At 66.2% G+C, this 55268-nt stretch carries 53 protein-coding genes (1 of these 53 running past the window's edge); 24 read left to right on the top strand and 29 right to left on the bottom strand.

Features of this window, described 5'->3' with window-relative positions; all coding sequences use genetic code 11:
- Nucleotides 1–64 precede the first annotated feature (64 nt).
- Nucleotides 65–916 (bottom strand): M48 family metallopeptidase, encoded by an 852-nt coding sequence (locus tag IHV84_RS13395; protein ID WP_198847212.1) that lies wholly within the window; start codon nt 914–916, stop codon nt 65–67.
- Between the two features lie 32 nt (nt 917–948).
- Here IHV84_RS13395 and IHV84_RS13400 point away from each other — a divergent pair, with 32 nt between their 5' ends.
- From IHV84_RS13400 to IHV84_RS13410, 3 genes are all read left to right on the top strand, one after another.
- Nucleotides 949–2322: an MFS transporter gene (locus tag IHV84_RS13400; protein WP_198847213.1), complete on the top strand. Its 1374-nt coding sequence runs from the start codon at nt 949–951 to the stop codon at nt 2320–2322.
- A 155-nt stretch (nt 2323–2477) separates the two neighbouring features.
- The gene (locus IHV84_RS13405; protein WP_044395320.1) at nt 2478–3197 is read left to right on the top strand and encodes a response regulator transcription factor; all 720 of its coding nucleotides are present in this window, start codon (nt 2478–2480) and stop codon (nt 3195–3197) included.
- Between the two features lie 3 nt (nt 3198–3200).
- The gene (locus tag IHV84_RS13410; RefSeq protein WP_198847214.1) at nt 3201–4487 is read left to right on the top strand and encodes an ATP-binding protein; all 1287 of its coding nucleotides are present in this window, start codon (nt 3201–3203) and stop codon (nt 4485–4487) included.
- 16 nt (nt 4488–4503) lie between these two features.
- On the opposite strand, the gene IHV84_RS13415 is transcribed toward IHV84_RS13410, so the two are convergent.
- Nucleotides 4504–5748, bottom strand: a complete 1245-nt coding sequence (locus IHV84_RS13415) for a YbfB/YjiJ family MFS transporter (protein ID WP_198847215.1) — start codon at nt 5746–5748, stop codon at nt 4504–4506.
- A 102-nt stretch (nt 5749–5850) separates the two neighbouring features.
- Between IHV84_RS13415 and IHV84_RS13420 the strand changes: the two genes are divergently transcribed.
- Genes IHV84_RS13420 through IHV84_RS13445 form a run of 6 tightly spaced genes read left to right on the top strand, consistent with a single transcriptional unit; the run spans nt 5851 to nt 11696 of the window.
- Nucleotides 5851–6741, top strand: a complete 891-nt coding sequence (locus tag IHV84_RS13420; RefSeq protein WP_198847216.1) for a LysR family transcriptional regulator — start codon at nt 5851–5853, stop codon at nt 6739–6741.
- Nucleotides 6742–6772: 31 nt separating this feature from the next.
- Complete coding sequence (locus IHV84_RS13425) at nt 6773–7840, top strand: nitronate monooxygenase (RefSeq protein WP_233100006.1); 1068 nt, start codon at nt 6773–6775, stop codon at nt 7838–7840.
- Between the two features lie 54 nt (nt 7841–7894).
- Nucleotides 7895–8863, top strand: coding sequence for a hypothetical protein (locus IHV84_RS13430; RefSeq protein ID WP_198847218.1), 969 nt, complete (start codon nt 7895–7897; stop codon nt 8861–8863).
- A gap of 52 nt (nt 8864–8915) precedes the next feature.
- Complete coding sequence (locus IHV84_RS13435; protein ID WP_198847219.1) at nt 8916–10178, top strand: O-antigen ligase; 1263 nt, start codon at nt 8916–8918, stop codon at nt 10176–10178.
- A gap of 37 nt (nt 10179–10215) precedes the next feature.
- Nucleotides 10216–10947, top strand: coding sequence for a hypothetical protein (locus tag IHV84_RS13440; RefSeq protein WP_233100007.1), 732 nt, complete (start codon nt 10216–10218; stop codon nt 10945–10947).
- Nucleotides 10948–10955: 8 nt separating this feature from the next.
- Entirely contained in the window at nt 10956–11696 is a 741-nt protein-coding gene (locus IHV84_RS13445) for a glycosyltransferase family 25 protein (RefSeq protein WP_198847221.1), read from the top strand.
- On the opposite strand, the gene IHV84_RS13450 is transcribed toward IHV84_RS13445, so the two are convergent.
- The 5 genes from IHV84_RS13450 to radA all read right to left on the bottom strand — a co-directional run bounded on the left by IHV84_RS13450 (nt 11697) and on the right by radA (nt 15954).
- On the bottom strand, nt 11697–12794 hold the full coding sequence (locus IHV84_RS13450; protein WP_198847222.1) for a glycosyltransferase: 1098 nt from the start codon (nt 12792–12794) through the stop codon (nt 11697–11699).
- Nucleotides 12795–12828: 34 nt separating this feature from the next.
- Nucleotides 12829–13035, bottom strand: a complete 207-nt coding sequence (locus IHV84_RS13455; protein WP_198847223.1) for a zinc-finger domain-containing protein — start codon at nt 13033–13035, stop codon at nt 12829–12831.
- A gap of 2 nt (nt 13036–13037) precedes the next feature.
- Entirely contained in the window at nt 13038–13988 is a 951-nt protein-coding gene (locus IHV84_RS13460) for a branched-chain amino acid transaminase (RefSeq protein WP_066695517.1), read from the bottom strand.
- Between the two features lie 94 nt (nt 13989–14082).
- Entirely contained in the window at nt 14083–14490 is a 408-nt protein-coding gene (locus IHV84_RS13465) for a glycerate kinase (RefSeq protein ID WP_066782467.1), read from the bottom strand.
- Between the two features lie 81 nt (nt 14491–14571).
- Entirely contained in the window at nt 14572–15954 is a 1383-nt protein-coding gene (gene radA / locus IHV84_RS13470) for a DNA repair protein RadA (protein ID WP_066695518.1), read from the bottom strand.
- Between the two features lie 116 nt (nt 15955–16070).
- Here radA and hpaI point away from each other — a divergent pair, with 116 nt between their 5' ends.
- The 3 genes from hpaI to IHV84_RS13485 all read left to right on the top strand — a co-directional run bounded on the left by hpaI (nt 16071) and on the right by IHV84_RS13485 (nt 18620).
- Nucleotides 16071–16901: a 4-hydroxy-2-oxoheptanedioate aldolase gene (hpaI, locus tag IHV84_RS13475; RefSeq protein ID WP_198847256.1), complete on the top strand. Its 831-nt coding sequence runs from the start codon at nt 16071–16073 to the stop codon at nt 16899–16901.
- A gap of 59 nt (nt 16902–16960) precedes the next feature.
- Nucleotides 16961–17938: a 2-dehydropantoate 2-reductase gene (locus tag IHV84_RS13480; protein ID WP_198847257.1), complete on the top strand. Its 978-nt coding sequence runs from the start codon at nt 16961–16963 to the stop codon at nt 17936–17938.
- Nucleotides 17939–18011: 73 nt separating this feature from the next.
- A complete protein-coding gene (locus IHV84_RS13485) occupies nt 18012–18620 on the top strand; it encodes a glutathione S-transferase family protein (RefSeq protein ID WP_198847224.1) in 609 nt (202 codons plus the stop codon).
- Nucleotides 18621–18689: 69 nt separating this feature from the next.
- On the opposite strand, the gene IHV84_RS13490 is transcribed toward IHV84_RS13485, so the two are convergent.
- On the bottom strand, nt 18690–20270 hold the full coding sequence (locus tag IHV84_RS13490; protein ID WP_198847225.1) for an ABC transporter substrate-binding protein: 1581 nt from the start codon (nt 20268–20270) through the stop codon (nt 18690–18692).
- A 74-nt stretch (nt 20271–20344) separates the two neighbouring features.
- Complete coding sequence (locus IHV84_RS13495) at nt 20345–20953, bottom strand: LysE/ArgO family amino acid transporter (protein WP_198847226.1); 609 nt, start codon at nt 20951–20953, stop codon at nt 20345–20347.
- A gap of 76 nt (nt 20954–21029) precedes the next feature.
- On the opposite strand from IHV84_RS13495, the gene IHV84_RS13500 reads away from it, so the two are divergent.
- On the top strand, nt 21030–21920 hold the full coding sequence (locus IHV84_RS13500; protein ID WP_198847227.1) for a LysR family transcriptional regulator ArgP: 891 nt from the start codon (nt 21030–21032) through the stop codon (nt 21918–21920).
- A 22-nt stretch (nt 21921–21942) separates the two neighbouring features.
- Here IHV84_RS13500 and IHV84_RS13505 read toward each other — a convergent pair whose 3' ends face one another.
- The 3 genes from IHV84_RS13505 to alr all read right to left on the bottom strand — a co-directional run bounded on the left by IHV84_RS13505 (nt 21943) and on the right by alr (nt 25927).
- On the bottom strand, nt 21943–23784 hold the full coding sequence (locus IHV84_RS13505) for an ABC transporter ATP-binding protein (RefSeq protein ID WP_198847258.1): 1842 nt from the start codon (nt 23782–23784) through the stop codon (nt 21943–21945).
- Nucleotides 23785–23946: 162 nt separating this feature from the next.
- Nucleotides 23947–24744, bottom strand: coding sequence for a hypothetical protein (locus IHV84_RS13510; RefSeq protein ID WP_233100008.1), 798 nt, complete (start codon nt 24742–24744; stop codon nt 23947–23949).
- Nucleotides 24745–24820: 76 nt separating this feature from the next.
- Nucleotides 24821–25927 carry an alanine racemase gene (gene alr / locus IHV84_RS13515; RefSeq protein WP_066691117.1) on the bottom strand — a complete coding sequence of 369 codons (1107 nt, stop codon included), beginning with the start codon at nt 25925–25927 and terminating at the stop codon, nt 24821–24823.
- A gap of 137 nt (nt 25928–26064) precedes the next feature.
- Here alr and lplT point away from each other — a divergent pair, with 137 nt between their 5' ends.
- The 3 genes from lplT (at nt 26065) to IHV84_RS13530 (ending at nt 28948) form a co-directional block, all read left to right on the top strand.
- Nucleotides 26065–27369, top strand: coding sequence for a lysophospholipid transporter LplT (lplT, locus tag IHV84_RS13520; protein ID WP_198847228.1), 1305 nt, complete (start codon nt 26065–26067; stop codon nt 27367–27369).
- Between the two features lie 132 nt (nt 27370–27501).
- Complete coding sequence (locus tag IHV84_RS13525) at nt 27502–28386, top strand: DMT family transporter (RefSeq protein ID WP_198847229.1); 885 nt, start codon at nt 27502–27504, stop codon at nt 28384–28386.
- Nucleotides 28387–28459: 73 nt separating this feature from the next.
- Nucleotides 28460–28948, top strand: a complete 489-nt coding sequence (locus IHV84_RS13530; RefSeq protein ID WP_198847230.1) for a glutathione peroxidase — start codon at nt 28460–28462, stop codon at nt 28946–28948.
- A gap of 199 nt (nt 28949–29147) precedes the next feature.
- Here the strand turns inward: IHV84_RS13530 and IHV84_RS13535 are convergent, their stop codons facing one another.
- From IHV84_RS13535 to IHV84_RS13555, 5 genes are all read right to left on the bottom strand, one after another.
- Complete coding sequence (locus tag IHV84_RS13535; protein WP_198847231.1) at nt 29148–29396, bottom strand: DUF1272 domain-containing protein; 249 nt, start codon at nt 29394–29396, stop codon at nt 29148–29150.
- 163 nt (nt 29397–29559) lie between these two features.
- The gene (locus IHV84_RS13540; RefSeq protein WP_198847232.1) at nt 29560–30204 is read right to left on the bottom strand and encodes a hypothetical protein; all 645 of its coding nucleotides are present in this window, start codon (nt 30202–30204) and stop codon (nt 29560–29562) included.
- A gap of 236 nt (nt 30205–30440) precedes the next feature.
- Complete coding sequence (locus IHV84_RS13545) at nt 30441–31175, bottom strand: YafY family protein (RefSeq protein ID WP_198847233.1); 735 nt, start codon at nt 31173–31175, stop codon at nt 30441–30443.
- A 57-nt stretch (nt 31176–31232) separates the two neighbouring features.
- On the bottom strand, nt 31233–31724 hold the full coding sequence (locus IHV84_RS13550) for a GyrI-like domain-containing protein (protein ID WP_198847234.1): 492 nt from the start codon (nt 31722–31724) through the stop codon (nt 31233–31235).
- A gap of 91 nt (nt 31725–31815) precedes the next feature.
- Nucleotides 31816–32676 (bottom strand): ProQ/FINO family protein, encoded by an 861-nt coding sequence (locus IHV84_RS13555; protein ID WP_198847260.1) that lies wholly within the window; start codon nt 32674–32676, stop codon nt 31816–31818.
- Nucleotides 32677–32916: 240 nt separating this feature from the next.
- Between IHV84_RS13555 and IHV84_RS13560 the strand changes: the two genes are divergently transcribed.
- The gene (locus IHV84_RS13560; protein ID WP_233100010.1) at nt 32917–33831 is read left to right on the top strand and encodes an ABC transporter substrate-binding protein; all 915 of its coding nucleotides are present in this window, start codon (nt 32917–32919) and stop codon (nt 33829–33831) included.
- On the top strand, nt 33828–36338 hold the full coding sequence (locus IHV84_RS13565; protein WP_198847236.1) for an EAL domain-containing protein: 2511 nt from the start codon (nt 33828–33830) through the stop codon (nt 36336–36338). The genes IHV84_RS13560 and IHV84_RS13565 overlap by 4 nt, the downstream gene beginning before the upstream one ends.
- 268 nt (nt 36339–36606) lie before the next feature.
- Here the strand turns inward: IHV84_RS13565 and IHV84_RS20690 are convergent, their stop codons facing one another.
- From IHV84_RS20690 to IHV84_RS13600, 7 genes are all read right to left on the bottom strand, one after another.
- Nucleotides 36607–38190: a methyl-accepting chemotaxis protein gene (locus IHV84_RS20690; protein WP_304503485.1), complete on the bottom strand. Its 1584-nt coding sequence runs from the start codon at nt 38188–38190 to the stop codon at nt 36607–36609.
- Between the two features lie 209 nt (nt 38191–38399).
- Entirely contained in the window at nt 38400–39653 is a 1254-nt protein-coding gene (glcF, locus tag IHV84_RS13575) for a glycolate oxidase subunit GlcF (RefSeq protein ID WP_198847237.1), read from the bottom strand.
- Between the two features lie 51 nt (nt 39654–39704).
- Nucleotides 39705–40517: a YoaK family protein gene (locus IHV84_RS13580; protein WP_198847238.1), complete on the bottom strand. Its 813-nt coding sequence runs from the start codon at nt 40515–40517 to the stop codon at nt 39705–39707.
- 10 nt (nt 40518–40527) lie between these two features.
- Entirely contained in the window at nt 40528–41649 is a 1122-nt protein-coding gene (glcE, locus tag IHV84_RS13585; protein ID WP_198847239.1) for a glycolate oxidase subunit GlcE, read from the bottom strand.
- A 195-nt stretch (nt 41650–41844) separates the two neighbouring features.
- Nucleotides 41845–43368: an ammonium transporter gene (gene amt / locus IHV84_RS13590; RefSeq protein ID WP_198847240.1), complete on the bottom strand. Its 1524-nt coding sequence runs from the start codon at nt 43366–43368 to the stop codon at nt 41845–41847.
- Between the two features lie 31 nt (nt 43369–43399).
- Nucleotides 43400–43738: a P-II family nitrogen regulator gene (gene glnK / locus IHV84_RS13595; protein ID WP_044397167.1), complete on the bottom strand. Its 339-nt coding sequence runs from the start codon at nt 43736–43738 to the stop codon at nt 43400–43402.
- A 43-nt stretch (nt 43739–43781) separates the two neighbouring features.
- Complete coding sequence (locus IHV84_RS13600) at nt 43782–44513, bottom strand: TorF family putative porin (protein WP_198847241.1); 732 nt, start codon at nt 44511–44513, stop codon at nt 43782–43784.
- A gap of 213 nt (nt 44514–44726) precedes the next feature.
- Between IHV84_RS13600 and IHV84_RS13605 the strand changes: the two genes are divergently transcribed.
- The 3 genes from IHV84_RS13605 (at nt 44727) to IHV84_RS13615 (ending at nt 47339) form a co-directional block, all read left to right on the top strand.
- The gene (locus IHV84_RS13605) at nt 44727–46262 is read left to right on the top strand and encodes a YifB family Mg chelatase-like AAA ATPase (RefSeq protein ID WP_198847242.1); all 1536 of its coding nucleotides are present in this window, start codon (nt 44727–44729) and stop codon (nt 46260–46262) included.
- A 253-nt stretch (nt 46263–46515) separates the two neighbouring features.
- Entirely contained in the window at nt 46516–46893 is a 378-nt protein-coding gene (locus IHV84_RS13610) for a VOC family protein (protein WP_198847243.1), read from the top strand.
- Between the two features lie 17 nt (nt 46894–46910).
- Entirely contained in the window at nt 46911–47339 is a 429-nt protein-coding gene (locus tag IHV84_RS13615) for a VOC family protein (RefSeq protein WP_198847244.1), read from the top strand.
- Between the two features lie 39 nt (nt 47340–47378).
- Here IHV84_RS13615 and IHV84_RS13620 read toward each other — a convergent pair whose 3' ends face one another.
- Genes IHV84_RS13620 through IHV84_RS13635 form a run of 4 tightly spaced genes read right to left on the bottom strand, consistent with a single transcriptional unit; the run spans nt 47379 to nt 51996 of the window.
- Nucleotides 47379–48116 carry an ABC transporter ATP-binding protein gene (locus tag IHV84_RS13620; protein ID WP_198847245.1) on the bottom strand — a complete coding sequence of 246 codons (738 nt, stop codon included), beginning with the start codon at nt 48114–48116 and terminating at the stop codon, nt 47379–47381.
- Nucleotides 48113–48880, bottom strand: coding sequence for an ABC transporter ATP-binding protein (locus tag IHV84_RS13625; RefSeq protein WP_198847246.1), 768 nt, complete (start codon nt 48878–48880; stop codon nt 48113–48115). Before IHV84_RS13625 ends, IHV84_RS13620 begins: the two co-directional genes overlap by 4 nt.
- Nucleotides 48877–50769: an ABC transporter permease gene (locus IHV84_RS13630; protein ID WP_198847247.1), complete on the bottom strand. Its 1893-nt coding sequence runs from the start codon at nt 50767–50769 to the stop codon at nt 48877–48879. The genes IHV84_RS13625 and IHV84_RS13630 overlap by 4 nt, the downstream gene beginning before the upstream one ends.
- Nucleotides 50770–50787: 18 nt before the next feature.
- Nucleotides 50788–51996, bottom strand: a complete 1209-nt coding sequence (locus tag IHV84_RS13635) for an ABC transporter substrate-binding protein (protein ID WP_198847248.1) — start codon at nt 51994–51996, stop codon at nt 50788–50790.
- Nucleotides 51997–52183: 187 nt separating this feature from the next.
- Here IHV84_RS13635 and IHV84_RS13640 point away from each other — a divergent pair, with 187 nt between their 5' ends.
- On the top strand, nt 52184–52957 hold the full coding sequence (locus IHV84_RS13640) for a ferredoxin--NADP reductase (RefSeq protein ID WP_044397142.1): 774 nt from the start codon (nt 52184–52186) through the stop codon (nt 52955–52957).
- Nucleotides 52958–53062: 105 nt separating this feature from the next.
- Here the strand turns inward: IHV84_RS13640 and IHV84_RS13645 are convergent, their stop codons facing one another.
- Entirely contained in the window at nt 53063–53866 is an 804-nt protein-coding gene (locus IHV84_RS13645; RefSeq protein ID WP_233100011.1) for a glycine zipper 2TM domain-containing protein, read from the bottom strand.
- 224 nt (nt 53867–54090) lie between these two features.
- Here IHV84_RS13645 and IHV84_RS13650 point away from each other — a divergent pair, with 224 nt between their 5' ends.
- Nucleotides 54091–54654 carry a shikimate kinase gene (locus IHV84_RS13650; protein ID WP_198847249.1) on the top strand — a complete coding sequence of 188 codons (564 nt, stop codon included), beginning with the start codon at nt 54091–54093 and terminating at the stop codon, nt 54652–54654.
- A gap of 139 nt (nt 54655–54793) precedes the next feature.
- Nucleotides 54794–55268, top strand: the start of a protein-coding gene (locus tag IHV84_RS13655) for a serine hydrolase (RefSeq protein ID WP_198847250.1). Its footprint extends 686 nt past the window's final position; 475 of the gene's 1161 nt are visible here — the first part of the coding sequence; it begins with the start codon at nt 54794–54796; its stop codon lies off the right edge, out of view.

Raw genomic sequence — 55268 nt, forward strand, 5'->3', positions numbered from 1 at the left:
TCCACTGTGGCACTTTCGATGCCGTTTAGGGTGGGGGCGTCCATCCCATTGGTTCTAAACCGCCTCAGCCCGCCTTGCGCGCCGCCTGGTACAGGCCCTGCACCTTGGGCACGTTTTGCTGCAACTCGCGGATGCGGTCGGGCCCCGAGGGGTGGGTGGACAAAAACGCGAGTCCCGCCTGCTGGCTGCCCGAGGCCTTGCCCATCTTCTGCCACAGGCTCACCGAAGCATCGGGCTGGTAGCCTGCACGGGCGGCCAGTTCCAGCCCCACCAGGTCGGCATCGGTTTCATCGGATCGGCTGAACTTGAGCGTGAGCAGCTGCGCGCCCAGGCTGGCCGCCGCGTTGCCCAGGTCGCCCAAACCCAGCAGCTGTGCGCCCAAGCGCACGCCCAGGTTGGTGGCCTGCGTTTTGGCCAGCCGTTCGCGGGCATGCTCGCGCAGGGCGTGGGCCATTTCGTGGCCCATGATCATGGCGGCTTCGTCGTCGGTGAGCTTCAGTTTGTCGAGGATGCCGGTGTAGAAGGCGATCTTGCCGCCGGGCATGCAAAAGGCGTTGATCTGCTGGCTACCAATCAGGTTCACCTCCCAGCGCCACTGGCCAGCGCGCTCGTTCCAGGGGGCGGTGAACGGGATGAGCCGCTTGGCAATGGCGTGCAGGCGCTGTAGCTGCGGGTGCTCGGGTGGCGCCAGGGCGCGCTGGGCGCGGGCCTGGTCCAGCATCTGCTGGTATTGCTGAGCGGCCGAGCGCTCCAGTGTCTCGGCAGGCACCAGCTTGCGCAGGGGCGAGGCCGAACCCACCTCCACCTGGGCCAGCGCGGGCGCTACAGCGGCGCTGCCAGCCGCCAGCAAAAAGCCACGGCGCGCGGACCATGGCGATGAAGGCGCAACAGAAGGAGGGGGGCACAAAAAGCACATGCAGGAATAATAGACAAAAACCCGCATTCACCATGTCAGACGCGTCCCACCCAGCCTCCCCTTCGGCCTCCACCCCGCCTCCTGTCACCCCCCGCCCCAGCTGGCTGCAAACGCTGCGCGTGTACCTGGAGCCCGCCAGCCTGCGCATGCTGGCGCTGGGGTTTTCTGCGGGGCTGCCCTTGCTGCTGGTGCTGGGCACGCTGAGCTTTCGCCTGCGCGAGGCGGGTATTGACCGCAGCACTATTGGCTACCTGAGCTGGGTGGGCCTGGCCTATGGCTTCAAGTGGGTGTGGGCGCCGCTGGTGGACCGGCTGCCGATTCCGCTGCTCACGCGCTGGCTGGGGCGGCGGCGCAGCTGGCTGCTGCTGTCGCAGTGCCTGGTGGTGGCCGGGCTGGTGGGCATGGCCGTGAGTGACCCGCGCGACGCGCTGGGCCCCATCGTGTGGTGCGCGCTGGCGGTGGCCTTTGGCTCGGCCACGCAAGACATTGCGCTCGATGCGTTTCGCATCGAATCAGCCGACGCGAATCACCAGGCCGCACTGGCCGCGTCGTACCAGACAGGCTACCGGCTGGCCATGATCTGGGCGGGTGCCGGGGTGCTGTGGATTGCCGACCGCTCGGAAGTGCTGCCCGCGCTGGGCCAGGCCGCCAGCTACCAGAACGCCGCCTGGATGATGGCCTACTTGGTGATGGCCGTGTCGATGGTGGTGGGCATGGTGACGGTGCTGTTTTCGAACGAGCCCGCCCAGGTGCAACTGCCCCCGGCCAAGAACCTGGCCGTGTGGCTGAAAGGTGCGGTGGTGGAGCCGTTTACCGACTTTCTGCGCCGCTACGGCTGGCACGCCGCGCTCATCCTGGCGCTGATTGCCGTGTACCGCATCAGCGATGTGGTGATGGGCATCATGGCCAACCCGTTTTATGTGGACATGGGCTACACCAAGGCTGAGGTGGCCACCGTCACCAAGATCTACGGCGTGGTGATGACGCTGCTGGGCGCGTTTGTGGGCGGGGTGCTGTCGATGCGCTTTGGCGTGATGCGCATCCTGATGCTGGGCGCGCTGCTGAGCGCGGGCAGCAACCTGCTGTTTGCCTGGCTGGCCGGGCACGGGCACGACGTGACGGCGCTGATCGCCGTGGTGTCGGCCGACAACCTGGCCGGGGGCGTGGCGTCGGCCGCGTTCATTGCCTACCTCTCCAGCCTGACAAACGTGAGCTATTCGGCCACGCAGTACGCGCTGTTCAGCTCCATGATGCTGCTGCTGCCCAAGTTTGTGGCCGGTTTTTCGGGCGACTACGTGAATGCCTTTGGCTACGCGCAGTTCTTTACCTCCACCGCCTTGCTGGGCGTGCCGGTGCTGCTGCTGGTGTGGCTGGCATCCAAGGTCAAAACAGCCTCTAGCGCTTGATATACAAGCGCAAGCAGCTATATTTTGTATAGCAATTATCACAACACCAGAGCCCGGCTTTTACGGCAGCTTTACACAAGCGACAAGCGCACTGCACGCCCCCAGGGCACGATCGGGCGAACTGGCACCCCACCGCACCTACTAGACACCACACCATGAGCTCGCAACTGCTGATGATCGAAGACGACACCCGCCTCGCAGAGATGGTGGGTGAATACCTGGGCCAGTCGGGCCTGCATGTGACCCACCGGGCCGATGGCAAAAGCGGCCTCGCCCAGTTGCAGGGCCCCGAGGCTGGCCCCCTGCCCGACCTGGTCATCCTGGACCTGATGCTGCCCGACATGGACGGCCTGGAGGTGTGCCGCCGCATCCGCTCGCTGCAAGGCCCCGCAGCGCAGGTGCCGGTGCTGATGCTCACCGCCAAGGGCGATCCCATGGATCGCATCATCGGCCTGGAGCTGGGCGCTGACGACTACCTGCCCAAGCCGTTTGAACCGCGCGAGCTGCTGGCGCGCATCCGCGCCATCCTGCGCCGGCGCACGGATGGCGGCACCCCCGCCGCCACGCCCGCGCTGCGCTTTGGCTCGCTGGAGATTGACCGCGACGCCCGCACCGTCACCGTGGGCGGGCAGGTGGCCGACCTCACCTCGTACCAGTTCGACCTGCTGGTCACGCTGGCCGAGCGCGCGGGCCGCGTGCTGACGCGCGACCAGATCATGGAGGCCGTGCGCGGCCGCGAGCTGGATGCGTTTGACCGCTCCATCGACGTGCACATGGGCCGCATTCGCGCCGCCATCGAGGCAGATGCCAAGAACCCGCGCCGCATCCTCACCGTGCGTGGTGTGGGCTATGTGTTTGCCAAACAGCAAGACTGAGCCGTGAAACTCTCCAACCCCTTCGCCCGGCGCCTGTCCCTGCGCATCTGGCTGACCGTGGTGGTCGGCATGGCGGTGCTGACGCTGGCCGTGGGCTGGGCCTGGCGTGTGGCGGTGGAGGAAAACAGCCTGAACCAGCCCACCGCGCCCGGGCGCGAGATGGTGCTGCGCGGCCCCGACGGCCAGGCCGTGGTGCGCGGCTATGCGCTGCGCGAACCGGGGCCGCCGGGCGAAGGCATCAACTTTCGCATCCAGACCGACACGGGCGAAAAGTACACCATGGAGCTGGGGCCCAAGCCCCCGCGCGAAGACCGTCGGGAAGAGCGCCGCGGCGAGCGCCGGGGCCACGGCATGCAGCCGCCCGGAGGCCCTCCCGGTGGCGGGCCCGACCGCACCGTAGCCTTCTGGCTGCGCCCGCCCTTTGGCTTTGTGTGGATGCTGGGCATCATGGGCGTGGCGGTCGCCCTGGGCGTGTACCCTGTCATCCGGCGGCTGACGCTGCGGCTGGAAGCGCTGCAGCGCAGCGTGAAGAAGTTTGGCGAAGGCGACCTGTCGGTGCGCGTGCCCGACACCGGGCAGGACGAAGTGGCCGACCTGGCACGCCAGTTCAACGCGTCGGCCGAGCGGATCGAAACGCTGGTGAAGTCACACAAGTCCCTGCTGGCCAATGCCTCGCACGAGCTGCGCTCGCCCCTCACCCGCATCCGCATGGGGCTGGAGCTGATGGGTGGGCAGACGCCCTCGCCCACCTTCCGCGCTGAAATCCTGCGCAACATTGCCGAGCTGGACCAGCTGGTGGATGAAATCCTGCTGGCCAGCCGCCTGGACGCCCGCGAGGCCGATGTGGGCACCGTGGAAGACGTGGATCTGATCGGCCTGGCCGCCGAAGAATGCGCCCGCGTGGACGCGGACCTGGACGTGAGCGCCGTGCCCGAAGGGCTGGAAGTGCGCGGCATCTCCAAACTGCTGCGCCGCGCCATTCGCAACCTGCTGGAAAACGCGCGCCGCTACAGCACGGGCAAAATCACCGTGCAGGTGCTGCGCAGCGGCGCCCTGGCTGAAGTGCGCGTGTGCGACCGCGGTCCGGGCGTGCCGCTGGACCAGCGCGAGCGCATCTTTGAGCCCTTTTACCGCCTGCCCGGCGCCAGCGAACGCTCGGGCGGCGTGGGCCTGGGGCTGGCGCTGGTGCGGTCCATCGCCGGGCGACACAACGGCAGCGTGCATTGCGAGGACCACGCCGGTGGCGGTGCCTGCTTTGTGCTGCGCCTGCCATTGGCGCTGACGAAATAAAGCCCGCCCCACAAACTCAACGGGGCCGCAAAGGCCAACGCCACACCATCACCGCGTACAGCGCCGCTCCCAGCACCAGGGCCGCCGCAGCCGCCACCAGCCCCTGGGTGAAGCCCTGGCTGGGCGTGGCGGCGCGGTGCAGCGTCCAGGCCACCATGGGGGGGCCGATGATCTGGCCCAGACCGTAAGCGGCGGTGAGCAGCCCGGTGAAGCTGTCCTCCGCCGAAGGCCACACCCGGCGCGCCTCTTGCAAGCCAAAGAACGTGATGGCGGTGAATGGCAGGCCCAGCAACCAGCTGCCCAGCGCAAACCCTGCCACGCCGGGCCACACCAGGCTCAGACCAATCGCAGCGGCCTGCAGCAGATAGGCCACCAGCAGCAGCCAACGCCGGTCCCACGCCACCGGCGCGCGGGTGGACAGGGCGGCCCCCATGGCCACGCCCATGCCAAACAGAGGCCAGAACAAGTCGGGCCACACCGAGCCAGCAGGCAAGGCAGCACGCGCAATCACCGGCAAAAACGTGGCGGTGACGATGTAGCCCAGCCCCGCCAAACCATAGGCCAGCGTGAGCACGCCGCGCGCTGCGGGCCCCAGGCCGGGGGGGTTGGCTACGGGTGCGGAGCTGGCTGCAGCAGCCGCCTGCGGCAACCCCTGCACCACCGGCCACACCAGCGCACACAGCGCCACGCACAGCAGGCCAAACACCGCCCAGCCCGCCGCAGCAGGCCAATGCCAGGCCACCATGGCGCTGGCCGACAAGCCCGTGAGCGCAATGCCCAGGCCCGGCCCGCTGAAAATCAGCCCGCCCAGCGCGGGCTGCCCCAGCGCCACCAGGCGCAACATGCACCAGGCGGCAATATTGAGCAGCACCACCGCACTGGCCACCCCGGCACCGAACCGCAATGCCGCCCAGGCCCATGGCAAGGGCAACGCCATGGCCAGCGTGAGCAGCACCGTGGCCGCCAGCCCCCAGCGGGCCAGGCGTGCCGGGTGCCAGCGCTGGCGTGCTTTGGGCGCTACCCAGGGCAGCGCCATGCAAGCCAAAGCCCCCAGCAGGTAGCCCACATAGTTGGCCGTGGCCAGCCAGCTGCCGTCCACCAGGGTGATCACGCCATCGCTCAGCATCATGGGCAGCAGCGGCGTGAAGGCAAACCGGCCAATGCCCATGGCCGCCGCCAACGCGGCCATGCCCGCCAGGGCGACCACGTAGGGGCGGTCAGACAGGGCGCGTGGGGCCGGAGGCGGGGAGGGGTTCGGCATGAAAAAGAGCTCCACGAAGGCAGAGGGAATGCGGGATGTCTCGCTTATTATTCTCCAAAGAGATATATTTTTAGAAAACCATCTTTCAAAAAGAACGTTTGGATGGATTTCACCGCACTCGAAATCTTCAAAGCCGTGGCGGCCGAAGGCAGCGTGACCCGCGCGGCAGAGCAATTGGGCCGCGTGCAGTCCAACGTGACCACGCGGATTCAGCAGCTGGAAGAGCAGCTGGGCACGCCGCTGTTCTTGCGCCAAGGGCGGCGCATGGTGCTCACACCGGCCGGCGAATCCCTGCGCGGCTACGCCGACCGCCTGCTGGCCCTGGCCGAAGAGGCCCGCCAGGCCGTGCGCCCGCAGCAGCCGGGTGGGCGCCTGCGCCTGGGCGCCATGGAAAGCACGGCCGCTGCGCGCCTGCCCCAGCCCCTGGCGCTACTGCATGCCCGGTGGCCCGACGTGGTGCTGGACTTGTCCACCGGACCCTCCCGACAACTGGTGGAGCAAGTCGCCGCCCACACGCTTGATGCCGCCCTGGTCGCCTGGCCACCACCTGGGCTGGAAACCGATACGCCGGTGGAACGCACCCCGGTGTTTCAAGAATCGCTGCTGCTGGCCCTGCCCGCGCACCACCCACCGGTGCAAAGCCCCGCCGATTTGCAACTGCACACACTGGCCGCCTTCACACGCGGCTGCACCTACCGCCATATCGGCGAAGCATGGATGCAAGGCGCCCGCGGCACAGCGCCCCACGTGCTGGAGCTGGCGTCGTACCACGCCATCATCGCCTGCGTGGCGGCGGGGCGCTGCGCGGGTGTGGTTCCCCAGGCCTTGTGGGACTTGATGCGCGAGCCCCCGGCCCTGCGCCTCGTGCCCCTGCAGAGCTGCGACACGGTGCTGGTGCGCCGCCGCGGCTACCAGTCGCCCGCGCTGGATGCGCTGCTGGCCGCACTGCAAGGCACACAACAGCCCTCTTCCGCCTGGATTTCATCGCCCTGATCCCGCCTCTACCCTTCAAAAGAGCCTGCCCATGACCTCTTCACTTCTCCAGCGCCTTGGCATTGCATTGCCCATCATCCAGGGCCCCATGACGGGCTCGGACACCCCCGCCCTGGCTGCTGCCGTGTCGGCCGCAGGTGGGCTGGGCATGCTGGGCTGCGGCATGCGCTCGCCCGCCGCCATGGCCGAGGCCGCTGCCGCCGTGCGCCAGCAAACCGACCGGCCCTTTGGCATGAACCTGTTTGTGCAAGCCACGCCCAACCCCGACGAGGCCACCGTGCAAGCGGCGATGGAACGCCTGGCGCCGCTGTACGCCGAGCTGGGCCTGCAGCCCCAGCGCCCCACGCAATGGTGCGAAGACTTTGCCGCCCAGTTCGAGGTGCTGGTGGCCCTGCGCCCGGCGGTGGCAAGCTTCACCTTCGGCATCTTGGACACCGCCCAGGTGGCCCGCCTGCATGCGGTCGGCTGCCTGGTCGTGGGCACGGCCACCACTGTGGCCGAAGCGCGCGCCTGGGCCCAAGTGGGGGCCGATGTCGTGTGCGCCAGCGGCACCGAAGCTGGGGGCCACCGGGGCACGTTCCTGGGCGATTTCACGGCAAGCCAGGTAGGCACCCTGGCGCTGGTGCCGCAGTGCGTGGACGCCGTAGACATCCCGGTGATTGCCGCGGGCGGCATCATGGACGGCCGGGGCATTGCAGCTGCACAGGCGCTGGGCGCGCAGGCCGTGCAGATGGGCACGGCCTTTCTGGCGTGCCCGGAATCCGGCATCGGTACCGCGTACCGGCAGGCCCTGGCCCAGGCCCAAGACACCGACACGCGGCTCACCCGCGTTTTCTCGGGCCGCCCGGCGCGCGGCATTGTCAACGCGATGATGGAGGCCCTGGCCGCCGAGGAAGACCGCGTGCCCGCCTACCCCGTGCAAAACGCGCTGACAGGCGCCCTCCGCCGCGCGGCGGCTGCGCAGGGGCGCACCAGCCACCTATCGCTGTGGGCAGGGCAAGGGGTGGGGGCCGTGCGGGCCCTGCCAGCAGGTGAGCTGGTGGCGGTGCTGGCCGATGAGTGGCGTGCAGCCTGCGGGCGCCTGGCTGCGGCGGCGTAACCGTCGGACTAGGAGGGGCGGCTCCCTACAATCGGGCCGCACCGCCAGCCCTCCATGCCCCACATCATTGCCAACCCCTTCACGCTGACAGAGTTCCTGCTCGACAGCCTGCCCCCCGAAGAGCGCGCGGGCGTCCTGGTCCACCCCAAACGCATCAAAGGGGTCGGGTACTCGCTGCTGAAGGCGCTGGACGCCTGGTGCCCGTTTCGCCTGCCGGGGTTTCGACCCTTCCCTGCCGCATACCTGCGGGCACTGGAAGCCATTCCGGCGCAGGCGCCGGTGCTGATCTTCGGCATCGAGAACATCAAGGACCTGCGCATCCTGCGCAAATACTTGCGTACGCGGCGCATTGCGCTGTTCACCTGGAACCCGGTGATTGACTACCAGCAGAACCACCAGGTGCGGCAGCTGCACATACAGCAGCTCAAGGGGCTGGGGTTCCACATTTTTACGTTCGACCCCGGCGACGCACAGCGGTACGGCCTCACGCTCACGCAGCAGGTGTACCGCTCGGTGGAATCTTTTCGCCAGGAGGTCCCGGCCGAATGGGACATTTACTTTCTGGGGCAGGACAAGAACCGCTTCGATACGCTGCGCGCCTTGGCGCTGCAGTGGCAGCCGCTGGGTTTGCGCACCTGCATTCGCATGGTGCCCGAACCCGGCAGAAGCTACCCCGCCACGCCCGGCGTGGAAGTGCTGCCCCGCAGCATTGGCTACACCGACAACATCGACACGATCAACCGCTCACGCTGCCTGCTGGAAATCACCCAGGCCAACCAGAGCGGCCTGACCGTACGGTGCCTGGAAGCCCTGTTCTTCCACAAGAAGCTCATCACCAACAACACCAGCGTGTGTGCCCTGCCGTTCTACAGCCCAGAGCGCTTCTTCGTGCTGGGCAAGGATGACAATGCCCGGCTGCCCGCCTTCCTGAATGCGCCACTGCCCGCGCTGCCGCCGGGGGCGCTGGACCCATACGACTTTGCGAACTGGGTGCGGCAGTTTGACGACTTGTCCGAAGGCTGACGCTCACTGCTCAGTTGCTGCCTGAATCGCGTCCCTGACCTTTTACATACCCATGCCACCTAAATCCCGCGATATCTTGGCTTTGGCCATCACGTCACTGTTTTTCTTTTTCCCGATCAGTTTGGCAATGGCGAGCACTTTGATGGCGGTGATCACGGTGCTATGGCTGGCGACTGGAAGGTTCCGGGAGCGCTGGATTTTCGTGAGGGATAACCCCCTGACCTGGGCAGCGATGGCACTTTATGGACTCGTGATACTCGGGTCACTGTACTCGCCCGCCAACTGGCAAGACATCAGTCCACATCTGACTAAATACATCAAACTGCCATTCGCCATTTTGTTGATGTCTGCCATCACAACCGAGCGACTACAGCAGCGCTGTATGAATGCATTTGTTTTGGCGATGAGTTTTGTGCTGGCGTCCACGTGGCTCAATGTTTGGTGGGACCTTCCTTGGTCCAAAACACAAAATCAAGGATGGAATGTAAGCCACCATGTGTTTGGCGACTACATCACTCAAAACATCATGATGGCCTTTCTAGTGCTGATAGCCCTATATCGGATGCTCAGTACGCCCATGTCTTGGCGCAAAGGTGCTTGGGCCGCAATGGCAGCATTGGCCAGCGTGAGCATCACTCACCTTTCCGAGGGGCGAACGGGATACGTATTACTGTGCGTAGTTTTCGCAGTGTTCGCAGCAACCACGCTGAGAGGAAGCAAGCTGTGGATTGCCGCAACGTTGGGCACGGGGCTTGTGGTGGGGGTGCTGGCCAGTTCAGGTTTGGTGCGCGAGAGATTCATACTTGCCTACGAAGAAGTGCAGGGAATAGATCAGGAAAAGTACACATCTATCGGTAACAGGGTCTACCTATACAAAATCACTCCGCTACTTATCGCTGAAAAACCCATACTAGGCCACGGGACCGGGGCCTATCACTCAGAGATTTGCCGTTTTGTGGATATCCCGGAGGGATGCCATGGCTGGATTCATTGGCATCCTCACAACCAATTTCTGTACTTCGCTGCAGACCATGGTCTACTCGGATTGGCGGTTTATCTTTTCATGCTGGCAAGCATGGTTTGGCTGGCACGTAAAGCTGAAAACGACGAAGCCAGGGTTCTGTTGATAGGGTTGGCAGCGCTGCTTGCAGCAGACAGCATGACCAATTCCCCGCTGTGGAGTGCGAGAGAAAGTCACTTTTTCGTGTACATGATGGCACTACTCGCGGCCAGGGCCACTTTGCGCAGGCAATCAGCACATGAATCATCCACACCAGTTCAAGACCCATCAAAACCAACCCAACACCAGAGCTGATTGCACAGGGTGAATCACAATTCACACAGACAATTCAATGCCAATGACCATCCTGCCAACACCCACCGTTCACACCATGTACTGGGACAACATTCCCAGTGTCATCCTGCAAAAACAGCGCGAGGTTTTTGCCGCCCTGGACGTGCCGCTGCAGCAGGAATCCGCGCACCGAATCCCCCACGGCACCTGGATGAATGGCGTGGTGGAGCGCATGGACTCGGACGATATCGTCATCTTCTGTGACATCGACGCCTTCCCGCTCAAGCGCTCGGCGTACGACATGGCGGTGGCGCACGCCGAGCGCGGCGCCATCTTTGGCCTCTCGCAGTTTTCCAACCACAAGAAGACCACGCACACCTACGCCGGCCCCATGTTCATGGCGTTTCGCAAGCGGGTGTGGGAACAACTGGGCCGGCCAGACCTGAAATCTTCTTCCGCCTATGACGCGGCCGAGGGCATGTCAGCCCTGGCGCGCGAGCAAGGAGTGCCTCTGGTGCTGCACAAGCCCACGTCCACGCTGATTTCCAAATTTGCGCTGGGTAACGAGGGTGTGTTCGGCATTGGCACCTTTTATGGCGACAACGACTTCTTCCACCTGTTCGAGTCGCGCGAGCCCGCGTACGAGCAACTGCTGGTGGCGGTGGCCGATGACGCCATCGCCCAGCGCCCGTTGCAGTTTGCCCAGTACCTGGAAGCAGCCATTGCGCTGCAACAAGGCACGCCGCTGGTCAAGAAGAAGCGCCGCTGGTGGCGCCGCCTGCTGGGTTGAGCGCGCCTATGAGACTGCCCATCGTCTTCATCAACCTCGACCGCGATGCCGAGCGCCGCACCCGGCTGCTGGCCGAGCTGCAGCAGATCGACATGCCCAGCGAGCGCTTTCCTGCCGTGTGGTGGGCCGATGTGCCGCCAGAGCAGGCCAGCCGCTGGTACAGCGACGACCTGAACGCGCGCCAGTACTACAAGCCGCTGCGCAACGGCGAAAAGGGCTGCTACGCCAGCCACATTGGCGCATGGCACCAACTGCTGGCCAGCGATGCGCCCGCGCTGGTGGTGCTGGAAGACGATGTGCGCCTGACACCCCAGTTTGCCGACGTGGTGAAGGCCATCGCCGCACTGCAAGAGCCCTGGGACATGGTGAAACTGCTGGGCCGCGACCGGGAAAAGGTGCGCTCGCAGCGTCCCCTGGTGCCCGGCACCGCACTGGTGGATTACAGCCGCGTGCCCAGCATGACGGCGGGCTATGTGGTCAGCCGCGCCGGGGCCGCCAAGTTGCTGGCGCACCGCCAGCCTTTTGGCAGGCCGATTGATGTGGATCTGCGCTTCTGGTGGGAATGCGATCAGCTGCGCATTCTGGGCGTATCGCCCTCGGCCATTGCGCTGGACGACACCAGCGAGGTCAGCAGCATCTGGGACACCCGCGACACGCTCACCCCCGGCCAGCGCTGGCGCAAGTTCACGATGAAGCTGGCACTGACGCTGGGCAATGCGTGGCACCGCCGCCGCTTGCCCAAACTCTGATCAGGGAGAACCGTGGGTATGCACGCGCTCCAGCAATTGCTGGTAGCGGGTGTGCATCCTGGCCAGGCTGTACTCCTGCACCGCCTGCGCCCGCGCTGCCTGGCCCAGGCTTGCGGCACGGGCAGGGTCTGCCAGCAGGCCCGCCAGCGCTTGCGCCAAGGCTGGCGCATCGCCTTCGGGCACCAGCAGCCCCGTCTTGCCGGGTTGCATCACGCCGCGCACGCCCACCACGTCAGACGCCACGCAGGCGCAGCCTGCGGCCATGCCCTCGACCAGCGCCAGGGGCATGCCTTCGTAGTGGGTGGACAGCACAAAAATCTGGTGGCTCATCAGGCGCTGGGGCAGGTCTGACACCGGCCCCAGAAAATGCACCTGATCGGCCACCCCGCGCTGCTCGGCCAGCGCTTGCATGCGCTTTTGAAGACTCGCCTTGCCGCCGCCTGCCAGATACACCGGCGCAGTCACGCCCTGGGCCTTGAGCAAGGCTGTGGCTTCAATCAGCGTGGCGTGGTCTTTCTGGCGCGCAAAGCGCGCTGCCATGATGATGCCGGGCGCGCGCTGGACAAAAGGCAGCAAGGCGGTTTCGGGGAAACGTTCCAGGTCAATACCGTTGGGAATGGCCACGCAGCGCTCGGCCGGAAACCCACGCGCCACCAGTTGCTCGCGCACGCCTTCCGACACGCCCACGGTGGCCGCCGTGCGGTCGGCCAGCCACAGCGCCTGCTTCAGGCGCCACCGTGTGTAGCGCTCGCGGGAGTTGTGCTCCACATGCACCAGCCGGGGTACCTGGGCCAGCAGCCCGGCGTAGCGGCCCCACAGGTGCTCGCTGTAGCCATGGGCCACCAGAATGTCGGGGCGCCATTCCAGCGCCAGCGCCCGCAATGCCCACACGGTGGCAGCATGGGCCCAGCCGGGCACCACCCGCACGTCCAGGCCCTGGGCGCGAAGGGCTTCCACCTTGGCGGGCAGCGTAGTGCGGCGCTTGCGGCGCAGCACCAGCACCACGTCCATTCCCGCGCTGCGTGCCGCCAGGCACAGGTCTACCGCCACCTGGGTGGCGCCGGAGAACCCGCCGGTGACGAAGTGCATCACCCGCATGGCACCCCCGGCAGCACGCTGGGCAAGCCCAAGCTCAGTGCCCCGCGCGAACCACTTCGCCCGCCTTCAGGCGGTACACGGTGCCGCAGTAAGGGCACTTGCCTTCGCCGGTGTGGGCCACATCCAGGTACACCTTGGGATGGCTGTTCCACAGCTTCATGCCGGCCTTGGGATTGGGGCAGAACACGGCCCCTTGGGCGTTCAGGTCCTTGGCCAGAACTTCTACAACTGCTTGGGACATGATCAAACCTTGGTGAGCCAGTGGGCGTATTGGGGATTGCGGCCGTTGACGATGTCAAAGAACGCGGTCTGGATTTTTTCGGTGATGGGGCCACGGCTGCCCACGTAGTCGCCCTTGCCCAGCTCGATGCGATCCAGCTCGCGGATGGGGGTGACTTCGGCCGCCGTGCCGGTGAAAAAGGCTTCGTCGGCGATGTACACCTCGTCGCGCGTGATGCGCTTTTGCACGATCTCCAGACCCAGGTCCTTGGCGATGTGGAAGATGGTGTTGCGGGTGATGCCGTTGAGAGCGCCAGCCGACAGATCGGGCGTGTAGATCACGCCGTTCTTGACCACAAAGATGTTCTCGCCCGCGCCTTCGGACACGAAGCCGGAGCTGTCCAGCAGCAGCGCTTCGTCGTAGCCCTCGTCGGTGGCTTCCATGTTGGCCAGGATGGAGTTGGTGTAGTTGCTCACCGCCTTGGCCTGCGTCATGGTGATGTTGACGTGGTGGCGCGTGTAGCTGCTGGTCTTGACGCGGATACCGCGCTTCATGCCCTCTTCGCCCAGGTAAGCACCCCAGGCCCAGGCGGCCACCATCAGGTGGATGGTGTTGCCCTTGGGGCTGACGCCCAGCTTCTTGTCGCCTACCCAGGTCAGGGGGCGGATGTAGCCGGATTCGAGCTTGTTCTCGCGGATCACGGCCTTTTGCGCCTCGTTGACCTCTTCCTGGCTGAACGGGATCTTCATGCGCAGGATCTTCGCGCTGTTGAACAGGCGCTCAGTGTGCTCCTGCAAACGGAAGATCGCCGGGCCGTTGACGGTGTTGTAGGCACGCACGCCTTCAAAAGCGCCGCAGCCGTAGTGCAGCGTATGGGTCAGCACATGGATCTTGGCATCGCGCCAATCGACCATCTGGCCGTCCATCCAGATTTTGCCGTCGCGATCGGCCATCGAGGGAACTACGGGGCTCATGATTGTCCTTTGGGGTTGCTGTGGGTTGGCAAGCCCCGGATTTTACGAGGCTGCCGGGCTGGCGCGGGGCCGCCGCGCCAGATGGCGGGGCGGCTTACTCGGCCTCAGCCTCGGCCTGCGGGCGTTCCAGCGTCCACTTCTGCAAGCGGCCGTTCGCAAATTCGCAGGTCACGTGCGATTGGGTTCCGTCCGTCCAGCGGTACACCTCGGGCTGAGCGTTTTCCGCCGACAGGCGCTCGCCCAGCGACTGCGTCATGGCCATCACGTGCATCAGGTTCACGCCGGGTTTGAGCCGGGCATTGAGCATGACGGCGCTGCCCACATACCCCATGGGGCGGTTGGCAGCTTTTTTCATCACGTTCATGAGCCGCGTGAAATGCAGCAGCGCCCACATGACCAGGCCGCCCACCACGGCCGCCACGCCAGGCCAGCCAGCAGAGGCGTAGCCCACCAGCACCAGCCCGATGACCCCGGCGGGGACAAAAATATTGCGCAAATTCATGGGCGCCATTGTCGTATGGGCGGCGGCTGCGCGCACTGCGGAGAGTGCGTACGGCGGCGCACCCCCAGGCGGCGCAGCCTGTCAGCCGATGCCGCGCACCACGTTCATGGCTTCTTCCACCCGCTCCACCGCGTGAATGGTCAGTCCCTCGATGGGCTTTTTGGGCGCGTTGGCCTTGGGCACCACGGCCACGGAAAAGCCCAGCTTGGCAGCCTCCTTCAAGCGCTCCTGGCCGCGCGGCGCGGGGCGCACCTCACCAGCCAGCCCTACCTCGCCAAATGCCAGAAAGCCGCGCGGCAGCGCCTTGCCTCGCAGGCTGCTGGTGATGGACAACATCACCGCCAAATCGGCCGCTGGCTCGCTGATGCGCACACCGCCCACCGCGTTCACAAACACGTCTTGGTCCATGCAGGCCACACCGGCGTGGCGGTGCAGCACGGCCAGCAGCATGGCCAGGCGGTCCTTGTCCAGGCCCACCGACAGGCGCCGGGGGCTGGGCCCGCCGCTGTCCACCAGCGCCTGGATCTCGACCAGCAGGGGGCGCGTGCCCTCCAGCGTCACCATCACGCAGCTGCCGGGCACCGGCTCACTGTGCTGGCTCAGAAAAATGGCACTCGGGTTGCTCACGCCCTTGAGGCCCTTTTCGGTCATGGCGAACACGCCGATTTCGTTCACGGCGCCAAAGCGGTTCTTGATGGCGCGCACCAGCCGGAACTGGCTGTGCGTGTCGCCTTCAAAGTACAGCACCGTGTCCACCATGTGCTCCAGCACGCGCGGGCCCGCCAGCGCACCCTCCTTGGTCACATGGCCCACCAGAATCACGGCAATGCCCGTGCCCTTGGCCATGCGCGTGAGGTGCGCCGCGCATTCGCGCACCTGGGCGACCGAGCCCGGCGCGCTGGTGAGCTGGTCGGAATACGTGGTCTGGATGGAGTCGATGACGACCACGGCAGGCTGCGTGGCATCCACCGTCGCCAGAATTTTTTCGAGCTGAATTTCGGCCAGCAACTGCACCTGGCTGCCGTCAATGCCCAGTCGGCGCGAGCGCAGCGCCACCTGCGCGCCGCTTTCTTCGCCCGTCACGTACAGCGCGGGCAGGCCGGCACGTTGCAGGGCGTCCATGGCCTGCAGCAGCAAGGTGGATTTGCCAATGCCCGGGTCGCCGCCGATCAGCACCACGCCGCCTTCCACAATGCCACCGCCCAGCACGCGGTCCAGCTCGTCGATGCCGCTGGGGGTGCGGGCCACGTCCTGGGCCTCGATGGCGGCCAGCGGCAGGACGGGCTGCGCGTTGGCCAGGCCCGCGTAGCCTTGCGGCGCGCTCAGGCGGTTCTTGCCCGGCCCGGCCTCGGCCACCTGCTCGATCAGGGTGTTCCAGGCGCCGCAGGACGGGCATTTGCCCAGCCAGCGCGGGCTGGTGCCGCCGCATTCGGTACAGGTAAACGTGGTTTTGTCTTTGGCCATGGCGATAGGAAAGGGGCGCCCCCGATGCAAGGGCAGCCGACTATAGCGGCCACGCCAGCAAGCGCGCGCCACAGCCCGTACGATGGCTGTCTAGGCAAAGACCCATGGAGCGCAAATTGCAGACACCTACCAACCGTTTCAAACAGGCCATGGCCCAGCGGCAGGCACAGATTGGCCTGTGGCTCGGCCTGGCCGACGCCTACAGTGCAGAGATCCTGGCGGGCACCGGCTATGACTGGCTGCTGGTCGATGGCGAACACGCGCCCAACGACCTGCGCTCCATCCTGCACCAGCTGCAAGCCATTGCCAGCGCCACCAGCGCCCTGCCGCCGGGGGCGCAACCACCCCACCCCGTCGCACGGGTGCCAGTGGGGGACACCGCCCTCATCAAGCAGTTCCTGGACCTGGGCGTGCAGACCCTGCTGGTGCCCATGGTGGACACCGCCGAGCAAGCCCAGCAGCTGGTGCGCGCCACGCGCTATGCGCCCGAGGGCGTGCGCGGCATGGGCAGCGCGCTGGCCCGCTCGTCGCGCTGGCAGGCGTACCCGCAGTACGTGCACGAGGCCAACCAGCAGATCTGCCTGCTGGTGCAGGCCGAGACGGTAGAAGCCATGAACAACCTGGACGCCATTGCCGCCACGCCCGGCGTGGACGGCGTGTTCATCGGCCCGGCGGACCTGTCGGCATCGATGGGCCACCCGGGCAACCCGGGGCACCCCGAGGTGCAGGCGGCCATCCACGACGGCATTGCGCGCATCCTGCGCGCGGGCAAGGCGCCGGGCATTCTGGCCACCACCGAATCGCAGGCACGCCAGTGGCTGGCGGCCGGCGCGCTGTTTGTGGCCGTGGGCGTGGACACCATGCTGCTGGCCAGCGCTGCGCAGGATTTGCTGGCGCGCTTTCGCACGGAAGCCACCACCCCGGCGGTGCGACCACTGGGCTACTGACACCGCTGCACGTTCACCCCCTGCTCCACCACTCCCCGGACCACAACGACTCTATGACGATGAAAGCATGTATCTACGGCGCAGGTGCGATTGGCGGCTGGCTGGGCGTGGCCCTGGCGCAGGCGGGCCACCCGGTCAGCCTGGTGGCGCGCAGGGAGACATTGCGCGCCCTGCAGACGCAGGGCCTGCGCATGCGGCGCACCGACGGCACGCTGGCGCAGGTGCCCGTCACCGCCCACAGCGATCCGGCCGCCATGGGCGTGCAAGACCTGGTGGTCATCGCCGTGAAGGCCCCCGGCCTGCCGGACGTGGCACGCGCCATTGCGCCGCTGCTGGGCCCGCACACCGTTGTGCTCACCGCCATGAATGGCGTGCCGTGGTGGTTCCTTGACGGTGTGGGCGGCGCGGCGCAGGGTCGCGCGCTTGAATCGGTGGACGCGGGGGGCGTGATTGCCCAGGCCATTCCCGCACGCAGCGTGCTGGGCGGCGTGGTGCATGCCAGTTGCTCGCTGGAAGCGCCGGGCTTTGTGCGCCACCACTTTGGCGACCGGCTCATCCTGGGCGAGCCCGATGGCAGCCGCAGCGCACGCCTGCTGGCCCTGGCAGACAGCCTGCAGCGCGGCGGTATCCAGGCCGAGGTGTCGGGCTGCATTCAGAAAGACATCTGGTTCAAGCTGTGGGGCAACCTGACCATGAACCCCATCAGCGCCCTGACCGGCGCCACCACCGACCGCATCCTGAACGACGACCTGGTGCGGGGCTTCGCCAGCGCCGTGATGCTGGAAGCCAAGGCCATCGGCAGCCAGCTGGGCCTGCCGATTGACCAGCAGCCCGAAGACCGCCACGCCGTTACGCGCAAGCTGGGCGCGTTCAAGACCTCGATGCTGCAGGACGTGGAGGCGAGCAAGCCCCTGGAGATTGACGCCCTGGTGGGCGCAGTGCGCGAGCTGGGCCAGATCACCAGCACCCCCACGCCCCACACCGATGCCCTGCTGGGGCTGGTGCGGCTGATGGCTCGCACCCGCGGGCTGTATTGATTCCTTTAACCAAAATAGCCTCTAGCGCTTGTCTATCAAGCGCAAGCAGCTATCAACTTAATAGCAAACTACCATGCTCACGTTGTACTACACCCCTGGCACCTGTGCGCTGGCCGTGCGCATCGCCTTGGAAGAGGCCGCTGCCCCGCACCATCTGGTGCGCGTGGACTTTGCGGCAGGCCAGCAGCGCACGCCAGAGTACCTGGCCATCAACCCCAAGGGGCGGGTGCCCGCGCTGGCCACGCCACAGGGCACGCTGACCGAAACGCCCGCCCTGCTGGCCTACGTGGCGCAAGCCTTCCCGCAAGCCGGGCTGGCCCCTGCCGACCCTTACGGCTTTGCGCGGCTGCAGGAGTTTCACAGCTACCTCGCCTCCACCGTGCACGTGGCCCACGCCCACCGCCCCCGCGCCAGCCGCTGGGCCGACGAGCCCGAGGCCCAGGCCGCCATGCAGCGCAAGGTGCCGCAGAACATGACCGACTGCTTTCAGCTCATCGAAACCCACTACCTCAGCGAAGGCCCGTGGGTGCTGGGCGACCAGTATTCGGTGGCCGATGGCTACCTGTTCACCGTGGCCAGCTGGCTGCAGAGCGACGGGGTGGACATTGCCCTCTTCCCCAAGGTGCACGCGCACACCCAGCGCATGTTGCAGCGCCCCGCCGTGCAGCGCGCACTGGCCTGACGCCCCTGCGGGCACAAAAAAGCCCCGGTGCTTTGCAGGCACCGGGGCTTTTTTACTGGGCGAAGGCGATCAGTTCACCTTCAGATAGCGCCAGTCGATGCGGTTGTCCGCGCGGTGGATGATCTCCACCTTCTTCGAGCCCGCCCAAGGAATCACCTGGTTGTACAGCGGAATGTGCGACACCAGCTCATGCTCCTTGATCAGCGCCTGCTCGATCAGCTGGTTGCGCGTGGTGGCATCGGTTTCCTTCTTGATGCGCTCGATCAGCGCATCCATCTGCGGGTCAGAGAAGCGGCCCAGGTTGAAGTTACCGTCACCGCCTGCGCCGGGCGAGCGCACCAGCGACTGCAGGCTGTAGAACGCGTCAAACGTGGGCACGCCCCAGCCCAGCAGGTAGATGCTGGCTTCGTTGCGCTGGATCATCGGAAAGTAGGTGGCAAACGGCAGCGAACGCAGCTTGGCCTTCACGCCCACCTTGGCCCAGTGCGAGGTGATGGCCTGGCACAGCTGTTCGTCGTTGATGTAGCGGCCCGCGCTGCACGCAAAGTCCACCTCAAAGCCGTTGGGGTAGCCCGCATCGGCCAGCAGCTTTTGCGCGGCCTTGGGGTCATAGGGGTAGCGCACGTCGGCTTTCTTGGTCCAGCCGTTCACCTGGTTGGCAATCAGCGTGCCAGTGGGCTGGGCCAGGCCGCGCAGCACCACGCGCTGGATGGACTGGATGTCAATCGCCTGGTACAGCGCCTTGCGCACGCGCAGGTCCTTCAGCGGGTTCTTGCCCTTCACGTCCGAGCCGGGCAGTTCTTCGCGGAACTGGTCCAGGCCCAGGAAGATGGTGCGGTACTCCGGCCCTTCCAGCACCTGCAGGTTGGGGGTTTGCTTGATGCGTGCCAGGTCTTGCAGGCTGGGGTCGATCACGAAATCGATTTCACCCGAGAGCAGCGCCGCCGTGCGCGTGGCATCGGCCTTGATGGGGGTGTAGACGATTTCGGTCAGGTTGGCGGGGTACTTGCCCTTGCCCCACCAGTGGGGGTTGGGCTCCAGCACCACGCGCTGGTCGGGCGTCCACTGCTTGAGCTGGTAGGGGCCGGTGCCCAGCGCGTTGCGGTGGGCAAAAGTTTCGTCCTTGGTCTTGATGTCCTTGGGCTCGACCGACTTGTTCTTCTCGGCCCAGGCCTTGCTCATGATGCGCAGCTCGGTCAGCTGGTTCACCAGCACGGGGTTGGGCAACTCGGAATGGATGTCGATGGTGTAGGCATCGACCTTTACCACGCGGTCAATGCCCTGGGTGTAGACGGCGAAGTTGGAGCTTTTGGCCTTGGCGCGCTCCAGCGAGAACTTGGCGTCGTCGGCCGTGAACTCGCTGCCGTCGCTGAACTTCACGCCCTTGCGCAGCGTCAGGCGCAGTTGCGTGGGCTTGATGAGCTTCCACTCGGTAGCGAGCGACGGCTCGGGCTTGAAGGTCTTGCTGTTGTATTCGACCAGCGTGTCGTACACCGCGCCGTGCATGGTGTTGTTCACGCCCACGTTCTGGGCGTGGATGTCCCACGAAGAAATGTCCACAGAACGGGACCAGCGGAAGGTTTTGGCCTGCACGGTCAGCGGCAGGGCCGTGGCCAGGGCGGCCGCGAGCAAAAGGGTTTTGAAACGCATGGGGGATCACTCCAGATCAATCAGTCCCCCAACTATGAACCAAACCGCAGCCCGATGTAACGAACTTATCGTTCTTAGCTTAGACCCATCGCAAATGCCAAGGCCATCATGCAGGCAGCCGTCACCCCATCCAGCACCCGCCACGCCTGGGGGGAGGCGAACAGTGGCGCCAGCCAGCGTGCGCCAAAACCGATGGCAGTGAACCACAGCGCGCTGGCCAAGGCCCCGCCAGTGGCAAAGGCCGCCCGCCCCCAAGTGGGGTAGGGGCTTGCCATGGTGCCCAGCAGCACCACGGTGTCCAGGTACACATGGGGGTTGAGCCAGGTCAGGGCCAGCAGCGTGAGCACCGTGCTGCGCAGGCTGTTGCCCGGCCCGCCCGCCGTCACCAGCAGCTGGCCCGGCCGCAGTGCCCGCGCCCCGGCCTGCAACGCATACGCCAGCAAAAACGCCGCACCGGCCCAGCGCATCCACTGTCCCCACTCGGGCCGCGCCAGCAACACACCGCCCATGCCCCACACCCCCGCCTGCAGCAGCACGGCGTCTGACAAAGCACACAGCGCCACCACGGGCAACACATGCTCACGGCGCAAACCCTGGCGCAGCACAAACGCGTTTTGCGCGCCAATGGCCATGATGAGCATGGCGGTGGAACTGAAGCCGTGGACGAAAGCAGTGGTGGTCATGGCCTGCATTCTGGCGACTGCACCACAGTCATGCCAGCTATACTTTTTAACGATCCGTCAAAATTACTAACCAGCCATGCAGCTCGATTCGGCCCAGCTCAATGCGTTTTCTGCCGTCATCGACGAAGGCAGCTTCGAGCGCGCAGCCGCCTTGCTGCACATCACCCGCTCTGCGGTGTCGCAGCGCATCAAGCTGCTGGAAGAGCGTGTGGGCCAGGTACTGGTGCGCCGCGCCACGCCCTGCACTGCCACCGAAGCCGGGCAGGCCCTGTACCGCCACGCCCACGAGATTGCGCTGAGCGAGGCCGATGCCCTGGCCGCTATTGGCGGGGGCCCGCGCAGCACCACGCGCCTGGCCATCGGCGTCAATGCCGACTCGCTGGCCACCTGGTTCCCGGCCGCCATGGCGCAGGCGGGGGAAGACCCTTCCATCACCTTCGACATCCATGTGGAAGACCAGGACCATTCGGCCAACCTGCTGCGCGAAGGCCGCGTGATGGCCGCCGTGACGGCCGACCCCCAGCCGGTGCAGGGCTGCCAGGTGCTGCCCCTGGGCACCCTGCGCTACCGGGCGCTGGCCAGCCCGGCCTTCATGCAACGCTTCTTTGCCACGGGCGTGACCGCCACCACGCTGGCCCGCGCACCCATGCTGGTCTTCAACCGCAAGGATGCGCTGCAAGGCCGCTATGTGCGCCGCATCACCCGCCGCACCCTCACGCCGCCCGTGCACTGGCTGCCCGAAGCGCACGCTTTCGTCAAAGCCACCGAAGCCGGCCTGGGCTGGGGCATGGCCCCGGACCTGATGGTGGCTGGCCACCTGTACGCCGGCACGCTGGTCGAGCTGATTGCAGGCAAGCCGGTGGATGTACCGCTGTACTGGCAGTACTGGCGGCTGAATGTGCAGGCCCTGGCCCGCATGACCGCTGCCGTGCAATCCCAGGCGCACCGCGCACTCGCCACCCGCTGACGAACAGCGGCGCGGCGGCTGGCTATTCCATGCGCTGCGCCTCGCCCAAAAAGCCCCCGCTCTGGTGCGCCCACAGGCGGGCGTAAATGCCGCCCTGGGCCAGCAGTTGGGCGTGGGTGCCTTCTTCCACGATGTGGCCGCCGTCCATGACGATGAGGCGGTCCATCGCGGCGATGGTGGAGAGGCGGTGGGCGATGGCGATCACGGTCTTGCCCTGCATGAGGCCGTCCAGGCTTTGCTGGATGGCGGCTTCCACCTCGGAGTCCAGCGCGCTGGTGGCTTCGTCCAGCAGCAGGATGGGCGCGTCTTTGAGCATGACGCGGGCAATGGCCACGCGCTGGCGCTGGCCGCCCGAGAGCTTCACGCCGCGCTCGCCCACATGGGCTTCATAGCCGCGGCGGCCTTGGGGGTCGGTCAGGGTGTCAATGAAGGCTGCGGCCTCGGCGCGCTCGGCGGCGGCGTGCAGTTCTTCCTCGGTGGCATCGGGGCGGCCGTAGAGGATGTTGTCGCGCATCGAACGGTGCAGCAGCGAGGTGTCTTGCGTGACCATGCCGATGGCGTGGCGCAGGCTGTCTTGCGTCACTTTTGAAATGTCCTGCCCATCAATCAGCACGCGCCCGCTCTGAATGTCATGAAAGCGCAGCAGCAGATTGACCAGAGTGGACTTGCCCGCACCCGAGCGGCCGATGAGGCCGATGCGCTCGCCGGGGCGAATGGTGAGGCTGAGCCCGTCAATCACCGGGCGGCCACCATCCTGGTAAGCAAAGCGCACTTGCTCAAAGCGCACTTCGCCCTGCGTCACGCGCAGCGGCTGGGCGCCAGGGGCGTCCACCACCTGGCGGGGGCGCGTCAGGGTGTTGATGCCGTCCTGGATGGTGCCCACGCTTTCAAACAGGGTGGTTACTTCCCACATCACCCAGTGGGCGTGGCCTGCCACGCGCAGGGCCATGGCGGTAACGGCAGCCACCGCGCCAGCGCCCACCTGGCCTTGCGTCCACAGCCACAGCGCGGTGCCGCAGGCGCCCAGAATCATGCCCACCACCAGCACATGGTTGACGATTTCAAACCGGCTCACCAGTCGCATCTGCGCGTAGCCGGTTAGCTTGAAGGCGTCCATGGCAGCGCGGGCAAACTCGGCTTCGCGGTGGGTGTGCGAGAAGAGCTTGACGGTGGCGATGTTGGTGTAGGCGTCGGTGATGCGCCCGGTCATGAGGGCGCGGGCGTCGGCCTGGTCGCGGCTGACCTTGCCCAGGCGAGGCACAAAGTACCAGCACACCAGGCCGTAGCACACCAGCCAGCCCGCAAACGGCAGCAACAGCCGCGCATCAAAGCCCCAGGCCAGCAGCAAGATGGTGATGAGGTACACGCCCATGCCCACCACCACGTCGGTGGTGGTGAAGATCATGTCGCGCACGGCCAGCGCGGTCTGCATGATCTTGGTGGTGATGCGGCCGGCAAACTCGTCGGCATAAAAGGCCATGCTCTGGCCCAGCATCAGGCGGTGAAAGTTCCAGCGCAGGCGCAGCGGCAGGTTGATGGCCAGCGCCTGGTGCTTGACGCTGGTGCGCAGCGCCACCAGCGCAATGCTGCCCACCATGGCTGCGGCCACCCAGGTGAGCGTGTTGCCGCGCTGCGCCCACAGGGTGGCGGGCGTGGCGGCGGCAATCCAGTCCACCACGCGGCCCAGCACGGCGAACAGCAGGGCTTCGTACACGGCAATCAGTGCCGAGAGCCCGGCCATCGCCACCACATAGCCGCGCACGCCGCGCGCGCAGGCCCAGACGAAGGCCAGAAACCCCCGAGGCGGCAGCGCAGGCTCGTTGCTCGGGTAACAGGGAACGCTTTTTTCGAAAAACTTGAACAGCAAGGCAGGCCTCCAGAGCCGAGCATCCTAGGCAATGTTCATGAACATTGCCTGCACTGCGGAATTCCTGGGCCGCCCCGATCGCTACACTTTTAATAGCTACTCGCGCTTGATGGACGGGCGCTACCTGTCATTTTTATGTGCATAGGAGCAGCATCTGCCTCAGCCACGCTGCAGCATCCGCACCGCTTCGGGCAGCGAATCCACCTGCGGCAGGAAGTGGTCAATGGTGGCGCCCAGCAGTACGGCGCACAGCAGCGCGCCCAAAAGGGGCTTCCAGGTCAGGCGCACGGCGGCGGTGAGCCAGCCTTCGCGTTCCACCCGTGTGGCCACGCGCACGGCGGCCACGGAAAAAGCCAGCTCCACTGCCACGGCCAGCAGCACATCCCAGCTGAAGAACAGCATGGCCAGCGCGCCCGCACCGGCCAGAATGGCAGCGCCGATCAGAAAGATGGCCACCACCGGAATGATCACCACGGCGCCTTCATCAGCGCCGCCCAGGCCGTCCAGCGCGCCGCTGGCCAGGTCGCCAACGCCTTTGCCGGATTCCGCACTGTCGGCCACATCGCTCATGCGGGGCATCTCGGGCGAGCGGGTGCCGCCACTGCGGGGCACTGAGCGGGCCAGATCGGCCACGTCCACCGCCACATCCAGGGCATCGCCCGCATCGGCGCTGCCGCGCTCCTCCTCGTCATCGATCAGGCGCGCAGCCCACCAGCGCAGCACCAGCAGATAAATGCCATAGCCCACGGCCAGCGTGATGGCGTAACGCACCGACAGCAGATGCACGCCCGCCTGCTTTTGCAACCAGGCGGCCAGCAACATCCCCAGAAGCGTGAGGGTGCCAATGCACAGGCCATGCCAGCGCAGGCTGTGGCGTTGCTCAAGGTCGTGGGCCACGTCGCGCGCGGTCAGGCGCACAGAGATCCAGCGGCGGCGCGGGGAGCGGCGGGTGGTCATGGGGCCGCACTATAAGTGCGGCGGCCTGTGCGCCAGGGCGAACCAACGACGTGATACGTCGAACGGCACAGCCGTATCAGTCCACCACCACGGGCACCCGCTGGGCCAGGGCGCACATCAGCTCGTAGCCCACGGTGCCTGCGGCGCGGGCCACTTCGTCAATGCCCAGCACCTCGCCGTTGCTGGCGCGGCCCCACAGCGTGACTTCGCTGCCCATGCCCACGGGCACACCGGCCTGCTGCAGGGGGGTGAGGTCCACGGTAATCATGTCCATGCTCACGCGGCCCACCAGGCGGGTGCGCACGCCGTTCACCAGCACCGGCGTGCCAGTGTCGCAGTGGCGCGGGTAGCCGTCGGCATAGCCGCAGGCGGCCACCCCGATGGTGAGCGGCCCTTCGGCCGTGAAGCGCGAGCCATAGCCCACGGTGTCGCCCGCCTGCAGTTGCTGGGTGGCCAGCAGCCGGGTCGATAGCGTCATGGAGGGCTGCAGGCCCCAGTGGGCGGCGGTGTTCTCTGGGCAGTCGGGCGCGCTGCCGTACACCACGATGCCGGCGCGCACCCAGTCGGCGCGCACCCCGGCATCGGCCGCGTGGCGCAGGGTGGCGGCGCTGTTGCTCAGGCTGCGCTCGCCGGGCAGGTCTTGCGTGGCGGTGTTGAAGGCAGCCATCTGGTGGGCAATGCCGCGCGGGCCGTCGGCGTCGCTGAAGTGCGTCATGTACGAGATTTCATCCACCTGCGGCAGCGCGTTCAGCCGCGCCCAGGCGGCGCGGTAGCGGGCAGGCGTGAAGCCCAGGCGGTTCATGCCCGAATTCATCTTGAGGAAGACGCGGTGCGGCACCTGCGTCTTGTGGGCGGCCAGCCAGTCGATCTGCTCATCGCAGTGCACCGCGTGCCACAGGCCCAGGCGCGAGCACAGCTCCAGATCGCGCGGCTCGAACACGCCTTCGAGCAGCAAGATGGGGCCACGCCAGCCCAGGGCGCGCACGCGCTCGGCCTCGGCCAGGTCCAGCAGGGCAAAGCCATCGGCCGCGCGCAGGCCTTCAAACACCCGCTCAATGCCGTGCCCGTAGGCGTTGGCCTTGACCACGGCCCATACTTTGGCATCGGGCACGGCGCTTTGCACGCGCTGGAGGTTGTGTTGCAGAGCAGCGGTGTGGATGTGGGCTTGGATAGGGCGTGGCATGGGGGTTTAACCGGGTGAACAGCCCCGGATTCTGTCACTGCCGCCGTTTATCCGCGTGATATAACCGCCGGTCACTTGCCACGGTTTTCTACTTTTACCAGGGCATCAGCGCCGCTGATGCAGCCACAAGCCCTCCGATGAAGCGCGGTTTCTACACGATCATGTCGGCGCAGTTTTTCAGCTCGCTGGCCGACAACGCACTCTTCGTGGCCGCCGTGGAGTTATTGCGCACAGAAGGCGCGCCCGAGTGGCAACGCGCCGCCCTGGTGCCCATGTTTGCGCTGTTCTATGTGGTGCTGGCACCGTTCGTCGGCGCGTTTGCCGACGCGCTGCCCAAGGGCAAAGTCATGTTCATCAGCAACGCCATCAAGGTGGTGGGCTGCCTGATGATGCTGTTTGGCTCGCACCCACTCATGGCCTACGCGGTGGTGGGGCTGGGGGCGGCTGCCTATTCACCCGCCAAGTACGGCATCCTGACCGAGCTGCTGCCCGCGTCTCAACTGGTCAAGGCCAATGGCTGGATCGAGGGGCTGACGATTGCCTCCATCATCCTGGGCGTGCTGCTGGGCGGGCAACTGGTGGGGCAACACCTGTCGGTGCTGCTGCTGAGCATTGACATCCCCCTGATCGACACCGGCGTAGACACCCCTGCCGAATCGGCCATTGCCGCGCTGATCCTCGTGTACATGGTCGCCGCCTGGTTCAACACCCGCATTCCACACACCGGCGTGGAAATGCGCCCTCTGCGCACCGACCCTTCGCGCAACGTGCTGGCCAACACACTGGCGCTGCTGCCCGACTTCTGGGCCTGCAACAACCGCCTGTGGCGCGACAAGCTGGGGCAGATTTCGCTGTCCACCACCACCCTGTTCTGGGGCGCAGGCGGTAACCTCAAGTTCATCGTGCTGGCCTGGGCCGCTGTGGCGTTGGGCTACAACACCACGCAGGCCTCGGCCCTCACGGGCGTGGTGGCCATTGGCACGGCCGTGGGTGCGGTGGTGGCATCCATGCGCATGCGGCTCGATGCCGCCACCAAGGTGATTCCGCTGGGCATTGCCATGGGGCTGCTGCTCATCCTCATGGTGTTCATCGACAACATCTGGCTGGCGATTCCGTTTTTGATTTTGCTGGGCGGCCTGGGCGGCTACCTGGTGGTGCCCATGAATGCGCTGCTGCAGCACCGGGGCCACAACCTGATGGGCGCCGGGCGCTCGATTGCCGTGCAAAACTTCAACGAACAGGCCTGCATCCTGGGCCTGGGCGCGTTCTACAGCCTCTCGCTCAAGCTGGGGCTGTCGGTGTTCGGCGCGATTACTGCGTTTGGTCTGGTGGTGGCGGGCACCATGTGGCTGATCCGCCGCTGGCACATCAGCAACTGCCACCGCCACCGCGAAGAGGTGGAACACCTGCTGCACATCGCGCGGCAAGACCACCACCACTGAGCACCGGCCGCCAGCGGACCGGGTCGGGGGCGTTACAGACGCACCCTGATCGGCACCGAACCGCCCCGGCGCCCATCACTCCTTTTTTGATAGCTTCCAGCGCTTACCCATCAAGCGCTAGCGCCCGATTTAATGCAAAGTTTTCTTCCCGTTCTGGCGTTGGTGTTCAACGCCTTTGTCTGGGGCGTTTCCTGGTGGCCGTTTCGGCAACTGCACGGCGCCGGGTTGCACCCCCTGTGGGCTACGGCACTGATGTACGCGCTGGCCGTGGGTGGCCTGCTGCTGGCGCGCCCTGGCTTGCTCGCGCGCACCTTGCAGCACCCAGCCCTGTGGCTGCTGGCCCTGTCGTCGGGCCTGACCAATGTGGCCTTCAACTGGGCCGTGACGGTGGGCGACGTGGTGCGGGTGGTGCTGCTGTTTTATCTGATGCCCGCCTGGTCGGTGCTGCTGGCCTGGCGCGTGCTGGGCGAGCGCCCTACGCGCATGGCCGTGGTGCGGCTGGTGATGGCATTTGCGGGCGTGGCCCTGGTGCTGGTGCCTGCGGATGCGTCCATTGAACGCATGGTGGGCCACTTGTCAGGGGCCGACCTGCTGGCCCTGGCCGGGGGCTTTTGCTTTGCGCTGACCAGCGTCACCCTGCGCCGCCTGCACCGCGTGCCCAGCGAATCCCGCATGCTGGCCATGTTTGGCGGCGGCGCCCTCATGGCCACGGCCAGCGCCTGCGCGGGCTTGCTGGCGGGCTTTGTCACGCCGGTGCCCGCTTTGGCCATGGGCTGGGTCGTGGTCGCGCTATTGCTGGCCACGGCCTTTTTACTGAGCAACTACGCGCTGCAGTACGGCGCCACGCGGCTGGCGGCAGGCACCACGGCGCTCATCATGCTGTCCGAGGTGGTGTTTGCCAGCGTGTCATCGGTGCTGCTGACAGACACCGCGCTGGACGCGCGCACCGTGCTGGGCGGCAGCCTGATCGTGTCGGCCGCCCTTCTGGCCACGCTGCGCTGGCCCCGAAAAGCCTGACGCACCCGCAGAAACAGCGGCGCCGATACGATGGGCGCAGTCACCCCACTGTTCATCCCACCGAGACTTGCCCATGCCCCAAGACATTTATGCATTCGACGCCCAGGACATCCAAGGCCAGCGCGTGGCGCTGGAGCAGTTTCGGGGCAAGGTACTGCTGATCGTGAACACCGCCAGCGCCTGCGGCTTCACACCCCAGTTTGCGGGGCTGGAGCAGTTGCACCAAACCTATGCAGACCGCGGACTGTTGGTGCTGGGGTTCCCCTGCAACCAGTTTGGCAGCCAGGACCCCGGCAGCAACGACGAGATTGCCAGCTTCTGCCAGCTCAACTACGGCGTGAGCTTTCCGATGATGGCCAAGATCGACGTGAACGGCGCCAACGCCTCGCCCCTGTACCAATGGCTCACCGCCGAAGCGCCCGGCCTGCTGGGCAGCAAAGCCATCAAGTGGAACTTCACCAAGTTCCTGGTCGGCAAAGACGGCCGGGTAATCCGCCGCTACGCACCGCAAGACGCGCCGAAGAAGCTGGCGGGGGATATTGAGGCGGCGCTGGCAGGTTAAGAGGGCCAAGCCTGCGGCGTTTTTACCTATGTTGGCGCCACTGCTGCTTTCGAACAGAAGCGGCCTGTGGAAGTCAACGCCCAACGCCTGCGGTACGCCGCACCAAAGTGCGAAGCACGGAAGGCACCCAAAAGCGGCACTTGCTGGTGTAGGTTTGACCGAGCTTTGAGGCTGGCGGCAGATGCGCTGGCCATGGCGCTTACGCAGCCTCTTTGCAGCCGTGCGGCTTCAACACTCTTTCCGTCGATGCGGGAAATCTGGCCAATTTGGCCGCGGGACGCCGAGGACGAGCGACCAGCTCACCTCCGCAATTAGGGCACTTGCCAGCCAAGACGCCTTCCGCACAAGTAGAGCAGAAGGTGCACTCGAATGAGCAAATGCGTGCGTCTGCGGACTCAGGAAAAAGATCCTTGTCGCAGCACTCGCAGTTGGGGCGCAATTGAAGCATTCCGGGTTCCACCATGTTTGTTAATGAAGGCCTGACGACCAAAGTAAGCGGCGCCCGAACCGAAGGCGGAGAGAAGCAACACCGGCCACGAAAATGTCGAAGGCATGGTCAGTGTTGGCATTCGCTTGACCACCTATTTCAGCCACACCTGCGGTGCAGGAATTTATGCATTTTTAGCGCCTTTAGCCAGGGTTTCAAGCATATTTAGGGTGGCCCGCTCGGCTCTGTCGCCGTCAAAGATCAGGTTGTTGAGGCCAAGTCCCGAAGCTGCCTCATTAATTGACTTGCAGGTGACATCGATCAAATCGCGAAGTTGATTAGGTGTAACCCCATTGATCTCGTACACCTTACTGCGAGTGAGCCCATGCTCGTTATGCACAACAGATTTGTTTCGAATCGCCATCACTCGCTGAACGATCTCTCGATGTGGCTTTAGCGCATGATGGATTGCAAGCGCTGATTTGTTCATGCCTTCAGCGCGGAGCGCGTGCCTGAACTCTTTGAGTCCGGCAACGCGACTGTCTTGGTCAAAGATCTTTGCTAGGGAAAGCCAGAACAACGTGTAGTGACCAGAATTGGCGGCGTGGAAGAAATCGACATATGCGAAATCGTTCATCGCGTCGTAATACTTCGGCAGGGCCTTGTTTCGAAGTGCCCACCAAACTTGGAAGTGCGCTCTAGCCTTGATCCCCTCTTCAATCAAAGTATGCGCAATTTCCTTTGCTTTGCTCATGTTTGGTGTGGCCTCACTTAATGCATGCTGCAAACGCCGCAGGATAAAACGGATGATGCAGGAGATTCTGGGCACTGGTTTCTCTTGGAAGTGGCTTGCAGCATGGGTTTGCTGGCGACTGTCTGTTTAAACATCCATGTATAAAAATCTACGAAACCAGATTCGCTTCAACGAAGCAAATATAGCTCGCTGCCGGGCAGGGACAGAGCCCACAGACGGCACGGTTCCGGACTATCAGGCAGCGGGGAACGAATGAACGACGGCTCCGGCCCTCTTCCCGTCTTCGCCCTCACTCGTTGCGCCCCACCCCTTCAGGAATTTCCATCTGCCCCCGGTGCAGCCACGCACTCCAGCGGCCACCCGTCCCTCTCTGCCTCCACCTGGCGCAGCAGGTCGGCCAGCGTTTTGCCGGGCTCTTGCCGAAAGCGCTCGGGCAGTACGATGAAGGCGGCAATGCGGTCGATGCGAAAGCCCCGGAAGTCGTTGCGCAGCTCGCACCAGGCTGACAGGGTCCACACCTTGCCCCAGTAAAAGCAGCCCAGCGGCCGCAGCCGGCGCAGGCTGGGGCGGCCCTGCACATCGGCGTAGTCAATCTGCACCACGTGGCAGCTTTGTACCGCTTCGCGCAGGGCCTGCAGCGTGGCCTGGGTGCGGGCGTCGAGCCCCACCAGGGGCGCGTACAGCGCCTGGGCCTCGGCTGCCAGCCGGGCTGCGGGGGGTAGCACCGACAGGATCTTGCCCAGCGCCCCCTCCACCTCGCGCGCGAGGCCCGGGTCCAGCCAGGCTTGCGCCAGGCGGGCTGCGGCCACCAGGGCGTTGGCCTCGCCCTGGCTGAACATGAGCGGGGGCAGCTCAAACCCCGCCCCCAGGCGGTAGCCCACGCCCGCTTCGCCTTCGATGGGCACGCCCTGGTGCTGCAGGTCGGCCACGTCGCGATAGATGGTGCGTTGCGAGACTTCCAGCCGCTCGGCCAGGAAGGCGGCGGTGGACAGGCGCCGCCCGCGGATGAGCTGCACGATCTGGAACAGGCGGTCAGCGCGGCGCATGTTTTGAGCAAAAACAGGCTCTAGCGCTTATGCAACAAGCGCCATTAGCTACATATTTCATAGCAAATCACCCCGCACACCAATGTGAAGCGCCACATGGTACGGGCCCGAGTAGGCCTCGAAGTCGGTGCCAAAGCGCCGCTGCACCTGCGGGTGGTTGGCAAAGTAGCGCCACACGGCGCCCCAGGCGTCGATGACCAGCTGGGGCATCTGGCCCTCGGCTTCAAACACCAGGTAGGTGCCGGCTTCAATGTCCACCGTGGTGGCGCCCTGCATAGCCTGATGGTGTGTCGGAGCCGCGACACCGGCGGTCACGTCGAAGGCGCCATGCTGGTCTGAGGCATAGCCGCTGTAGACGCCAAACACCCGGCCATCGGCGCCGGGCGGGGGCAGCTTGTGTTCCCAGCTTTCGCTGAAGAAACGGTCCCACAGCGGGCCGATGCGGGCGCTGGCCGGGTCGGCCTCGGCCGCATTGGTGGTGCGCACGGCGATCCCGGCCACGCGAAAAGCCGCCACGGTGGTTGCCTGGGGTGCGATGAAAGAGGACATTCCAACTCCCTGTATTTATTCACAGGGTTGGCATGGTGCCGCGTGGCTGCTGACACCGTGATGTCAGCAGCATGGCAGTGCTGTGGCGTGGTTACACCGCCGGGGCGCTGGCGGATGGGTTGCCCTGGGCGGCAGCGGCCAATTTGCGCGCGCGTTCGAGTTGCTGGCCGGTGCTGCGCGGGTCCATGCCATACATGTCGGCAAACTGCTCCAGCGTGCTGCCGCTGGCCTCAAAGGCGCGCAGCAGGGCTTCAGCCTTGGCGTTGCGGGCGGCCCATTCGGCAAAGGCTTCTTCCAGGATGGCATTGGCCGCGTCGTCGCGGCCCACCACCAGTTCGGTGTAGGCCTCGCGGGTCAGGCCAGAGGCTTCGAACGCGGCAATGATGCGGTTGCGCAGCTTGGGCAGCAGGTCTTCGGTGGAGCGGCCCTTTTGGTTCTTGCGGCGGCGGTACACCTCCAGCAAGGCGTGGTGCACATGTTCGGGGGCCATGGCCTCTACCGGCTGGCCTTGCAGGTCATGGCGCTGCTCGCCAGCGGCGACGGCCTGCAGGTAGCGGGTGGAACGGGTGTGGATGCCCAGCGCCACCTTGAGGGCTTCGCGCTCAAACGCGTCGGGGTGGGCGGCCAGCAGGTCCTGGAAGATACCGCGCTTGAGCGGGCGGAACACCGCGCCAAACAAGTGGGGGTACAGGCCCGCCAGTTGTTCCAGCACGGGGTGGGGAGTGCGGGGGGCTTTGGCCACGCCAGGGGCAGCATCCGGCGTGGTGGCCGCGGGTGCAGGGTTGCGGGGGCGCTGGCGCTTGCCGCCACGGCGGGCACGGCCGGCCCCGGTAGCGGCGGCATCAACAGATGCGGGAGCGGGAGAGGGGGACGAAGAATCGGCAGACATGGTCGTGGCAATCAGGCCGCAGGCAGGCTGCAGCAGCGGACGGAGAAAACAACCCCGCATCATCCCAGATTTCACTGCCGGGCCGTTTCTGGCGCTGTCAGCGAGTTGTACCCCGCGCGACGTACCCTGAGAAACCGCGCCATCCAAACCGATGTGTTCTTTGTTTGACACACCTGCTTACTCACACTCGCTTACCATTGGGCAATGCATTCCGCTGTGCCCCACACCGCTGACTCCCCCGGCAAACGTTCCGGGTGGCGGGGGACTTGCATTGCACTTGCCCTGGCCTCTTGCGCCGCGCTGTTGAGCGCGTGCGGCGCCCGCTATGAGGCCCCGCTGACGGTGGGCACCAACACGTGGACGGGTTACGAGCCCCTGTACCTGGCGCGCGACCTGGGCCTGCACGAAGGCCTTCCCCTGCGCCTGGTGGAGCTGGGCTCCACCACCCAGAGCATGGATGGGCTGCGCACCGGCCGGCTCGACATGGCGGGGCTGACGCTGGACGAAGCCCTGACGCTCGTCCAGGAAGGCATTCCCATCAAAGTGATCTGGGTCTTGGACATTTCCCAGGGCGCCGACGCGCTGGTGGCCCGCTACGGGGTGGCCGGGCTGGCGGACCTGCGCGGCCGCAAGGTGGGGGTGGAACAAACCGCCGTGGGCGCCTACATGCTCAATGCTGCATTGGCCAAGGCTGGGCTGCGCACCACCGACATCACCGTAGTGCCCCTGCCCCTGGACGAACACCTGACGGCCTGGCGCGAAAGCCAGGTGGACGCGCTCGTGACCTTCGACCCGGTGCTGCAGGTCTTGCGTGGCGAGGGAGCGCCGGTGCTGTTTGACAGCAGCGCCATCCCCGGTGAAATCGTGGACGTGCTGGTGGCGCGCACCGACGCGCTGGCCTGTTGCACCCAGCGCATCTCCCAACTGCTGGCCGCCCACGAACGCGCCCTGGCCCACCTGGGTACCGCGCGGGAGGACGCTCTGCGGCGCATGGCGCCCCGCCTGGGCCTCACCCCCACAGAGATGGACGCGGCCTTGAGTGGCATTGAACTGCCCGACGCCGCCGCCAACCGCACCTTGTTGAGCGGATCTGAGGCGCGGCTGGCCGCCTCGGCGCAGCGCATGGCGCTCACCATGCTGGAACAGGGCTTGCTGCAAAGGCGGGTAGACACCACCCACCTGATCGACGACCGCTTCGTACGCGGCACAACCCCATGACAGCGCCCCACCCGGAGCCCGCAGTCGCCACGCACACCGTGCGGGTGTTCAATCTGCGCCTGTGGCTGCCCCTGTCGCTCATCATTGCCAGTGCGGTGATGGCCTTGATTCTGATTGCAGACCAACAGCGGCATTACGCCCAGGACCTGCAGCGATTTGCCGACCACACGGCGCACGCGGAACTGCTGGAAACCCAGCGGGCATTGGAGACCGTGCTGCGCCGCAGCGATGGCAGCGGTACGGTGGGCATTGTTTCGCAGCTGGGCCTGAACCCTGCCATTGCCCACGCCGCCCTGGTGGGCCCGGACGGCAAAGTCATTGCCGCTACGCGCTTTGCCTGGAAGGGCCGCACCGCCACCGAACACGTGCCCGGCTATACCGAAGACGCCGTGCGCCAGGTTCGCCGGGCGCAGCGTGAGCTCTTGACGCTGGACCGTGCGCAGCTGCGATTGACGGCAGTGGCCCCGGTCACCATGGGCCTGCAGTCTGGCGAAGTGCGCGCCACGCGCCAGGGCGTGCTGTGGATTGATTACGACCTGCGCCCCATCGCCGTTGAAAACTGGCAACAACGCCACACACAGGCCGTGGTGCTGGCGATGGCCGTGTTGCTTGGTTCGCTGGGCCTGCTGGCCTTGGCGCACTGGGGCATTCTGCGGCCCGTGGCCGCGCTGCGTGCAGGCATGGAACGCATTGGCGCAGGCGATTTCACCCACCTGCCACGCCTGCAGGGCAGTGGCGATTTCCACGACCTGGGACAGGCACTGCAGAAAATGGCGAACGAATTGCAGGCACGCAACACGGCGCTGGCCGAAAGCGAGGCCCGCTTCCGGCAACTGTCAGACGCCTCCTTTGAAGCCATCATCCTGCACGAAAACGGACGCATCACCGATGCGAACGCGGCCGCTGACCGCCTCATGGGCGTTGCGCCCGGAGGGCTGGTGGGCACGGCCATGCTCTCCTGGGTCTCCCCCCCCTTTCTGGAACGCACCATTCAGCGCACCACGCAGGGCATGGAAGGCGTGTGGGAAGTGGACCTGCAGGATGCACAAGGGCAAACCATCCCCTGCGAATGCAGCGTACGCCGCCGCCAGCTGGACAATCGCCAGGTGCGCGTGGTGGCGGTGCGCGACATCCGCACCCGCCTCGCGGCCGAGGCCGAAATCCGCCAACTGGCCCATTTCGACGCGTTGACCGGGCTGAGCAACCGGCGCTCGTTGCTCGAACAAGTCGTGCAGGAGCTGGCAGCGGCCGATCTGCAACCGCGCCGCGCAGCCCTCGCCACCATCAACATCAACGCGTTCCAATCGGTCAACGACTCGCTTGGCATGGCCGCCGGAGATGTCGTGCTGCGCACCATGGCCCGGCGGCTGAGCGCGCTGCAAGGCCAGGGCCAAACGTTGGCCCGGGTGGACGGCGACACCTTTGCCCTGCTGCTGTGCGACCTGCAAGGCGATTTGAACCAGGCATCGGCCGAGGCTGCACGCACCATCGAACGCCTGCTGACCGCCATTGCCGAGCCACTGGAAGTGCAGGGCCAGGTGCTGCACCTGTCTGCTGGGGCGGGCGTGGTGATGATTCCGGACGACAGCCGCGATGCCCCCGAGTTGCTGCGCGAAGCAGAAACCGCCATGCACCGCGCCAAGGATGCAGGCGACAGCCGCGTGTACTTTTTCGCCCACGCCTTGCAGGAAGCCGCCAGCGAACGCCTGGCGCTGCGCAGCGACCTGCGCCGAGCGTTGGAAGCCAAGCCCGCGCCGCTGCTGCTGCACTACCAGCCCCAGGTGGACAGCCAAGGCCGCTTGGCTGGCGTGGAAGCCCTGGTGCGCTGGCAGGACCCGCGTCGTGGCCTGGTGTCGCCCGTGCATTTCATCCCTGAAGCCGAAGCCAGCGGCCTGATCGTGCCCCTGGGCAACTGGGTGCTGGAAGAAGCCGCCACCACTCTGCACCGCTGGCAAAACGATCCCGCCTGCACTCCGTGGGCTACGAAGCTGACGATGGCCGTGAATGTGAGCGCCCGTCAGTTCCGTGAGGCGGACTTCATCGGCCGCATTGAATCGCTGATCGCCCGTGTGGGCATCGACGCCTTTTCGCTGGAACTGGAGTTGACGGAAAGCGTGCTGGTGGACGACCTGGAGGCCACGCTGGAAAAAATGGCCCAGCTGCGCAGCCACGGCGTGCGCTTCGCGCTCGACGACTTCGGCACAGGCTATTCCAGCCTGGCCTACCTCAAGCGCCTGCCGATTGACGTTTTGAAGATCGACCGCTCGTTCACCATGGACATCGACGCCCCCGAGCACAGCGGCCAAGGCAAACGCCCTGCGGTGCTGATCGACGCCATCGTGGCCATGGCCCACCAGCTGGACCTGCGCGTGCTGGCCGAGGGGGTGGAGACCCTGGCCCAGCAAGAACGGTTGCTGCGCTCTGGCTGCGACCTGTTCCAGGGCTACCGCTTCAGCCGCCCACTGCCCGAGACAGAGTTCCGCGCCTGGGCGGCGGCGCTGCAGTAAGCCAGCTTGCCAAGGCGGCCTCTACGGCCCACCCACTGTTCCCAACACGCAGGGAACATTACCGTTAGAGATTGTTGTCCAGTCTTGCCCCGGTACGCCGCTAGTCAGGCGGGCGAACTGACAAACAGCGAAACCAGACAGTTCTGCAAACTCCAGACACGCTTGCCCCGCAGGATGCGTCGGCACATCAAGCGCTTTCAACGGGCGCAGTGCCAGCGACAGCACCACACAGCCCGCTTTGAAGCGGGCGGCTAACCTCAGCAAAGCGTCAGAACGATTCCCAATTGTCGTCAGAAGCCGTGGCCTTGGCCGGCGCTGCCACAGCGGACTTTGGTGAGGCAGCAGGAGCATGGCGCACCGCAGGTGCCGGCGCACGCTGAACGGCTGGAGCCCGTGCAGGCGCAGGCGCAGGCGCAGGAGCAAAGGCTGGGGCAGGCATGGCCTTGGGCTGACTCAAGGCTTCGCCCGCCATGCGGAAGACGGCCATGGTTTGCACCAAGGCTGCGGCCTGGTTTTCCAGGCTGCTGGCAGCGGCGGCCATTTCTTCCACCAAAGCAGCGTTTTGCTGTGTGCCCTGGTCGATGACGGTGATCAGCTCCTTGATCTCCTTGGCCGCAGTGGCCGTGCGTTGCGACAAGGTACGCACCTCGGCTGCCACCACCGCAAATCCCCGGCCTTGATCGCTCGCGCGCGCGGCTTCCACCGCGGCATTCAGCGCCAGGATGTTGGTCTGGAAGGCAATGGAGTCGATCACCCCGATGATGTTGCTGATACGGTTGCTACTGTCGTGGATGCCCTTCATGGTGTTCACCACGTTGCTCACCACCGTGCCACCCTGCTCTGCCACCCGGGCAGCTTCCTTGGCGAGCTGGTCGGCACGGCGGGCGCTTTCGGCGTTCTGGCGCACGGCGGCGCCCATTTCGTCCATCGACGCGGCCGTTTGCTGCAGCGCTGCGGCCTGCTGCTCGGTGCGGGCGGACAAATCGTGGTTGCCCGCAGAGATTTCACGGCTCGCGGTAGACACGCTTTCTGCACTCTGGCGAACGGTGCCCACCACTTCGGCGAGGCGCTCGCGCATGTTGCGCAATCCGGCCATGATGCTGACTTTGTCTCCCTCGCGGGTCAGCACATCCACACCCAGATCACCGTTGGCCACAGCCAGCGCCACGCGTTTGAGGTCAGGCGGGTCTGCCCCCAGGTCGCGCACCACCGCGCGCAGGTACCAGCCCAGGCCCGAAAGACAGGCCACCACCAGCACCATCACCGCCACGGCGATGTTGCGGTCGGCAGCGGCCAGGCTTTTCACCTCGTTGATGGTCAGGGACAGGCGCTGGCTCTGGCGCTTCTTTTCACCGTCCAGCACGGCCAGAATTTTGTTGCGTGCGGGGATGGCGCGATCCACCAGGAAGGCGAACGCTTCATCCTTCTTGCCGTCCTGGATGAGGCGCAGGTTTTCCTCTCCCACCTTCCAGAACTCGTTCACCAAGCCTTGCAAGGGCACGAACGCCTGGCGACCTTCGTCATCGAACATCCCCTGGCCCAGACCTTCCATGGCTCCAGCAATGGTTTTGCGCTTGTCTGCAATATCGGCCAGCGTGGCTTCCAGTTCCTGGGCGTTGCGCGCCAGAATGGCGTGGCGCAACTGCAGCGATACGCGGGTGACGTTCAGTTCCATCTCCGAGATGCGCTGCAGCTGGGGTACGTTGACGGTGCGCACCGAATCCGCATCGTCGCTGATGCGGCTCATCATGAACCAGATGGCCACCGCCACAGCGGCAAGCAGCACAAACATCACGCCGTTGATCAACAGCAAGCGCTGGCCCATCGTCCAGGCATGGTGATGGTTATTCATGGAATCTCCCGCAGCACTACCGCCCGATCACCAGGGCTGAAGGTGTTGAAACTGTGTCAATGAACGTTTCAACTCTAGTTTCTTTGGCGCCCCCGAACAATCAAGCTGCGCACTTTGGAGATAGTGTTGGGTCGGCGCGACGACATGTCCGTCAACCGTGTCCGAGCAGCAAATCAGGCAAACGCAGCACAGCAACGCCCTGCGAGAGATCAGCGCTGCCTCAGGGCTTCATCCAGCACTTCCACCCAGTGCCGTACCGGCGTGCCAGTGCCGCTTTGCAGGTGGGTGATGCAGCCGATGTTGGCCGAAAGGATCATGTCCGGCGGCTGCTCGCCGAAGGCTTCGTTCAGCACGCCCAACTTGCGATCGCGCAGCTGGTGAGACAGTTCGGGGTTCAGCACCGAGTACGTGCCCGCCGAGCCGCAGCACAGGTGCGCTTCGTTGCGCGCGGCGCGAAGTTTGAAGCCGAGCTGGTTCAGGTGCGACTCCACCCCACCGCGCAGCTTTTGCCCATGCTGCAGGGTGCAGGGGGGGTGGTAGGCGTACAGGGTGTCAGGCTGGCTCACACGGCCCTGCAGCTTGGCGGCCAGCTCGGGCAGCATGGCGGGCAGCAGCTTGGACAGATCGCGTGTGAGGGCGCTGATGCGCTCGGCCTTGGCGGCGTATTGCGCATCGTCCTTGAGCAGGTGGCCGTATTCCTTCACCGTCACACCGCAGCCCGAGGCGTTCATCACAATGGCTTCCACCCCGCCCTGCTCCACCAGCGGCCACCAGGCGTCGATGTTGGCGCGCATCTCGGCCTTGCCACCTTCCTGGTCGTTGAGGTGGAACTTCACCGCACCGCAGCACCCGGCCTTGGGCACGACGACCGACTGCACGCCCACGGCGTCGAGCACGCGGGCAGTGGCGGTGTTGATGTTGGGCATCATCGCGGGCTGCACGCAGCCGGCCAGCATGATGACCTTGCGCGCGTGTGCGCGTGTGGGCCAGGCACCCGCATCACGCGGGGCGGGCACCTTGGCCTTGATCGCTTCAGGCAGCAGGCCACGCACCATTTGCCCGGCCTTCATCGCAGGCGCAAACAGCGGCGAGGGCAGGCCTTCCTTCAGCGCCCAGCGCAGCGCCTTCTCGCCTGCAGGGCGGGGCACTTTCTCGTCCACGATCTTGCGGCCAATGTCCACCAAGTGGCCGAACTGCACGCCGCTGGGGCAGGTGCTTTCGCAGTTGCGGCAGGTCAAGCACCGGTCCAGGTGCATCTGCGTGGCGCGTGTGGGCTCGGCGCCTTCCAGCACTTGCTTGATGAGGTAGATGCGGCCGCGCGGCCCGTCCAGCTCGTCGCCCAGCAGCTGGTAGGTGGGGCAGGTGGCGGTGCAAAAGCCGCAGTGCACGCACTTGCGCAGGATGGCTTCGGCTTCCTGTCCATCAGGGCGGGCTGCGTATTCGGGGGCAAGTTGGGTCTGCATGGAGCGTGCCTGGAGATAACGGTAAAGATCGGGGGGTGTTGCGCCAGCGGTCTAGGGGCCTGCATCGGGCCCGGGCGGGCTGGCGTCGCCCGGCTGGGGGCCAGCGCGGCGCTGCAGCAGCAACTGCCGCAGCTTCTGGCGGTCAGCCCACAGGGGGGGCAGCGACAAGGTGAGCAGCACCAGCGCCAGCGGCAACACAAAAATGAAACCCACGTACTTGAAGCCGGCGGCGCCTACCAGCCCGCCCACCAAAAACATAGCCGCCAGGCCGGCAAACAGGCGCAGCCGGTCGCGGTTCGCCTTCACATAGCGCTCAGGGGCGGTGCCGCTGCGGTTCCAGTAGAGCATCTTGCCCATCTCGATGCCCAGGTCGGTCACCACGCCGGTCATGTGCGTGGTGCGGATCTGGGCCGACGACATCTTGGTGACCACCGCGTTTTGCAGGCCCATGAGGTAGGCCAGCAGCAGCACCGTGAGGGGCACAGCAAACGGCGTGGGCCAGCCCAGGGTGATGGCGCCCACCAGCCCAAACAGCAGCATGAGGATGGCTTCGAGCAGCAGCGGCAGCGCGTAAGTGCCGTGCAGCTGGTGGTGGCGCGCCCAGTTCACCAGAATGGCCGTGCTGCCCGCGCCTGACATGAAAGCCCACAGCGTGCCCACCGCGCCCAGCACCAGCTTCATGTTGCCCAGCACCAGGTTGTCGGCCAGTGACGAGAGAAAGCCCGTCATGTGCGAGGTGTACATCTGCGCCACCAGAAAGCCGCCCGCATTCACGGCCCCGGCATTGAACGCCAGCAACAGGCCCAGCACCCGGTTGGTGGTGACCGTGCGGTGGTGGCCCGTGAGGTGGATCAGGTGGCGCATGGGCCGCGCATTACCAGGCGGCGGCCAGGCGGCCCGGGTTGAAGATGCCCGCGGGGTCGAACGCCTGCTTCACGCGGGCGTGGATTTGCGCCAGCGCGGCAGACTTTGGATCAAATTGGCCGCTAGCGCTTTCTGGATAAGCGCTGACAGCTACAAAAACAGAAGCACTACCACCCACCGCCTCGGCAGCGGCGCGCAGGGCATCGCCCGCACTGGCGGGGGCCTGAACCCAGCGCAGGGCGCCATGCCATTCCACCAGCGGCTGGGCGGCTGCAGGCAGCGCCAGCACCGGCGCGGTGGCGGGCAGAGACAGGCGCCACAGGGCCAGGTCGGGCTGCTGGGCGCGCTGGGCAAACCAGGGCAGGGTGTGGTCGCGGCAGGCAGACCAGTCTGGCGCGGTGGCGGCATTGTCCAGCAGTGTGCCTCCCATGCTCTTGCACGCAGCCTGCACGGCAGCCACGGCGCCGCGCAGGCGCACATACAGCGTGCCCACGCCACCGTCTTGCAGCCAGCAGCTGGCGTTCAGCGGCAGGGGCTGGCCGCCCCAGGCGTGCAGCTTGCGCAGGGCGTCGGCCTGGTTGCATTCAAAGCGCAGCGTGGCCTCGGCCGGGGCCACAGGCAGCACCTTGAGGCTGACCTCTGTCAGCAGCCCCAACGTGCCCCAGGCACCCGCCATGAGGCGCGAAACGTCGTACCCCGCCACGTTCTTCATCACCTGCCCACCAAAGGTGAGCGGCTCTGCCCGGCCGTTGATGAGGCTCACGCCCAGCACATAGTCGCGCACCGCGCCCACGCTGGCGCGCGCGGGGCCCGACAGGCCTGCCGCCACCATGCCGCCCACGGTGGCGCCGGGGGAAAAGTGCGGCGGCTCAAAGGGCAGGCACTGGCCCTTGGCGGCCAGTGCGGCTTCCAACTCGGCCAGGGGTGTGCCCGCGCGGGCGGTGATGACCAGCTCGCTGGGCTCGTAGCTGGTGATGCCCGACAGCAGCCGCGTGTCCAGCACGTCGCCGCGCAGCGCACGGCCATGGAAGTCTTTGGTGCCCCCGCCCCGGATGCGCAAGGGAGTCTGGTCTGCAACGGCGGCGCGCACGCGCTCGGTGATCTGGGCAAGGGCTTGGTCCATGCCCTGCATCGTACCGGGTGTGACTTTGCAGCCAGGCGCCGCAGCGCATGAATTTTTTGAACAAAGGCTGTGCAGCTTCTTTGCAACGGGCACAAAAAAGGGCCACCACGGCGGCAAACCGGGGTGGCCCAATGCTTGAGGAGACTCGCTATAAGAAAACGGGGCGGCTGCCGCACCACCAGACACGGCAGCCGGTGGTCCCCCTTAACGGCTGTACGCCGTTTCGCCGTGCGATGTGATGTCCAGACCTTCGCGCTCGTCTTCTTCCGAGACGCGCAGGCCCACCATCAGATCGACCAACTTGAACGCGATGACCGACACCACGCCCGACCACACCACCGTCAGCAACACGGCCTTGGCTTGCGTCCAGACCTGGGCGGCGATGGAGTAATCGGCCGCTGTCACCATCGAAGCTGTCACCCAGTCAGCCACGTAGCCGGGGCCGCCCAGGGCGGGGGAGTTGAACACGCCAGTCAGCAGCGCACCCACGATACCGCCTACGCCGTGCACGCCGAACACGTCGAGCGAGTCGTCCGCGCCCAGCATCTTCTTGAGGCCATGCACACCCCACAGGCAGGCAAAACCACCCACCAGGCCGATGATCAGCGCACCGCCGATACCCACGTTGCCCGCCGCAGGCGTCACCGCCACCAGGCCAGCCACGGCGCCCGAGGCAGCGCCCAGCATCGAAGCCTTGCCGCGCATCAGCGCTTCACCCAGGCACCAGGCCAGCACGGCAGCAGCCGTGGCCACCAGCGTGTTGATAAAGGCCAGGGCGGCGAAGCCATTGGCTTCCAAAGCCGAGCCTGCGTTGAAGCCGAACCAGCCCACCCAGAGCAGGGATGCACCCACCATGGTCAGCGTGAGGCTGTGCGGGGCCATGGCTTCCTTGCCGTAGCCAATGCGCTTGCCCACCATGAAGGCGCCTACCAGGCCAGCGACAGCTGCGTTGATGTGCACCACGGTGCCGCCAGCGAAGTCCAGCGCACCCCATTGCCAGATCTGGCCAGCCTTGCCGGTCATGGCGTCGGCCACTTCCTTGCCGGTGTAGGCATCGGGGCCCATCCAGAACCACACCATGTGGGCCACGGGCAGGTAGCTGAAGGTGAACCACAGCACCATGAACAGCAGCACGGCAGAGAACTTGATGCGCTCGGCAAAAGCGCCCACGATCAGTGCGCAGGTGATGCCGGCAAACGTGGCCTGGAAGGCTGCGAAGGAGATTTCAGGAATCACCACGCCCTTGCTGAACGTGGCCGCGTTGGCAAAGGTGCCCGCTGCGTTGTCCCAGATGCCTTTCATGAACAGCCGGTCAAACCCGCCGATGAAGGCATTGCCTTCGGTGAACGCCAGGCTGTAGCCATAGATGAACCACAGCACCGTGATCAGCGAGAACGTGACCATGACCTGCATGAGCACGGACAGCATGTTCTTGCTGCGCACCAGGCCACCGTAGAACAGGGCCAGGCCAGGCAGCACCATCAGGATCACCAGGATGGTGGCGACCATCATCCAGGCGGTGTCGCCCTTGTTGGGCACGGGGGCGGGAGCCTCGGCAGCTGCTGCTGGCGCCGCGGCGGCTGGGGCGGCAGCAGGTGCTGCGGGGGCCGCTTCAGCGGCGGGGGCGGTGACTGCGGCAGGCTCTGCAGCAGGCGCCTGGGCCAGGGACAAGGTGCCTGCAGTCAGCAGGCTCAGCCCCAGGACGAAAGAAGCAAGTAGTTTTTTCATGGCATTTCTTTCCGATGGGTATGGCGGGGCCTCAGAGGGCTTCCTTACCGGTTTCGCCGGTGCGGATGCGCACCACCTGTTCGAGGTGGGACACAAAAATCTTGCCGTCACCGATCTTGCCGGTGCGGGCTGCGCCTTCGATGGCTTCGATCACGCGGTCCACCAGGTCGTCGGCCACGGCGGCCTCGACCTTGACTTTGGGAAGAAAGTCCACCACGTACTCGGCGCCGCGGTACAGCTCGGTGTGGCCCTTCTGGCGGCCAAAGCCCTTGACTTCCGTGACGGTGATCCCTTGCACGCCGATGTCCGAGAGCGCTTCGCGCACTTCATCGAGCTTGAAGGGTTTGATGATGGCAGTCACCATTTTCATGTTCAGTTCCTCCAGCGCGGGCACCCCAGGCGCCCGCAGCGAATTACAGGGTTTTGGTCAGGGTGACGATCACGCGCGACTTGTTGACGGGGCCGAAGAAGTCTTTCTTGTTCGCGCCCACCACGGCAGCGCCCAGCGACAGGCCGCTGCCGAAGTCGTACGCACCGCCCACGCTGTAATCCATGTAGTTGGGCACGCCCGAGTCCTTGATGTCGCTGGCAAAGCGGGTGAAGCCCACCGCGGCCTTGAGCGTGACCTTGGGCATCACTTCCTGGGCAAACGCGAAGTTCAGGTAACCGGTGTTGGTGCCCTTGCGGCCCGTGCCCAGCTTGTGCCCGGCAAAGCCGAAATAGTCTTTGGAGACAGTGTGCGAGTACTTGGCGGTGAAGGGGCCGTAGGTGGCCGCGCCGTACAGCTCGGTCGTGTTGCCCAGCGAGTTGCCGGGGTAGGCATAGGTCAGCGCGCCCACGTCCAGATCCACCTCACCGGCCTTGAATTTGTAGCCACCGTAGAAATCCATCTCCAGCGAATTGCCGGAGAGCCAGTCCACGCTGGAATTCCAGTTGCCCACGTAAAAGCCGCTGTCGCCAAAGGTATAGTCAAAACCCCCTTGCAGCGCGGGCTTGACGGCCTTGACCTTGCTGGCGTCCTGGTCCTGGCCACGGAACTTGTAGTTGGTGGTCAGGCTGACGTTGCCCGTGAGCTGCGCGCTGGCCAACAGGGGCAGCGCAGCAGCGAGGGCAAAGCCCAGGGTCTTGATGGAAGTGCGAATCATGTTTCCTCCGGTTGGACAAGTTAGGGACAAGGGCTTTAAGCACAGACCGTGCCACCGCCTTTTTCACCCCCACACCCCGCGCATGGCCGCGCACCCACGCGCTTTGTGCCATGCGGTGCACATCCCTTGCTGCGGCGCACTTGCGTGGTGCAAACCCGCGGCGCAGCCACGCCACAGCGCGCTGCGCGCACCCGTCTGGGGAGTCATCCAGCCATGAGCCTTGCGTTGGTGCAAAGCCGCGCCCTTCTGGGGCTGCAGGCGCCCGCCGTCACCGTTGAGGTGCATCTGGCCAACGGCCTGCCCAGCTTCACGCTGGTGGGCCTGGCCGATGTGGAGGTGAAGGAGGCGCGCGAACGCGTGCGCTCGGCCCTGCAGAACGCGGGGCTGGACTTCCCTAACAACAAACGCATCACCGTGAACCTGGCGCCTGCCGATCTGCCCAAGGATTCCGGGCGGTTCGACCTGCCGATTGCGCTGGGCATCCTCGCCGCCAGCGGGCAGATCGATGCCAGCCGGCTGGCGGGGCATGAATTTGCGGGCGAGCTGTCTTTGTCTGGCGAGCTGCGCCCCGTGCGCGGCGCGCTGGCCACCAGCCTGGCGCTGCACACGCAAGGCAGTACCGCCTGCCTGGTGCTGCCCCCCGGCAGTGCCGAAGAAGCGGCCCTGGTGCCGGGCGCGCGGGTGGTGCGTGCGCGCCACCTGCTGGACGTAGTGCAGGCCTTTCTGCCACCCGGCACCGAGCCCCCCGCCCCCAACGAAGGCTGGGCGGTGCTGCAGGCACAGCCACCGCGCACCCCCACCGGCGGGCCGGACCTGGCCGATGTGAAGGGCCAGACGGCTGCGCGCCGCGCGCTGGAGATTGCCGCTGCTGGTGGCCATGGCCTCTTGATGGTGGGCCCGCCGGGCTCGGGCAAGTCCATGCTGGCGCAGCGCTTTGCCGGGCTGTTGCCCGCCATGCAAGTGGACGAGGCGCTGGAGAGCGCCGCCGTGGCCAGCCTGGCCGGCAGCTTCCGCCCAGACGACTGGGGCCGACGCCCCACGCGCCAGCCCCACCACACGGCCAGCGCCGTGGCGCTGGTGGGTGGCGGATCACCACCCCGCCCCGGCGAAATCTCGCTCGCCCACCAGGGTGTGTTGTTTTTGGACGAACTCCCCGAATTCCCACGCGCTGCGCTGGAGGCACTGCGCGAGCCGCTCGAAACCGGCCACATCACCATCGCCCGCGCGGCGCAGCGGGCCGAGTTTCCGGCCCGGTTCCAGTTGATTGCGGCCATGAATCCGTGCCCCTGCGGGTTCCTCGGGTCAAGCCAGCGGGCTTGCCGCTGCACGCCCGACCAGGTGGCGCGCTACCAGGGCAAGCTCAGCGGCCCGCTGCTCGACCGCATCGACCTGCACGTGGAGGTGCCCGCCCTGCCCGCCGAGCAACTGGTGGGCGCCCCGGCGGGCGAGGCCAGCGCCACCGTGCGCGAGCGGGTGGAGCGCGCCCGGGCACGCGCGCTGGCGCGGCAAGGCCACCCCAACCAGGCGCTGCAGGGCCAGGGCTTGGACGCGCAGGTAATGTTGCAGGACGATGCCCTGCAATTCTTGCAGCGCGCGGCCCACCGGCTGGGCTGGTCGGCCCGCAGCACCCACCGCACCCTGCGGGTGGCCCGCACCATTGCCGACCTGGCGGGCGCCACCCACACCGGCGCAGACCATGTGGCCGAAGCCGTGCAACTGCGCCGGGGGCTGCACCACACGCAGCATTAAGGCTGAATTGCTATTAAATCAATAGCTGCTAGCGCTTATTGGATAAGCGCCAGAGCCAATTTTTAATAAAACTCATTCTGCAAGCTAGTGGCGCCCTTTGCCCACAGGGATACGCGGCGGCGAGCGGGTAAGCACGGCTGAAACTTGTGGGCGTGGCACCACCCGCAGGCTGCTGACATGGCGGTGTCAGCAGGGGCGCCGCACCATGCGGTCTCTCATTTTTGATCACGCGCTTTGACGCCAAGGAGGACCCATGAACAACGCCATCACCTGGTTTGAAATCCCCACCCCCCACATCGCCCGCGCCCAGGCTTTTTACGAAGCGGTGCTGGGCCGAAGCATGCGACGCGAGGTGATGGGCCCGCAGTCGGAGCTGGCGGTGTTTGCCTACGAGCCGGGCGCGGGGGTGGGCGGCGCGCTGATGACAGGCACGGCCGCTGCGCAGCCCAGCGGACAGGGCACGGTGGTGTACCTGGATGCCTCGCCCTCATTGGATGCCGCGCTGGAACGTGTGGTGGCCCACGGCGGCAAGATTGCGCTGCCGCGCCAGGCCTTGCCGCCGGGCATGGGCTTTTTTGCGCACATCCATGACCTGGACGGCAACCGCGTCGGCCTGCATGCATCGAACTGACTTGGAAAGGACAACCCATGGAAACCAATGAACTGCACCGTGGCCGCTTGATCGACCACGTCCAGCTGGTGGTGCGCGATCTGGCGGCCAGCCACGCTTTTTACGCGGCCGTCTTTCAGGCCCTGAAGGTGCCCATGGGCGGTGCCAACGAAGAGTATTTCTGGGCCGACGAGCTGTTCGTTTCCACGGCCAGCAGCGTGGCCGCGCAAGGTCGGCTCACCGGCCGCGTCCACCTGGCCTTCCAGGCCCAGAGCCGCGACATGGTCCATGCGTTCTACGAAGCGGCGCTGGCGCACGGCGGGCAAGACAATGGCGCGCCCGGTGAGCGCATTTACCACCCCGGCTACTACGCCGCGTTCGTGCTGGACCCGGATGGCAACAACATCGAGGCGGTGTTCCACGGCGATGCCACGCGCAGTGCGCCCTCGGTCAAGGTCACGTTTTAGCCACCAACAACAGGCGCAGCGCCGATGGCCGGGGCCTGCTCACACCCCCAGGCAGTTTTTGCGCACGTCCGGGTTGGCCACCACGTCGGCCATGCGGCCTTCGTGGACCACCTGGCCCTGTTCGATGAGGTAGGCGCGGTCGGCCACGGCTTCGGCGAACGGCAGGTTCTGCTCGCTCAGCAGCACGCTCACGCCCTGGGCCTTGAGGGCGCGGATGGTGCGGGCCATTTGCTGCACGATGAGGGGCGCCACGCCTTCTGAGGGTTCATCGAGCAGCACCAGCAGCGGCTGGCCCATGAGCGTGCGAGCCACGGTGAGCATTTGCTGCTCTCCGCCGCTCATGCGCCCACCGGGGCGCTGGGGCATTTCGCCCAGGTTGGGGAACAGCGCAAACAGCTTCTCGGGCATCCACTCGGGGGCGGCGGTGCCGTCGGGCCAGCGGCGCGGGCGCTGGCGGCCGACTTCCAGGTTGTCCATGACAGACAGGTCGGTGAAGATGCGGCGCTCTTCCGGCACATAGCCCAGGCCCAGGCGGGCAATGTCGTGCGGCTCGCGCCGCGCAATGTCTTGCCCCAAAAACTGCACGCTACCGCGCCGCGCCACCATGCCCATGAGAGCCTTGAGCGTAGTCGATTTGCCCGCGCCGTTGCGGCCCATGAGGGCCACGACCTCGCCGCGCCCCACCTGCAGCGACACGTCAAACAGAATCTGCGCCGCGCCGTACCAGGCGTTGAGGCCTTGCACCTGCAGCAGCGGCGCAGTGGCGTGGTTGCTCATGCGGCCTCCCCTGCATTAAAGCCTGCACCCAGATAAGCCTCTTGCACGCGCGCATCGGCCTGGATCTGCTCGGGCGTGCCCTCGGCCAGCAGGCGGCCGCGCACCAGCACCAGCACGCGGTCGGCCTGGCCAAACACCACGTCCATGCTGTGCTCGGTGAACAGCACGCCCATGCGGCGTTCGCGGGCGATCTGGCGGGTCAGCGCCATCAGGGCCAGGCGCTCGGCCGGAGCCATGCCGGCGGTGGGCTCGTCCATCAGCAGCAGGCGCGGGCCATGGGCCAGGGCCATGGCCAGCTCCACGCGCTTCACATCGCCATAGGCCAGGGCGCTGCAGGGGCGGTCGGCCTGGGCGTGCATGCCCACGCGCTCCAGCAGGGCCAGCGCATCGGCCCGCCGGTGGGCGGCGGCGGGTCGCCACCAGTGCAGGATGCGCCGGTCGGCCGACAGCAGCGCCATCTGCACGTTTTCCACCACCGTCAAAGAGCGGAAGGTTTCGGCAATCTGGAAGGTGCGACCCACGCCCCGGCGCCAGATGGTGCGCGGGGGCAGGCCTACGAGTGATTCCCCGGCCAGCCGCACGTCGCCCGCATCGGGCCGCAACTGCCCGCCCACCATGTTGAAGGTGGTGGACTTGCCCGCGCCATTGGGGCCGATGAGGGCCAGCATCTCACCTTCGGCCAGCGAAAAGCCCACGCCCTCGACCGCCTGCACACCGCCAAAGGCGCGCGAAAGGCCCGTCACCTGCAGCAGAGGCGCGCTCATGCAGCCCCCCTGCAGCGGGCCCACCAGGCCTGCGCAAAACCGGCCAGCCCCTGGGGGAAGGCCAGCACCAGCAGCAGCATGGTGGCGCCCAGCAAGGCGCGCCAGTAGTCGGTGTTGCGCGCCACGGTGTCGTGCAGCCAGGTCAGCGCGCCCGCGCCCAGCAGTGGGCCGGCCAGCGTTTGCACGCCGCCCAGCAGCACCATCACCAGGCCATCCACCGACTTGGCCACGGCCAGGGCTTCGGGCGAAATGCTGCCCTTGGCCAGCAAAAACAGCGCACCCGCCAGGCCGGCCAGCGCACCCGCCAGCACAAAGCCAATCCACTGCACACGCCGCACATCAATGCCGATGGCCTCGGCGCGCAGCGGCGCATCGCGCCCCGCGCGCAGGGCGTAACCCAGCGGTGCCAGCAGCACCCGGCGCAGCAGCAGCACGCCCAGCGCCACCAGCGTGAGCGTGAGCCAGTAAAAGCGCGCGCCTTCGGCCCACCAGTCTGAAGGCCACACGCCGGTGATGCCGTTGCTGCCGCCGGTCAGGCTGTCCCACTGGTAGCACACGGCCCAGGTGATCTGTGCAAACGCCAGCGTGAGCATGGTGAGCGACACGCCCGACAGCCGCACGCAGAACCAGCCGTACACCAGCGCCCCCAGCGCTGCCACCAGCGGCGCCAGCAATAAAGCAGCTTCCATGGGCAGGCCCGCCGCGCGCACCAGCAGCGCTGCGGCGTAGGCGCCCAGGCCAAAGTAGGCCGCGTGGCCAAACGAATGCAGGCCCGCAGGCCCCATCAAGAAATGCAGGCTGGCGGCAAATAGGGCCGCCACCAGCACATCGGACGCCAGCACAGTGGCATAGGGCCACGCGCCGGCCGCCACGGGCAGCAGCACCAGCGCGGCCAGCAGGGCCAGCCACGCTGTGCGGGCGGCGGGGCCTGCGGCTTTGAGCGGGGCTTCGGCATCGCCCGCTGCGCGCGCGGGTGCCTGCGGTTTGCCCATCAGGCCCCAGGGGCGCCACACCAGCACCACGGCCATCACCACAAATTCCACCACCAGAGTGAGCTTGGAGAACGACAAGGCCACGCCCCCCACCTCGACCAGACCGATCCAGATGCACAGCGCCTTCAGCTCGGCAATCAGCAGCGCGGCCACGAAGGCGCCGGGCAGCGAGCCCATGCCGCCCACCACCACCACCACGAAGGCGGCGCCAATGGTGTGCATGTCCAGCTCCAGGCTGGCGGGCTCGCGCGGCAGCTGCAGCGCCCCGCCCAGCCCGGCCAGCAAGGCGCCGAGGGCAAACACGCTGGTGAACAGCCAGGCCTGGTTCACGCCCAGGGCGCCCACCATCTCGCGGTCTTGCGTGGCGGCGCGCACAAGCGTGCCCCACCGGGTGCGGTGCAGCAGCCACCACAGGGCGCCAAGCACCACGGGGCCGATGGCGATCAACAGCAGGTCGTACGCGGGGAAAGGCCGCCCGAAGATTTGGACCGAGCCCTCCAGCCCCGGCGCGCGAGGGCCAAACAGCTCTTCAGGGCCCCACGCCCACAGCACCGCGTCTTTCACGACCAGCACCAGCGCAAAGGTGGCCAACAGTTGCAGCAGCTCCGGAGCGCGGTAAATGCGCCGCAGCAGCGCCATCTCTACCACCGCGCCCAGCACGCCAGTGGCCAGCGGCGCTAGCAGCAGCGCGGGCCAGAAGCCAATGCTGCCCGACAGCCGCTCCACCAGCGTGTAGGCCACGTACAGCCCCAGCATGTAGAACGAGCCATGCGCAAAGTTGACGATGCGGGTGACGCCAAAGATCAGCGACAGCCCCGCTGCCACCAGGAACAGCGAAGACGCACCGGCCAGCCCGTTGAGCAACTGGCCGATCAGGCTGGAGAACCCCGCTTCCATGGGTTGAGCTGCGCCGTATCAGTCCGCTGCGCGCAGCTTCTTGACCTCTTCGGCGCTGGGCTGGAACTTGGCGCCATCGGCGTAGCGGAAGTTGACCATCACGCCTTTGCCATTCTCATTGCGCGTCTTGCCCACAAAGGCGCCCATGGTGGACTGGTGGTCTTCCGCGCGGTAGCGAATCGGGCCGAAGGGCGATGTCAGCTCCAGCCCCCGGAAGGCGGTGATGAGCTTCTCGGTATCGGCCCCGCCCGCCTTGCGCATGCCTGCCGCCAGCGACTGGATCGCCGTGTAACCCACCACGGAACCCAGGCGCGGGTGGTCTTTGTACTTGTCCTGGTAGGCCTTCAAGAACGCCTGGTGCTCGGGCGTGGTGATGCCGTACCAGGGGTAGCCGGTCACGATCCAGCCGGTGGGGGCTTCGTTCTTGAGGGGGTCCAGGTACTCGGGCTCGCCGGTGAGCAGGCTCACCACCTCACGGCCCTGGAACAGGCCGCGCGTGTTGCCCTCGCGCACAAAGCGCGCCAGGTCGGCCGCGAACAGCACGTTGAAGATCGCGTCGGGCTTGGCGTCGGCCAGGGCCTGCACCACGCTGCCGGCGTCCACCTTGCCCAGGGGCGCAGCCTGCTCGGCCACGAACTCCACATCGGGCTGGGCCTGCTTGAGCAGCTTCTTGAACGTGGCCACGGCCGACTGGCCGTATTCGTAGTTGGGGTAGACGATGGCCCAGCGCTTCTTCTTGAGCGCGGCGGCCTCGGGCACCAGCATGGCCACCTGCATGTAGGTGGAGGCGCGCAGGCGGAAGGTGTAGCGGTTGCCGCTCTCCCACACGATCTTGTCGGTCAGCGGCTCGGCGGCCAGGAAGAACACCTTTTTCTGGCGCGCAAAGTCTGTCAGCGCCAGGCCCACGTGCGAGAGAAAGCTGCCCATCAGCACATCGACCTTCTCGCGCGCCAGCAGCTCCTCGGCCGCGCGCACGGCGTCGCCGGGGTTGGCGTTGTCGTCGCGCACGACGAGCTGCAGCTTGCGCCCGGCAATGCCGCCGCTGGCATTGACCTGCTCCACGGCCAGCTCCATGCCCTTCTTGTAGGGCTCCAGAAATGCGGGCTGGGCCTTGTAGCTGTTGATTTCACCGATCTTGTAGGTGCCCTGGGCCAGCGCCGGGCCAGCCAGCAGGCTCAGGCCCAACAGGGGTGCCCAGGTTCTGAGCAAAGCGGTGCATAAGGGCATGACTTTTCTTTCGTTTGAATCAAAGGCTTGAGGCCCGACAATGTACCTGCGCACCCGTTTGCCTGACAATAAACGGGTTTACCTGCTAGCCAAAGGCGTTGCGGCCTCCTGTACACGCGCCAGCCAAGCTCCATTGTCCGCCAGCGTCTGGCGGTGGCTCCCCCGATTCTCATCTTTGCAAGAAACCATGAGTGCCTTTCTCGAAGAACGCGTCCTGACCGTTCACCACTGGACTGACCGCCTTTTCAGCTTCACCACCACGCGCGATCCCGCGCTGCGCTTTTCCAACGGCCATTTCACCATGATCGGCCTGAAGGTGGACGGCAAGCCGCTGCTGCGCGCGTACTCGATTGCCAGCCCCAACTGGGAAGAACATCTGGAGTTCCTGTCGATCAAGGTGCCCGACGGCCCGCTGACCTCGCGCCTGCAAAACATCCAGGTGGGTGACACCATCATCGTCGGCAAGAAGCCCACCGGCACGCTGCTCATCGACTACCTGCTGCCCGGCAAGAACCTGTACCTGATCGGCACCGGCACCGGCCTGGCGCCCTGGCTGTCCATCGTGCGCGACCCCGAAACCTATGAGCGCTTTGAAAAAGTGATCGTGGTGCACGGCGTGCGCGAAGTGAACGAGCTGGCCTACCAGGACCTGTTCGAGAAAGAGCTGCCCAACCACGAGTTCCTGGGCGAAATCGTCAAGGACAAGCTGATCTACTACCCCACCGTGACGCGCGAGCCCTTCCGCAACCAGGGCCGCATCACCGACCTGATCGAAAACGGCACCTTCCCTGCCAACATCGGCCTGCCCCCGCTCGACCCGCTGACCGACCGCGTGATGCTGTGCGGCAGCCCCGCCATGCTGGCCGACCTGAAGGTCATGCTGGAAAAGCGCGACTTTGAAGAAGGTAACACCAGCACGCCCGGCGACTTCGTGGTGGAGCGCGCCTTCGTCGAGAAGTAAGCGGCTGCGACGCGACGCAGCCCAACACAAAGGGAGCCCACGGGCTCCCTTTTTTCATGCGCCTGGGCAAAGCAGCGGCCGGGTTCTTGCCCCGCGCCAGCGCGCTCACTGCTGCATGGCCACGTAACCGGGCTGCGAAACCGTCTGGTACTGGGGCGCTGGCTGGGGCTGCTGCGCCTGCGGCATGGTGCCCTCGTCGGCCACGCGGAAGCCCTTGCCCTGCAGCACCACCGGGGTGCCCACGGCAGGCGGTTGCGAGCGGGTGAAGACGCGGCTGCTGCCGTCTTCCAGGCGCACGCGCACTTGGTAGGTGGTCTGGGTGCGGGTGCGTTTTTCAATCTCGTGGCCGGCATAACCGCCACCCACCGCGCCCAGCACCGTGGCTGCGGTGCGCCCGTTGCCCTTGCCGATCTGGTTGCCCACCACGGCGCCCAGCACGCCACCGGCCACGGCACCCACGCCGGTGGCCGGCGCTGCCTGCTCAATGGCCTGGACCGATTCCACACGGCCACAGGTGCTGCAGATGCTGGCCGCGCGCTGCGCCACGGGCATGCCCGCGGGCTGGCGGGCCACATCGCCACGGGCTGCGGGGGTTTGCGGCCAGGTGGGGGATGGTGCTGCGCCACGCTGCGGGGGGGCGCTGGCCAGCGAGGCGGCAGCACCCGGTGCAGCCTGCAGCGACGACGCCCCGGCAGGCGCAGCCAGGGCCGCAGGCGTGGCCTGCGCCACGGCGGCTTCGGTGGGCGGCGCACTGCGGCGCTCTACCACCAGCACGGTGGCCAAGGCCACCACGCAAGCGCCCAGGCCGCCAATGGACACCCACATCCACTTGGGAGAAGCGAAGCCGGCAGCAGCGCCGGGCATTGCCACAGGGGTTGCGGGTACGGTGAGAACGGTGTTTTTCTGCATGGTTTTCCTTTGCTTTGGGGCGCCCGATGGATGGCGGCACCCCGATGGCCTAAAGGTACACAGGCTCTGCGGCTTGTGCAGCGGCTGTTCCGTAAAGCTTGTAAGCACCTGTTTGGGCGGCGCCAGTGCATGCGGCGGCTTTACAGCGCGCTGCGCTGGGGCCGCCGCACCACCCAGGGCCGTAAACTTGGGCCCTGGTTCCGTTGGGGCAAGACAGGAGATTTATGCAGATTCGCTGTGCACTGGTCGGCATGCCCGGCTCGGGCAAATCCACCGTGGGCAGGCACCTGGCCCAGCGGCTTGGGGTGCCGTTCATTGACCTGGACCACCAGCTGGAACAGGTGCTGAAGACCAGCATCCGCCAGTTTTTTGAAGCCCAAGGCGAAGCACGTTTTCGCGACATCGAGGCCCAGGTGCTGGCCGAGGTGACGGCACGGCCCGGCGGCATGGTGCTGTCCACCGGCGGTGGCGCCGTGCTGCGCCCGGAAAACCGCCAGGTGCTGCGCGACTTTGGCAATGTGCTGTATCTGCGGGCCTCGCCCGAAGAGATCTTCAAGCGCGTGAAGCACGACCGCACGCGCCCCCTGCTGCAGGTGAACAACCCCCTGCAAAAACTGCGCGAGCTGTATGCCCAGCGCGATGTGCTGTACCGCGATGCAGCCACCTACGTGATCGAAACCGGTCGGCCCACGGTGCAGACGCTGGTCAACATGATCATGATGCAGCTGGAGATGGCGCCACCCCCGGCCGCGCCAGCAAGCCCCTCAGAATCACTATCAAAACAATAGCTGGCTGCGCTTTCTGAATGGGCGCTTGAGCCCGTTTTGGCATCAAACCCACAAAGCCAGGGGCAACCTGGGTGCAGCCTTGTGCCGCACCGCCACATCGGCAAAATGGGGCATTTTTCAGCCCGAGGGAGCCTTGCCCATGAACCCTTCCGCCCTGGCGCGCGTGCGCACGGTGTTGCTTGATCTGGTCACCCAAGGGGTGTTGCCCGGCGCCGTGGCGCTGGTGCAGCACCGGGGCCGCACGGTGCTGCACGAAGCCGTGGGCCTGCAGCGCCCCGCAAACCCAGCCCAGCCAGGGCTCGCCGTGCCCGCCATGGCGCCAGACACGGTGTTTCGCATCTACTCCATGACCAAGCCCATCGCCTCGCTGGTGGCGCTGATGCTGATGGAGGAAGGGCGCCTGCTGCTGGCGCACCCCGTGTCCCGTTACCTTCCCGCCTTCAAAGGGCAGCAGGTGTACGACGCTGCCACCGGCACCCTGGCGCCCGCCGCCCGCGAAGCCACCGTGCACGACCTGCTGCGCCACACGGCAGGCCTGAGCTACGCCTGGGACACCGGCCCCATTGCCGACCAGTACCGCAACGCCCGCGTGGGCTCGCGCAGGCACAGCAACC

The organism is Acidovorax sp. IB03 (genome assembly GCF_016406015.1).
Taxonomy (GTDB): domain Bacteria; phylum Pseudomonadota; class Gammaproteobacteria; order Burkholderiales; family Burkholderiaceae_C; genus Acidovorax; species Acidovorax temperans.

What these genes read in the sequence shown, in the direction of transcription:
- IHV84_RS13395 (WP_198847212.1), bottom strand. Translation starts at nt 916, where the DNA reads ATGTGCTTTTTGTGCCCCCCTCCTTCTGTTGCGCCTTCATCGCCATGG.
- IHV84_RS13400 (WP_198847213.1), top strand. Translation starts at nt 949, where the DNA reads ATGTCAGACGCGTCCCACCCAGCCTCCCCTTCGGCCTCCACCCCGCCT.
- IHV84_RS13405 (WP_044395320.1), top strand. Translation starts at nt 2,478, where the DNA reads ATGAGCTCGCAACTGCTGATGATCGAAGACGACACCCGCCTCGCAGAG.
- IHV84_RS13415 (WP_198847215.1), bottom strand. Translation starts at nt 5,748, where the DNA reads ATGCCGAACCCCTCCCCGCCTCCGGCCCCACGCGCCCTGTCTGACCGC.
- IHV84_RS13420 (WP_198847216.1), top strand. Translation starts at nt 5,851, where the DNA reads ATGGATTTCACCGCACTCGAAATCTTCAAAGCCGTGGCGGCCGAAGGC.
- IHV84_RS13425 (WP_233100006.1), top strand. Translation starts at nt 6,773, where the DNA reads ATGACCTCTTCACTTCTCCAGCGCCTTGGCATTGCATTGCCCATCATC.
- IHV84_RS13430 (WP_198847218.1), top strand. Translation starts at nt 7,895, where the DNA reads ATGCCCCACATCATTGCCAACCCCTTCACGCTGACAGAGTTCCTGCTC.
- IHV84_RS13435 (WP_198847219.1), top strand. Translation starts at nt 8,916, where the DNA reads ATGCCACCTAAATCCCGCGATATCTTGGCTTTGGCCATCACGTCACTG.
- IHV84_RS13440 (WP_233100007.1), top strand. Translation starts at nt 10,216, where the DNA reads ATGCCAATGACCATCCTGCCAACACCCACCGTTCACACCATGTACTGG.
- IHV84_RS13445 (WP_198847221.1), top strand. Translation starts at nt 10,956, where the DNA reads ATGAGACTGCCCATCGTCTTCATCAACCTCGACCGCGATGCCGAGCGC.
- IHV84_RS13450 (WP_198847222.1), bottom strand. Translation starts at nt 12,794, where the DNA reads ATGCGGGTGATGCACTTCGTCACCGGCGGGTTCTCCGGCGCCACCCAG.
- IHV84_RS13455 (WP_198847223.1), bottom strand. Translation starts at nt 13,035, where the DNA reads ATGTCCCAAGCAGTTGTAGAAGTTCTGGCCAAGGACCTGAACGCCCAA.
- IHV84_RS13460 (WP_066695517.1), bottom strand. Translation starts at nt 13,988, where the DNA reads ATGAGCCCCGTAGTTCCCTCGATGGCCGATCGCGACGGCAAAATCTGG.
- IHV84_RS13465 (WP_066782467.1), bottom strand. Translation starts at nt 14,490, where the DNA reads ATGAATTTGCGCAATATTTTTGTCCCCGCCGGGGTCATCGGGCTGGTG.
- radA (WP_066695518.1), bottom strand. Translation starts at nt 15,954, where the DNA reads ATGGCCAAAGACAAAACCACGTTTACCTGTACCGAATGCGGCGGCACC.
- IHV84_RS13480 (WP_198847257.1), top strand. Translation starts at nt 16,961, where the DNA reads ATGAAAGCATGTATCTACGGCGCAGGTGCGATTGGCGGCTGGCTGGGC.
- IHV84_RS13485 (WP_198847224.1), top strand. Translation starts at nt 18,012, where the DNA reads ATGCTCACGTTGTACTACACCCCTGGCACCTGTGCGCTGGCCGTGCGC.
- IHV84_RS13490 (WP_198847225.1), bottom strand. Translation starts at nt 20,270, where the DNA reads ATGCGTTTCAAAACCCTTTTGCTCGCGGCCGCCCTGGCCACGGCCCTG.
- IHV84_RS13495 (WP_198847226.1), bottom strand. Translation starts at nt 20,953, where the DNA reads ATGACCACCACTGCTTTCGTCCACGGCTTCAGTTCCACCGCCATGCTC.
- IHV84_RS13500 (WP_198847227.1), top strand. Translation starts at nt 21,030, where the DNA reads ATGCAGCTCGATTCGGCCCAGCTCAATGCGTTTTCTGCCGTCATCGAC.
- IHV84_RS13510 (WP_233100008.1), bottom strand. Translation starts at nt 24,744, where the DNA reads ATGACCACCCGCCGCTCCCCGCGCCGCCGCTGGATCTCTGTGCGCCTG.
- alr (WP_066691117.1), bottom strand. Translation starts at nt 25,927, where the DNA reads ATGCCACGCCCTATCCAAGCCCACATCCACACCGCTGCTCTGCAACAC.
- lplT (WP_198847228.1), top strand. Translation starts at nt 26,065, where the DNA reads ATGAAGCGCGGTTTCTACACGATCATGTCGGCGCAGTTTTTCAGCTCG.
- IHV84_RS13525 (WP_198847229.1), top strand. Translation starts at nt 27,502, where the DNA reads ATGCAAAGTTTTCTTCCCGTTCTGGCGTTGGTGTTCAACGCCTTTGTC.
- IHV84_RS13530 (WP_198847230.1), top strand. Translation starts at nt 28,460, where the DNA reads ATGCCCCAAGACATTTATGCATTCGACGCCCAGGACATCCAAGGCCAG.
- IHV84_RS13535 (WP_198847231.1), bottom strand. Translation starts at nt 29,396, where the DNA reads ATGCTTCAATTGCGCCCCAACTGCGAGTGCTGCGACAAGGATCTTTTT.
- IHV84_RS13545 (WP_198847233.1), bottom strand. Translation starts at nt 31,175, where the DNA reads ATGCGCCGCGCTGACCGCCTGTTCCAGATCGTGCAGCTCATCCGCGGG.
- IHV84_RS13550 (WP_198847234.1), bottom strand. Translation starts at nt 31,724, where the DNA reads ATGTCCTCTTTCATCGCACCCCAGGCAACCACCGTGGCGGCTTTTCGC.
- IHV84_RS13555 (WP_198847260.1), bottom strand. Translation starts at nt 32,676, where the DNA reads ATGATGCGGGGTTGTTTTCTCCGTCCGCTGCTGCAGCCTGCCTGCGGC.
- IHV84_RS13565 (WP_198847236.1), top strand. Translation starts at nt 33,828, where the DNA reads ATGACAGCGCCCCACCCGGAGCCCGCAGTCGCCACGCACACCGTGCGG.
- IHV84_RS20690 (WP_304503485.1), bottom strand. Translation starts at nt 38,190, where the DNA reads ATGAATAACCATCACCATGCCTGGACGATGGGCCAGCGCTTGCTGTTG.
- glcF (WP_198847237.1), bottom strand. Translation starts at nt 39,653, where the DNA reads ATGCAGACCCAACTTGCCCCCGAATACGCAGCCCGCCCTGATGGACAG.
- IHV84_RS13580 (WP_198847238.1), bottom strand. Translation starts at nt 40,517, where the DNA reads ATGCGCCACCTGATCCACCTCACGGGCCACCACCGCACGGTCACCACC.
- glcE (WP_198847239.1), bottom strand. Translation starts at nt 41,649, where the DNA reads ATGCAGGGCATGGACCAAGCCCTTGCCCAGATCACCGAGCGCGTGCGC.
- amt (WP_198847240.1), bottom strand. Translation starts at nt 43,368, where the DNA reads ATGAAAAAACTACTTGCTTCTTTCGTCCTGGGGCTGAGCCTGCTGACT.
- glnK (WP_044397167.1), bottom strand. Translation starts at nt 43,738, where the DNA reads ATGAAAATGGTGACTGCCATCATCAAACCCTTCAAGCTCGATGAAGTG.
- IHV84_RS13600 (WP_198847241.1), bottom strand. Translation starts at nt 44,513, where the DNA reads ATGATTCGCACTTCCATCAAGACCCTGGGCTTTGCCCTCGCTGCTGCG.
- IHV84_RS13605 (WP_198847242.1), top strand. Translation starts at nt 44,727, where the DNA reads ATGAGCCTTGCGTTGGTGCAAAGCCGCGCCCTTCTGGGGCTGCAGGCG.
- IHV84_RS13610 (WP_198847243.1), top strand. Translation starts at nt 46,516, where the DNA reads ATGAACAACGCCATCACCTGGTTTGAAATCCCCACCCCCCACATCGCC.
- IHV84_RS13615 (WP_198847244.1), top strand. Translation starts at nt 46,911, where the DNA reads ATGGAAACCAATGAACTGCACCGTGGCCGCTTGATCGACCACGTCCAG.
- IHV84_RS13620 (WP_198847245.1), bottom strand. Translation starts at nt 48,116, where the DNA reads ATGAGCAACCACGCCACTGCGCCGCTGCTGCAGGTGCAAGGCCTCAAC.
- IHV84_RS13625 (WP_198847246.1), bottom strand. Translation starts at nt 48,880, where the DNA reads ATGAGCGCGCCTCTGCTGCAGGTGACGGGCCTTTCGCGCGCCTTTGGC.
- IHV84_RS13630 (WP_198847247.1), bottom strand. Translation starts at nt 50,769, where the DNA reads ATGGAAGCGGGGTTCTCCAGCCTGATCGGCCAGTTGCTCAACGGGCTG.
- IHV84_RS13635 (WP_198847248.1), bottom strand. Translation starts at nt 51,996, where the DNA reads ATGCCCTTATGCACCGCTTTGCTCAGAACCTGGGCACCCCTGTTGGGC.
- IHV84_RS13640 (WP_044397142.1), top strand. Translation starts at nt 52,184, where the DNA reads ATGAGTGCCTTTCTCGAAGAACGCGTCCTGACCGTTCACCACTGGACT.
- IHV84_RS13645 (WP_233100011.1), bottom strand. Translation starts at nt 53,866, where the DNA reads ATGCAGAAAAACACCGTTCTCACCGTACCCGCAACCCCTGTGGCAATG.
- IHV84_RS13650 (WP_198847249.1), top strand. Translation starts at nt 54,091, where the DNA reads ATGCAGATTCGCTGTGCACTGGTCGGCATGCCCGGCTCGGGCAAATCC.